Here is a 42,920-nt window from a genome sequence, read left to right as displayed (position 1 = left end):
CCATCAGTATGGACGGCAAGGGCTGCTGGCGCGACAACGTGTTCGTTGAGCGCCTTTGGCGCTCGGTGAAATACGAGGAGGTATATCTGCACGCCTACGCATCGGTCCCCGAGGCCCGCGCCGGCATCGGCCGATACTTCGCATTTTATAATGGCATCCGGCCGCACTCAGCTCTTGGCGGCCGCACGCCCGACCAGATATACTTCGACCAGCCGCTTCTCGCAGCGGCATGATCAACCAGCGGCGATCCACTTATCCAAGCCGCGAGCCTGTGCAGACGACCGGAGCCACCTCTCCGCGAGCGGATTGAGGAGGCCGCGGAACTGTTTGGCAACTCGCTTTCCGGCGAGGTCGAACGCCGCCTCATCAGCTCATTCCTGTTTGACCAAGCCAATGGAGGCGCGGAGATTGCGACGTTCGCGCACCTCATGGCCGCGACCATTCACGCGATTGAGGAGCGGACGGGCAAACAATGGACGAAGGACGACCAGACATATGCCGCAGTCTGGGCCGCAGCTAGGCGTCTGTTAGAGTGGCACCGGCCATCAGATCGGGCGCTTGATGATCCTGAAATTGAAGCGGCAGGGAGGGTCCAGATCGAATACGGGGTGGCGCAAACAAAACTCGAGGTTTTCGAGGCACACCACAAGATCGAAAAAGACGGAGATCTTCCAGAACTATCACCTAAGGTCCAAGCTGAATATTTTTCAATACTGCGAAATTTCAATGTTGCCGCGGATGCTAGCGGAATCGAACTTGAGCGCGCTCTCGACCGGCGTAGAAAGAGGCTGAACAGCTTCGCATTAGGAACCGAAGAGGCAACCAACCTATTTGAAATGCTCGGACCTAAGAAAAGCGAATCCGCTAATGGCGCTTAAGTTCCAACGGCTAACCCGGCCCGCTATCCGCGTTCTCGCAATCGGCGAAAAGCTCTCCGAGCACGGGATCACAGCCGAGCGGCAGTCGACCGGAGACGTTCGTTATAGCGTCAACATCATGGTCGACGGCCACCGCATCCACCGCGTCGTGGGACGCGAAAGCGAAGGCGTCACGCGCGAGCAAGCGGAACGCGCCATCGAATCCTTCAGGACCAAGGCGAGGGAAGGGCGGTTGGACCTTCCCCAGGGGCGAAAGGCTCACCAGTCGTTCGCCGACGCCGCAGACGAGTATATCAAACGGCTAGAAGAGAGCGACGGCAAGAACGTCCCGATCAAGCGCCGCCAGCTTCGCCAGCACCTCAAGCCCGCGCTCGGCAAGGAGCGGATCGACAAGCTCACCGAATTTGGGCTGAAGAAATATCGCAAGACAAGGCGCACGGCGGGCGCGACCGCGGCGACGGTGAACCGCGAGATGGCAACACTATCGCACATGCTGCGATGCGCGGTCACGTGGCGATGGATCAAGGCCGAGACGGTGCCGCTCATCCCGAAGGAGCCAGAGCCCGCCAAGCCGATCGCCGTCCTCACCGACAAGCAATCGACCGCGTTGATGCGCGGCGCGGAGGGTGACCAGGACGGGCGGCTCTGGCTGTTCGTCGCGTTCGGCCTCAACGCTGCCATGCGCCATCGCGAGATCCTTGCGGTGCGTTACGACCAGATCGACTTCGCTAGCAGACGCATATTCATTCCCGAGGCCAAGGCAGGCCAGCGCGAGCAGCCCATCACGAAGGCGCTTGCCGATGCCCTAGAGCGGCAGCGCGCGATGGAAGCGGACCCAGACGGTTGGGTATTCCCGGCCATTATCGAGAAGCAGGCGAAGAAGGAACATCGCACTAACATGGCCCGACCCTTCCTGCGCGCCGTCGTTCGAGCTGGCCTCGATCCCGACAAGGTCACGCCGCACACGATGCGCCACACCGCGATCACCCGGTTGGTGAAGGCAGGGACCGACCTCCCGACCATTCAGCGGATCAGCGGTCAACAAGACGCTGTAGATGATCCTGCGCTATACCCACATCCACGGTGTCCACATCGACGCGGCGATCGATACGCTCAGCACGCCTTTTCCTGACGCAGTTACACAGGAACTACACACGCCCCTTGAGCCGGGGCAGGTTGTCAGAGGCAAGATGGTCGACATTAAGCGCAGAAAATCAGCGGGTTAACGCATGGAGGCCCGACCGAGAATCGAACTCGGGTGCAAGGATTTGCAGTCCTCTGCGTAACCACTCCGCCATCGGGCCTCGAAGCGAAGGCGCGGCTAGTGCGTGGTTTTGGTCGCCGGGTCAACTCCCGCGGTATGGGTCAACATCGGCCGCAGCCGGATGCCGAGGCAGATGACCGTCGGCCACAGCAGCGTGTTGATCACGTCCGCGATCGTGTCGGGCCAGCGCCACGCATGAAAATGGAGCCGGTCGAGCAGCTCGTTAGCGGCCTCGGCCACGACAACGACCGACAAGGGCACGAAACTGCCCAGCGACCGACGCGTGACGAGCCGGGCCAGCATCAACAACACCATACCCGCGTGGATGTGGAGCAGCGTGTCGGGAAGGCCGGTGCCGTCGCCGATCCAGTCGATCAGGCGGTGATATTGTGCGGGGATCATTGCCGGGTTGGTAGATCGGATTGCCGATACAGGCCAGTGCTTCAAGAATTTAGGGCGGATGTCGCCAAGATAAACCAGTGTTGATACTTGGCGCGCGCGATCAGCCGCGATAAACCCGGTCGATCAAAAGGTGTATTGCGCAGCTAAGACAGCTGTGCGAAAAAGGACGAATGATCATGATCGCCGACCCCACTGCGACTGCCACGATGCGCCACGCCATGGTCGCCAGCCAGCTGCGGACCAATGCCGTCAGCGACCAGCGCGTCGTCGCGGCGATGGCGCGGGTGCCGCGCGAGGATTTCGTTCCTGCCGCGGCGCGCGAAATTGCGTATCGCGATACTGCGGTGGCGTTGGGGGGCGGACGCCAGCTTAACCCGCCGATGGCGACGGGGCGGCTGCTGACCGAAGCCGATCTGGCGCCCGACGATCGCGTGCTGCTGATCGGGGCGGCCACCGGCTACACCGCCGCGGTCCTGGCGCAGATCGTCGGAACAATCGTGGCGGTGGAAGAGGATCAGGCGCTGGTGGCGGACGCGCGCATGGCGCTGAGCGGGATCGACGCGGTCGAACTGGTCGAAGCGCCGTTGACCGCGGGCCATGCCGCGGGCGCGCCGTACGACGTGCTGATCGTCGACGGCGCGATCGAGGCGGTCCCCGATGCGCTGATCGGCCAGGTCAGGAGCGGGGGTCGCATCGTTTCGGGGATTGTTGAGTCGGGGGTAACTCGGCTTGCAGGGGGGCGGAAGACCGCGGGAGGCTTTGGCCTGGCCGCGTTCGCGGATGCCGATTGCGTGGTGCTGCCCGGCTTCGCGCGACCACGGGGGTTTAGTTTCTGAGATGACGACGAGAATGACGACGACGCGACGGTTGTTCGTGGGCGCGGCGATGCTGGCGTACGCGTCGGTCGCGCAGGCCGAGACGCTGCAAGAGGCATTGCTCAAGGCCTATCAGTCCAACCCGACGATCACCGCGCAGCGCGCGGCGCAACGCGCGACCGACGAGAATGTCCCGATCGCGCGGTCGCAGGGGCTGCCAGGGGTTAGCGCGAACGGCGGGGTGACCGACAACCTCGTCCAAGCGAACAATAGTTTCTTCAGTCCCAGTCGGTTTGGTAACGCGTCGGTCAACGTCGCGCTGCCGATCTATTCGGGCGGCGCAGTCAAGAACGGGGTGAAGGCGGCGGAGACGCGGGTCGAGGCGGGCCGCGCGACGCTGCGCAGTACCGAGGCCAATCTGTTCACCAACGTTGTCGCGGCGTACATGAACGTGATCCGCGACGAGGCCGTGGTCGGGTTGAACCAGCAGAATGTCCGCGTGCTCGACACCAATTTGCGCGCGAGCCGTGATAGATTTCAGGTCGGCGACCTGACCCGGACCGACGTCGCGCAATCCGAAGCCCGACTGGCGCTGGCGAATGCGCAGTTGCAGTCGGCCGAGGCACAGCTGATCGCGAGCCGCGAAACCTACGTCGCAGTGGTGGGGTCGCCCCCGGCCGCGCTGGAAACGCCGCCCGCGCTGCCCAACCTGCCCGACTCGCCGCAGACCGCGGTGACGACCGCGCTCGACGGCAATCCGACGCTGGCCGCGGCGCGCAAGCAGCGCGACGCGACGCGATACGATGTCGCGGTCGCACGCGCGAACCGGCTGCCCAAGGTCAACCTGGTCACGGGGGGAAATTATACCAATTATCTGGGCTCTATCCCGTCGCTCGCCAACGGCCAGTCGATCGCGGGGAGCGCGACCAGCGCGACCGCGGGGGTGCAATTCACGCTGCCATTGTTCCAGGGCGGGCGTCCCGCAGCGCAGGTGCGCCAGGCCGAAGCGCTGCGCAGCCAGGCGATCGAGAACGAGACCGGCGCCGAGCGCACGGTGATTTCGCAGACCCGATCGGCCTATGCGATGTGGCAATCGTCGTTGCAGGTCATCACCTCGTCCGAAACCGCGGTCAACGCCAACAAGCTGAGCCTGGAGGGCGTTCGTGCCGAAAACAGCGTCGGCACGCGGACGATCCTGGATATCCTCAACGCCGAACAGGAACTGCTCAACAGCCAGGTGACGCTCGTCACCGCGCGGCGCGACGCTTATGTCGCGGGCTTCGCGCTGCTCGCAGCGATGGGGCAGGCGGAGGCGAACGACCTGGGGCTGGAGGGCGGCGTGCTCTACGACCCGACGATCAACTACAAGCGCGTCCGCCACAAGATCAGCGATTTCGGCGGCGATGGCGAGCCCGATCCGGTCGCGTCGACGACCGCCGATACCCCGGCGCAGAACGCGACCGTGACGCGGGCGCTCGACCCGATGCTCGATACGCCGGTTGACAGGAACCCGGCGTTGACGACAGGTAAGGCTTCGCCGGATCGCCAATAGCGGGGACGGGCGGAGACGGGATGCTTCGCATGGGGGACATCGGCGCCGAACCATCGATGGAGGATATCCTCTCGTCGATCAAACGGATCATTGCCGAGGAGGGCGACGGCGGTCAGCCGCGCCCGCGCCGCGCGCCGCGCGCGGCTACCACGGTCGATCGGCGGGCGGCGCCGATGGCGGACGACCACGACCAAGGCCGCGCTGACGCCCACGATGACCATAGTAATGACGGGGCCGAGCGGGTGAGCGAGGGGCGGGCGGCCGATGAACCGATCCTGGAGCTGAGCGACCCGATGCCCGATCCCGATTGGCCCCGCGACCGCGCACGCGCCGATGCGGCCAAGCCCGAACCGATCCTGTCGCTAGAGACCGCGGCGGCGAGTCGCGGCTCGCTCGATTCGCTGAGCCGCCTGATCGTGAAGCAGGAGCCGGGAAGCGACGGGACGCTCGAGGGGCTGGTGCGCGAGATGCTGCGCCCGATGCTGCGCGACTGGCTCGATTCGAATCTTCCCGACCTGGTCGAGACGCTGGTCGCGCGCGAGATCGCGAAGATTACCGGGCAGGCGCGGTAACGCCCGACCGCCCGGGTTCGCCCGGGTGACGAGCCGCGCCGGTTGCCGTGGCTGGCGGCATCTGCTTCAATCCCGGTCATGAACAAATATGTCTCCGCGAGCCTGATCGCGATCGCCGCCGCCGCCGTACCCGCCGGTGCGCGTCAACTCACCATCGATGACGTGGCGACGCTGTCGCGGGTCGGGGCACCGACCGCGTCCGCCGACGGCCATTGGCTGGTCTGGCAACAGCGCGAAGCCGATCTCGCCGCCAACAAGGGCCGGTACGATCTGTGGCGGCTCGACCTGACCAAGCCCGGCGCGGTGCCGACCACGCTGGTTGCCGACCCGCAGGTCAACGAAACCGACCCGCAGATCGTCGGATCGACGCTCTATTATGCCGCGAGCGATGCGATCTGGTCGGTCCCAATGACTGGCGGGAAGCCGCGCAAGATCACCGATTTCGATGGCGGCTTCGGCGGGTTCAAGGTTGCGCCGACCGCGGATCGGATCGTGGTGTGGGCCGACCGCCAGCCCGGCGCGGCGAGCTTGCAGCCGCCGATGGTGAAGCCCGACCCAAACGCAGGCGAAGCGCGGATTTATGACCGGATGTTCGTGCGCCATTGGGACACATGGGCGGACGGGACGCGATCGCAATTGTTCGTGCTGCCGATCACCGCGGCGGGCGCGAAGGGCAACGGCGTCGGAATCGAGGGTGCGCTGGTCGGCGATACGCCGTCCAAGCCGTTCGGCGGGGGCGAGGAGGTCAACTGGAGCCCCGACGGCAAGACCGTGTACTTTGCGCTGCGCGAGGCGGGGCGGATCGAGCCGCTGTCGACCAATCTCGACATCTTCGCCGCGCCCGCCGATGGATCGAGCACTCCGGTCAATCTGACCGATGCCAACGACGCGACCGACAATCTGCCGACGGTGTCGCCCGACGGGCGCAAGCTTGCCTATTTCGCGATGCGGCGGCCCGGCTACGAAGCCGATCGGCAGGTGCTGACGATCCGCGATCTGGCGACCGGCACGCTGGTATCGCTGACCGAGCGGTGGGACCGGTCGGTCGGCTCGATCGCGTGGGCGCCCGATTCGCGGTCGTTGCTGGTGACCGCGGAGGACACCCAGGAGAATCCGCTGTGGCGGGTCGATGCCGCGACCGGGCAGGTCACGCGGCTGACGCAGCGGGGCAATGTGTCGTCGGTGACGGTGCTGCCCAAGGGCGTCGTCGTCTCGATGAACAGCCTGACCGCACCCGACGATTATTACCGGGTGTCGGAGGCAGGCACGCCGACGCGGCTGACGAGCGTCAACGCGGCGAAGCTCGCCGGAATAGATATGCCGACGGTCACGCGGTTCAATTTCAAGGGCGCGAACGATGATACCGTGTGGGGCTATGCGGTGAAGCCTTATGGTACGAGCGGCAAGGTGCCGGTCGCGTATATGGTCCATGGCGGGCCGCAGGGATCGAGCAACAACAGCTGGTCGTACCGGTGGAATCCGGCGGTGTTCGCGGGCGCGGGCTACGGCCTGGTCGCGGTCGATTTCCATGGGAGCACCGGCTACGGCCAGGGGTTCGAGGACGCGATCCGCAACAATTGGGGTGGTTGGCCGCTCGAGGATTTGCAGAAGGGTCTGAAGGCCGCCACCGACAAATACGCCTGGCTCGATGCCAACAACGCGTGCGCGCTCGGCGCCAGCTACGGCGGCTATATGATGAACTGGTTCGAGGGCAAATGGCCCGACCGGTTCAAGTGCATCGTCCAGCACGACGGCGTGTTCGACGCACGTGCGATGGCCTACGAAACCGAGGAATTGTGGTTCGACGAATGGGAACATGGCGGCAAGGCCTATTACGAGGACCCGCAGGCGTTCGAGAAATGGAACCCGGTCAATTATGTCGCCCAGTGGAAGACCCCGATGCTGGTCGTCACCGGCGAGAAGGATTTCCGGATTCCCTACACCCAGGGCCTGGCGACCTTCACCGCGCTGCAGCGACGCGGTATTCCGTCGCGTCTGATCGTGAATCCCAACGAGAACCATTGGGTGCTGAAACCCAACAACTCGCGGCAATGGTATCGCGAGGTGCTCGGCTGGATGGATAAGTGGACGGGGAAGGCGGGGCAGTAATCCCCTCCCGGGGAACGGTCAGCGAGCAACGGAACAGGTGACGAAGGTGGCGCGAGGCGGCTAAGGCATCGCGCATGACCGAACTTGCCAAGACCTTCGACCCCGCCGCGATCGAGACGCGCTGGTACGCGCATTGGGAGGACAAGGGGCTGTTTCACCCCGACCGCCCCGGTGCGGAGCCGTGGACGATCGTCAATCCGCCGCCCAACGTCACCGGCAGCCTGCATATCGGCCACGCGCTCGACAACACGCTGCAGGACATATTGACGCGGCACGCGCGATTGCAGGGCAAGGATGCGCTGTGGGTGGTCGGGACCGATCACGCGGGGATCGCGACGCAGATGGTGGTCGAGCGGCGGATGGCCGAGCACCAGCAGAAGCGCACCGACTTCACCCGCGACGAATTCGTCGCCAAGGTTTGGGACTGGAAAGCCGAAAGCGGGGGCGAGATCACGCGCCAGCTGCGTCGTCTGGGCTGTTCGATGGATTGGGCGAACGAACGCTTCACAATGGACGAGGGCTTTTCCAAGGCGGTCGTCAAGGTCTTCGTCGATCTTCATAGCGAGGGGCTGCTGTACCGCGACAAGCGGCTGGTGAACTGGGACCCGGGGCTCGGCACCGCGATCAGCGATCTTGAGGTGGAGACGCGCGAGATCAAGGGCAGCTTCTGGCGGCTGCGCTATCCGCTGGAGGACGGATCGGGCTTCATCGAGGTCGCGACGACGCGTCCCGAGACGATGCTCGCCGACATGGCGGTCGCGGTGAACCCGGCGGACGACCGCTATACCGCGCTGGTCGGCAAGAACGTCCGGCTACCGATTACCGGGCGGCTGATCCCGATCGTCGCCGACGACCATGCCGATCCCGAACTGGGGTCGGGCGCGGTGAAGATCACGCCGGGGCACGACTTCAACGATTTCGAGGTCGGCAAGCGCGCCGGTTTTGCGGCGGGTACGATGCTCAACATGCTCGATGCGAAGGCGCGGGTGGTGCAGGTGGCGGACGGGCTGATTCCGGCCGAGCTGATCGGACTGACCACCGCCGAGGCGCGCGCGGCGGTGGTCGCGCGGTTGAAGGCCGATGGCTGCCTGATTCCGCATGTCGACAAGGACGGTGAGGAACACGACGCCGAACCGCGCACGATCCAGACCCCCTATGGCGATCGCTCCGGTGTGGTGATCGAGCCATGGCTGACCGACCAATGGTATGTCGACGCCAAGACCCTCGCGCAGCCCGCGATCGAGGCGGTGCGATCGGGTGCGATCCGGATCGTGCCGAAGACGTGGGAAAAGACGTTCTTCAACTGGATGGAGAATATCCAGCCGTGGTGCGTCTCGCGGCAATTGTGGTGGGGGCACCGGATCCCGGCTTGGTTTGCCGAAGATGGCACGATCTACGTCGCGATGACCGCGGAGGAAGCGCAGCGTCAAGCGGGGGAGGGCGTCGCGCTGCGGCAAGACGACGACGTCCTGGACACCTGGTTTTCGAGCGCGTTGTGGCCATTTGCTACGATGGGGTGGCCGGATGAATCCCCCTCCCGCCTGCGGGAGGGGCTAGGGGAGGGCGTGTCAGCAAGCGACGCGCTCACCTCGACAAGCCCTCCCCCGACCCCTCCCGCAGGCGGGAGGGGAGTCTTGGACGGTCGCTACCCCAACGACGTGCTGATTTCCGGCTTCGACATCCTGTTCTTCTGGAACGCGCGGATGATGATGCAGGGATTGCATTTCATGGGAGATGTGCCGTTCAAAACACTGTATCTCCACGGGCTCGTCCGCGCGGCGGATGGCGCGAAGATGTCGAAGTCGAAGGGCAATACGGTCGATCCCCTTGGACTGATCGACCGCTACGGCGCCGACGCGCTGCGCTTCTTCATGGCGGCGATGGAAAGCCAGGGCCGCGACATCAAGATGGATGAGAAGCGCGTCGAGGGCTATCGCAACTTCGCGACCAAGCTGTGGAACGCGGCGCGGTTCTGCCAGGCCAACGGGATCGGCGCGAGCGCGACGCTGGAGGCGCCGGACGCGGCGCTGGCGGTCAACAAATGGGTAATCGCGGAGACGATCAAGACGGTGCAGGCGGTCGACCTGGCGCTCGCCGACTATCGGTTCGATGGTGCGGCGAACGCGGTGTACCAGTTCGTGTGGAGCCGGTTCTGCGACTGGTATCTCGAACTGATCAAGCCCGCCTTCGTCGAGGGCGAACGCGGCGAGATCGACGCCGAAAGCAAGACGGTGTGCGGCTGGGTGCTCGACCAGATATTGGTGCTGCTCCATCCGTTCATGCCGTTCATCACCGAGGAACTGTGGCACGCGATGGGGGCGCGCCCCTATGATCTGATCGTCGCGCAATGGCCGATGGCGGACGCGCGGAGTCTCGATCCCGAGGCCGAGCAGGAAATCGACTGGCTGATCCGGCTGGTGAGCGAGATCCGCGCGGCGCGCACTGACTTGGGCATCAGTCCAGCGGAGCGACTTAACTTTGCGATTTCAGATATTGGTGATTCTGAGCGTAATTGGCTACGACATGGGCTAGATGCTCTGAAGCGACTGGCACGGTTAGATGTAGTCGTTTGGCCCGCCGAGCAGGGTTTTTCGAATCAGACTCGTTTGCCCGGCGTTTCCGCCAGCGTTATTTCGCACAACGCAAAAAGCGGTGTCCAAATTATTGTCTCTGGCTTGGAGGGCACCATTGCTCTCGGCGACGAATTTGATGTGGATAGCGCTCGCGGGCGTCTTACCAAAGCGATCGCGGCGGCGGCGAAGGAACGCGATGCGCTCGCCGGTCGGCTCGGTAATCCTAGCTTCGTCGAACGTGCCAAGCCCGAGGCGGTCGAGAAGGCCAAGGTGGATCATGCTGACAAGGCGGCGGAGGCTGAACGGCTGTCGGCGGCGCTGGCGCGGTTGGGGTAACAATCCCCCTCCCGCTGGCGGGAGGGGCTAGGGGTGGGAAGACGATAGGCCGTGAGCGATACGACTGAGACTAGCCCACCCCCTGCCCCTCCCGCGAGCGGGAGGGGAGGGAAGCAGCGCGACCTGACGTCGGGACCGATCGCGGCGACGTTGCTTGTGTTCGCGCTGCCGACCTTGGGGTCGAGCGTGCTCCAGTCGCTCAACGGGTCGATCAACGCGGTGTGGATCGGGCAATTTCTCGGCGAAACCGCGCTCGCGGCGACGACCAACGCGAATATCATCATGTTCCTGCTCGTCGCCGCGGTGTTCGGGTTCGGGATGGCGGCGACGATCCTGATCGGGCAGCAGATGGGGCGCCGCGATATCGACGCGGTTCGGCGCGTGCTCGGGACCGCGCTGGGGTTGTTCACCGTCATCTCGATCCTGACCGTTGGCGTCGGGTGGATCGTCGCGCCCGCGATCCTGCGGCTGCTCGCCACCCCGGCGGAGGTCTATCCGCTCGCGCTTGCCTATCTGCGCGTGATCTTCCTCGCGATGCCGCCGGGCTTCCTGTCGGTGCTGCTGACGATGGCGTTGCGCGGCACCGGCGATTCGATGACGCCGCTGAAATTCATGGCACTGGGCTCGCTCGTCGATGTCGGGTTGAACCCGCTCTTCATCCGCGGGTGGGGACCGATTCCGGCGATGGGGATCGAGGGATCGGGGCTCGCCACGCTAATCGCGAACAGCGTCGCGCTGATCGCGCTGGTGGCGTTCATCTATCGCCGCGACCTGGTCATCCGGCTGCGTGGCGCGGAGCTGCGGTATCTGATTCCCGCGCGCGACCTGTTGAAGACGATCGTCGTCAAGGGCTTCCCGATGGGATTGCAGATGCTCGTGGTGTCGACATCGGCGCTGGCGATGATCGGGCTGGTCAATCGCCACGGCACGTCGACGACCGCGGCCTATGGCGCGGCGAACCAGCTGTGGACCTATGTCCAGATGCCCGCGATGGCGGTGGGAGCGGCGGTGAGCGCGATGGCGGCGCAGAATATCGGCGCGGGGCGGTGGGACCGGGTCGACCGGATCACGCGCGCGGGGCTGATGATGAACCTGGCGCTGACCGGCGGGCTGCTCACGGTCCTGACGCTGGTCGACCGGCATGTGCTGTGGCTGTTCCTGGGGCAGGACCCCGCGTCGATCGGCATCGCGGTGCGGATCAACCTGATCGCGGGATGGAGCTTCATCCTGTTCGGGGTGTCGATGGTGCTCGCCGCGACCGTCCGTGCGAACGGCGCGGTGGTCGGGCCGCTGGTGATCCTGGCGATCGCGATGTTCCCGATCCGCTTCGGCATCGCCGCGGTGTTCGATCCCCGGATCGGCGCGGACGCGATCTGGTGGAGCTTTCCGGCGGGATCGCTCGCCTCGATGATCCTGACGATCGGCTATTACCGGTTCGGCGGGTGGCGGCGGGTGAGACTGGTCGACACGCCGATCGCCGAGGACGGCGCGGCGCGGGTGCGGGCGGGAAGCGAGCCGACGGGCAAGCAGATGCCAGTCGGCTAACGCTGGGCCGGTGCTATCACCTTGATGACGCCAGCGGCGATCCGCGCGGTGACCGGGGTGGTGGCGAGCACTTCGCCGTCGATCGAAATCGGCATCGGCGGATCGGTCGCGATGCGCAGCGCCGTGCCGCGGAAATCGCGGGTGTCATCATGCCGTGCCTCGCTGCGAAAGACGCTGGCAACCCAGTTCTTGACGAGCCGCCGCTTGGTCGTGCCGACCACCGCCTGGACGACGATGTCGCCCGAATCGACCGCGGCGTCATCGACCAGCAGGGTGCCACCGTGAAAGCGGCCGTTCGAGATTCGCACCTCGACGACGCACAGGCTCTCGGCCGCTGCGCCCTCACCGACGGTCAGCGTGAACGGTTTGAACCGGGTATATTGATACGCCGCCCAGCCGAGATAGCCGATGCGGCCCAATAGCTTCTTGAGCCCGTGCGGCACCGTCTGCGCGATCTGCGGACTGATCCCCATCGCGGCGCAATTGGCGAAATAATCGTCGTCGATCATCCCCAGGTCGATCCGCCGGGGCGCGCCGTTGCGGATGACGTCGATCGCGCCCGGGATATCGAGCGGGATGCCGAGCGTGCGCGCGAAGCTGTTCGCGGTACCGAGGGGGAGGACGCCGAGGATCACGTCCCTGCCGACGAGCAGGTCGACCAGCCCACTGATCGTGCCGTCGCCGCCGCCGAGAATGACGAGATCGGGTTTCTTGGCGAGCGCGCGCTCGACGGTCGCCTCGAGATCGGCGGGGTCTTCGACCGCGTGCGCGTCGACCGGGAAGGGCAGGTCCTGCATCGCGGCGCAGGCGGCCTTGAACGAGCGGCGTCCGGTGCGCGACATCGCATTGACGATCAGCGCCGCTGAGGTGATCGGGGTCATGGCACACGTCCGTAGCGCTTGCCTGTCGAAAGCGCATCAAGCAAAGCTGTGTGCATGTCCGCCTCCTATCCTGCCCTTCGCCTTCGTCGGTCGCGCGCGAGCGCGTGGAGCCGCCGTCTCCACGCCGAAACCGTGCTCACCCCGGCCGATCTGATCTGGCCGTTGTTCATCGCCGAGGGCAAGGGGGTCGAGGAACCGATCGCCAGCCTGCCCGGCGTGTCGCGCTGGTCGGTGGACGGGATCGTCGCGCGGGCGAAAGAGGCGCGCGACTTGGGCATCGCGTGCATCGCGCTGTTTCCCAACACGCCCGCGCACCTGCGCAGCGACGATGGGTGCGAGGCGCTCAACCCCGACAATCTGATGTGCCGTGCGATCCGCGCGCTGAAGGATGCGGTGCCCGAGGTCGGCGTGCTGACCGACGTCGCGCTCGATCCCTATACCAGCCACGGGCACGACGGGCTGGTCGATGCGGCGGGCTATGTCGTCAACGACGCGACCGCGACGCTGCTGGTCGAACAGGCGCTCAACCAGGCGCGCGCGGGCGCCGACATCATCGCACCATCGGACATGATGGATGGGCGGATCGGCATGATCCGCGACGCGCTCGAGCGCGAGGGCGCGCACAACGTCCAGATCATGAGCTATGCCGCCAAATATGCGAGCGGCTTCTACGGGCCGTTCCGCGATGCGGTCGGTTCGCGCGGCCTGCTCAAGGGCGACAAGAAGACGTATCAGATGGATTCGGCCAACGCCGAGGAGGCGCTCCGCGAGGTCGCACTCGATCTCGCCGAGGGCGCCGACAGCGTGATGGTGAAGCCCGGGCTGCCTTATCTCGACATCATCCTGCGCGTGAAGACCGCGTTCGAAGTCCCTGTATTCGCGTATCAGGTGTCGGGCGAATATGCGATGATCGAGGCCTCGGTCGCGGCGGGGGCGGGCGAGCGCGACGTGCTGGTGCTCGAAACGCTGATGGCGTTCAAGCGCGCGGGCTGTTCGGGAGTGCTGACCTATCACGCCGCGCACGCCGCGCGGCTGCTCAACGGGTGACACATGATCGAGACTGAGCGCCTGGCGCTGCGCCCGTGGCGCGAGGCGGACAAGCCGCGGTTCCGCGCGATCATCAACACGCCCGCAATGATGACGCATTTCGGCGGACCGACCACCGACGACGCGCTCGATGCGCTGATCGACGCGCAGATCGCGGGGCAGCGCGACGACGGATTTTCGATGTGGGCGGTCGATTGGCGCGCGAGTGGGGAGCCGATCGGCATCTGTGGGCTGCGCCGCGCGCATCATGCAGGTTCGCCGGTGTTCGGGATGCTCGAGGCAGGGTGGCGGATCGCCGAGGCGTACTGGCGGCGCGGCGTCGCGCGCGAGGCGGCGATGGCGAGCATCAATTGGGGCTGGGCGCACACCGACGATGCCGCGATCGTCGCCTATACCAGCCCCAGCAACGAACCGTCGTGGCGTCTAATGCAGAAACTGGGGATGCGGCGGCGCACCAACCTCGATTTCCGGCATCCGCGCTTTGCCGGCGACGACCCGCTGGGCGAGATGATCGTGTATGCGGTGGAGCGCAGCGCGGCGTGATCGAGACCGAGCGGCTGATCCTGCGTCCCTGGCGTGACGAGGATGTGCCGCATCATCATGCGATGTGTACCGACCCCGGGTTCATGGCGTATCTCGGCCCGCCGCTTACGCTGGACGGCGCGGCGGCGGCGGCCGCGCGGCAGAACGCGCATCGGGCGGCGACCGGGAGCTGTTTCTGGGCGATCGAGCACCGCGCGAGCGAATGCTTCGTCGGCTATTGCGGGATCAAGCCGGGTCCCGACGACACGCCGATCGCGGGGCTGCCCGAAATCGGCTGGGGGATAGCGCCCGATCGGCAGCGCCACGGGTTCGCCGCGGAGGCGGCAAGGGCGTGCCTCGCGGATGGCTGGGCCAGATTCGACTGGCCGACGATCTATGCGATTACGGTACTCGGCAACGTCGCGAGTTGGGGGCTGATGGAGCGGATCGGCATGCGCCGTGCCGCGGATATGGCGTTCGATCATCCCGCCCTTGCGCAAGGCGACCCGCTGCGGCCGCACATCACCTACGCGATCGACCGACCACGATGAACCGCGGGCACGCGCCGGGGCGCGGCGGACGGGTGCTCTACATCGCGACGATCCTGACCGGATCGTTTTTGCTGTTCCTGGTCCAACCGATGGTTGCGCGGATGGCACTGCCGCGGCTGGGCGGCGCACCGGCGGTGTGGAATTCGGCGATGCTGGTCTATCAGCTGCTGCTGCTCGGCGGCTACGCCTATGCGCATTGGCTCGACCGGCTGGCGCCGCGCCGACAGGCGGTGATCCATCTCGTCGTGATGTTGGTCGCGGCCGGCTGGCTGCCGATCGGGTTGATCGGGCGCGAGCTTCCGTCATCGGCATCGCCGGTGATCTGGGCGCCGTGGCTGCTCGCGGCGTCGATCGGGCCGCTGTTCTTCGCGGTCAGCGCGCAAGCGCCGCTGATCCAGCGCTGGTTCAACCTCGCGAGCCGGGGCGACGATCCCTATCCGCTCTATGCCGCCTCGAACCTCGGGAGCTTCGGCGGACTGATCGCCTATCCGTTGCTTGTCGAACCCACGCTCGCGCTGACCGGGCAACGCTGGCTGTGGAGCGCGGGCTATCTGGTGCTGATCGCGCTGGTCGTCGGGTGTTCGACGATGCTGCCCCGCGCGGTCCCGGCCGATTTGCATGACGAGCCGGTCAGCCCGCGCGCGTCGCGGCAACGGATCGCGTGGTGGATCGCGCTCGCCGCGGTGCCGTCCGGGCTGATGCTCGCGACATCGACCTATATCACCACCGATATCGTCGCGTTGCCGCTGCTGTGGGTGTTGCCGCTCGGGCTATACCTGTTGAGCTTCACGGTCGCGTTCACCGAGCGGCGAGGGCTGGCGGATACGCTGACCCGGATCGCGCCGATCCTGATCCTGTTGCTCGGCGGGGTCGTACTGGGAGGGCTCAACCAGAATGCCTTGGTCGACACGATCATCGCGCTCGTGCTGCTGTTCGTCGCCTCGGTCGCGCTGCATACGCGGATCTACCGGCTGCGCCCCGCGCCTGACCGACTGACCGGGTTCTACCTGGCGCTCGCGGTCGGCGGTGCGCTGGGGGGCGTGTTTGCGGGGCTGATCGCGCCGATGGTGTTCGACTGGACCTACGAATATCCGTTACTCATTCTGGCGGCCGGACTGCTGGTGCCGCAGGTCTATCTGACCCGCAGGGTGCGCACGTTGTGGACCGATCGTGCCCGCCGACGAATTGCGCTGGGCCTCGTGGCCGTGGCGGTCGCGGCTCTGTTCGCGCTGTATCTGGCAGGACCGAGCGAGATGTTCGGCGCTGGGCATCAGGGTCTCGCGTTCATCGTGATCGCCGGGATCGGGCTGGTCACGCTGGGCGCGCGGCTGCCCTATATGCTGGTGCTGGTCGGCGCGGTGATGCTGTTCGGCGGCTATCGATCGCTGACGCTGTCGTTCGCCGACGACGCGCGGGCCCGGAGCTATTTCGGGGTCTATACGATCCGCCATACGCCGACGATGCGCGAACTCGACCACGGCACCACCGTTCACGGTGTCCAGATCACCGGCAGCCCCGTGCGCGAGCGGACGCCGACGACCTATTACGTGCCGGGGTCGGGGATCGGGCAGGCGATGGAAGCGCTCCCCGCGTTTTACGGCGCGCACGCACGCGTGGGCGTGGTCGGGCTGGGGACGGGGACGCTCGCCTGTTACGCACGGCCGGGGCAGGATTGGCGGTTCTACGAAATCGACCCCGCGGTGGTCGGGATCGCGCGCGACGATTTCACCTATCTGACGCGCTGCCCGCCCAACCCCGCCATCGTAATCGGCGACGCGCGGCTCAGCCTGAGCCACGCGCCCGCCGCGAGCCTGGACCTGCTCGCACTCGACGCCTTCTCGTCGGACGCGATCCCGATGCACCTGATGACCGAGGAGGCGTTTGGGGTTTATGCGCGCGTCGTCCGGCACGATGGGCTGCTGCTGATCCATATCTCCAACCGCTTTCTCGATCTGGAGCCCGTCGTCGCGGCTGCAGCGCGCGCGGGCGGATGGCGCACGGCGGAGCTGGATTTTCGCCCGTCGCCGCTCGACCGCCACGCGACGCCCAGCCAGTGGATCGCATTGTCGCGCAACGCCAACGCGATCGCGGCGCTCGAGGCGCTCGATTCGGATTGGACCCCGCTTGCGCCCGATCGCCAGATCCGCGCGTGGACCGATGATTACTCGAGCATCCTGCCGCTGTTGAAATGGCGGATGCGCTGATCAGCGATCAGGCGGGCGGTACCATCGCTTCGATCCGCGTGATCGCTTGGCCCTGCCGCGTGGCCTCCGCGACCGCCTGGTCGCGCAGCGTGGCGAGCGGTGGATAGATTGGTGCGAGCGCGGCGGCGCGGTCGGCGATCATCTGGTCGATGTCGGTGACGAGCGCGGAGGCCTGCGCGCGCCAGTCGTCGAGCTCGGCGAGCCGCGATTGCGCGTCGAGCCAGGCGTCGGTGCCGACCGCCCGTCCCTTGGCGCGGCCCGCTGCTGCCTCGGCGGTGGCGGCGGCGTCTGTGAACCCCTTTGCGACGCGGGCGAGCGACTGGCGCTGCTCCGCGATCTTGGCGTCGAGCGCGGGATCGGGGCTGACATCGGGTTGCTCGGTTTCGGGTTCGGCGAAGCCGAGCGCCTCGACCGGGCGCGGCAAGAGCGAGGGATAGCCGCGATCATGGCGGGCGCAGCCCGAGATGAGGACGAGGAGGAGAATCGGCGATGCGAACGGGAGGGTAAGGCGGGACATCGCATTGCCCTAGTCGCGCGCAATAAGTCTCGCAACGCACTTGCGCGATCCGAAAACCCGATCTATCAGCCCCCCTCCCTTGTGCGCCCGTAGCTCAGCTGGATAGAGCATCAGACTACGAATCTGAGGGCCGGGCGTTCGAATCGCTCCGGGCGCACCAGGGTTCAATCACTTAGCGCCGATAGAAAGCCGTCGCGGATCGCATGGCGATTCGATCCATGCTTCGTCGGTTCGCCGACCGGGACGCTTCAGGTTCCGCTCACCGGGATCCCCGACAACGATTTGGCGGTGCGGATCGTCAGCGACGTCTTGACGCTGGCGACGTTGGGCGCGGGGGTGAGCTGGGTGGTGAGGATTTCCTGAAATCCCTTGAGGTCGCCCGCGACGATCTTGAGGATGAAATCGATCTCGCCGTTGAGCATGTGGCATTCGCGGACCTCGGGGATCGTCGCGACATGCGCCTCGAACGCGGCGAGATCGAGCTCGGCCTGGCTGCGCAGCGACACCATCGCGAACACCGTGATCGGGAACCCCAGGCTGGCTGGATCGAGATCGGCATGATAGCCGCGGATGATCCCCGCTTCCTCCAGCGCACGGACGCGGCGCAGGCAAGGCGGCGCGGTCAGCCCGACCCGGTCGGCCAGTTCGACATTGGTCATCCGGCCGTCCTCTTGCAGGTGAGCCAAAATCTGCCGATCGATGCGATCGAACGCCATGCGTCGTGTTCCCCGGTTGGCGCACCCGATTGGTACGCAGAATCGAAGCCTACGATAATAAAATTGCGGCCGAACGCAATTGTCCCACATTGCGACGCGTACGATTATCCGGTTCTCGCGAGTCGATCTAAGCGTTAATGAATCGTTGCGACGCCGCCGAGCGCGCCGCAACCCGGAGAGATGCCCCGTGCGGTTCGACGACAGCCTGACCACGATTCTGTCGGCGGACATGACGCCCGGCGTCGGTGCGCAATCCGCGTGGCGACAGCTGGTCGACCTGATGAGCCGCGGCCGGATTCCCGCGGACGAACCCACCATCGCGAGGCTGCGCCTGTTGCGCCAGGCGGTGCCCGAGTCAGTGCGCGCGGCAAGCGCGCGCGCGGTGGCGTTTGCGACGCCGGGCGCGGCGCTGGTCGGGTTTTTCGCGGAGGATCGGCTGGCGGTGGCGGCGCCGGTGCTACGGACCGCGGTGCTTCCCGCTGCGGAGTGGCTGGCGCTGCTGTCGCGGCTGACCCCCGAGGGCCGCTCGATCCTGCGTCACCGGCGCGATCTGCCGGGCGAGGTCGCGCGGGGCCTCGAAAGCTTCGGGGCGACCGATTTCGTGCTGCACGACGATTCCGTGCAGGGCGCGGTCGTTCAGCCCGCGAACGACCGTGATCTCGCCCCACCGTCGCCGTTGACTCCTGCGCCCGATACGCCGCGCAGCGCGACACCGTTCGTGTCGCTCGGCGATGTCACGCGGAAACTGCCGGTCATCGCCGAAGCGCTTCGCCAGGAAGAGCGGCGCGACGATGTGCCGCCCGATGTGGACGCGACACCCGGATCGCCGATCGCCAATCTCGTCGCGCGGATCGATGCGTTCCAGCGCCAGCGCGACGGCAGAGACGCCGCCGCTTTTGCGCCGACGCGCGCCCTGTCGTTCCAGTACGAGACCGATCGCGACGGCGTCGTGCGGTGGCTCGACGGGGTTGCGCGCGGCGCATTGATCGGGGTGTCGTTCGCGCATTCGGCGCGCCAAGGGGAAACGCAAGTCGATGCCGCGGCGGGTGGCGCGATCCGTCAGCGCGCGCGGTTCGCGCAGGCGCGGCTCGATATCGGCGGCGCGTCCGACGCTGCAGGATCGTGGCGGATCGCGGGTGAGCCGATCTTCGACCATGCGAGCGGGCGGTTCACCGGTTACCGCGGCGTCGCGCGGCGGCCGCGGGTCGACGAGGCGGCGGCGTCGCCGACGCCCGAGGGCAGTGAGCGATCGGATTCGCTGCGCCAGCTGGTCCATGAACTGCGCACCCCGACCAACGCCATCGCCGGGTTCGCCGAGCTGATCGAGACCCAATTGCTCGGCCCCGTCGCGCCGAGCTATCGCGCGCATGCGACGACGATCCGCGAACAGGCCAGCGCGCTGATCGCGGCGATCGACGATCTCGATACACTGGCGCGGATCGACGGCAGCGCGCTCGAACAACGACCTACCGTCGTCCATGTCCAGCCGCTGCTCGTGCGGATCGCGGGCGATCTCGAACCACTGGCGCACACCCGATCGGCGACGTTGGCGGTCGAGGTCGATCCCGATATCGCGGTGCGGATCGACGATCGGCTTGGCGAACGATTGCTGGCGCGGCTGTTGGGGACCGCGATCGGCGCGGCGGGGGCCGGCGAGCGGATCGCGGTGCAGGGCGCGACCGCGCTCGACACCGTGATCCTCGACATCACCCGTCCGGTCTCCTTCGGAGATCGTGACGTCGATGCGCTGATGCGGATCGAGGCGGACGCGGACGATTTGAGCGTTGCCGCGGGGGCATCGCTGCTTGGCGTGGGGTTCGCGCTCCGGCTGACACGCAACCTGGCGCGCCAACTCGGCGGCGAGCTGGTGATCGCCGCGGATCGCTTGACATTGCGGCTGCCCGCCGCCGTAGATGACAAGGTGGGGCAAGCGACCAACTGACGTGGCGGATCGCGCCGGACCGCCGTATCGGGTGCCGCCCCCGGTCGCGCGCGATCTGGTCGTGTGGCCCGACGCGTTCGGCACGCGGTTCATGGTCCATGTCGATGTCGAGGAAGAGTTCGACTGGTCGCGCCCGTTCGATCCCGCCGACCGCGCGACGAGCGCGATGCGCGCATTTCCCGCCGCGCACCGCCGGTTCGTGGATCGTGGGGTGCCGCTGACATCGTTCGTCGATCACCCCGTCGTGAGCGATCCCGCGTCGGTCGATATCCTGGCCGCGACGCTGGCCGATGGGCGTTCGGCGATCGGTGCACAGTTGCATGGCTGGGTCACGCCGCCGTTTGCGGAGGCATCGCCGGGGGACGGCTATGCGGGCAACCTGCCGCGCGCACTGGAGGCGGCGAAGATCGCTTCGCTGACCGATGCGCTGACCACGGCGTTCGGCGCGGCACCGCTGATCTTCCGGTCGGGGCGGTACGGGATCGGCCCCGACACGATCGACCTGCTTGCCGCACGGGGGTATCGGATCGATAGCACGATCCGCGCGCGCTACGATTATCGCGGCGATGGCGGTCCCGATTTTCGCGCCGTCGGCAGCGCGGCGTATCGGGCCGGCCCGCTCGTCGAGCTGCCCTTTACGACAATGTTCGCCGGGCTGATGCGGCATCGTGGAGCCGGGCTTTACGACGCGCTGGGGGCGATCCCGAGGGCGCGCGGCGTATTCGCGCGCGCAGGGCTGCTCCAACGGGTGTCGCTGACGCCCGAGGACATGCCGATCCGCGATGCTCTCCAGGCGGTAGATGCTGCGGTCGAAAGCGGGCTGCGGCTGCTCGTCTTCTCGTTCCATTCGCCCTCGCTCGAACCGGGGCACACCCCCTATGTGCGCGATGCCCGCGATCTGGCGCGGTTCTGGCGGTGGTGGGATGTGATGCTTGACCGGCTCGACGCGCTGGGGATCGCGCCCACCGGATTGGCCGAGGTGATCGATGCCAGTGCCGTTTGATCCAGGGCGCGTCGGCCCGATATTCGTGAGGAACATGCGTTGAAGATTCCACTTGGTTCGATCGCCGCCGCCCTGCTGATGGCAGTCGCGACGCCGGCGACCGCGTCCCCCGCCGCGACGGCGCCGCGGCAAACCGTGTTGTTCGTCGGCAACAGCTTCACCTTCGGCGCGCTGTCGCCGGTGTGGCGGTATCGGGCGGAGACCGTCACCGACCTGAACGACGATGGCGTCGGCGGGGTGCCCGCGCTGTTCAAGCTGCTCGCGAGCGAGATGGGGCTCGATTACGACGTCTATCTCGAAACCGCGCCGGGCCGATCGCTTGCCTGGCACTGGGACAACAACTCATCGGTTGTCGATCGGCGCTGGGACCATGTCGTGCTGCAGGATTACAGCACGCTCGATCCCGCGCAGCCGGGCAACGCGGCGGGTTTGGTTTCTTATGCGGCGCGGTTCGGCAGATTGTTCGCGGCGAGGAACCCCAAGGTCGACATCAGCCTGACCGCGACCTGGTCGCGCCCCGATCTGACCTATCAGCCCGACAAGCCGTGGACCGGACGATCGATCTATCAGATGGCGATCGACGTCCGGCGTGGTTACGACCGTGCGCAGCGGGCGGTGAAGCAGGTCCGCCGCGTCAACCCGGTCGGGCAGGCGTTCAATTGCGCGATCGCGGGCGGGGTCGCGGATGCCAATCCCTATGACGGCATCGCGCCCAACCAGATCGAACTGTGGGCGTGGGACCATTATCACGCGAGCGCGGCGGGCTATTATCTCGAGGCGCTGACCGTGCTCGGCGCAATGACTGGGCAGGACCCGCGCCGGTTTGGCCCGACCGAGCGCGCCGCAAGCGAGCTCGGGCTGTCGCCCGACCAGGCGGTGGCGCTCCAGACCGTGGCCGCACGCCAGCTCTATGGCGAGCCGTGCGAGGCACCGATTGCGCCGCGCCGCTTGCCGTGATCCGCGCCGCTTCGTAACGCTGGCGGCAAATGGCGGAGGGCGCGTTGCGGATCGAACGGACTGACGAACGCGTGCGCCCGCGCCCGCGGTGGTACGCGCACCTTTATTTCCAGGTGCTCGTCGCGATCGTGGCGGGCGCGTTGATCGGCTATCTCGCACCGACCACCGGAGAAGCGCTCAAGCCGCTCGGCGACGCGTTCATCAAGCTCGTCAAGATGATCATCGCGCCGGTCATCTTCTTGACGATCGTCACCGGCATCGCGGGGATGCGCGATCTCGCGTCGGTCGGGCGCGTCGCGGGCAAAGCGCTTGCCTATTTCCTGTTCTTCTCCACCGCCGCGCTGATCGTCGGGATGATCGTCGCCCATGTCGTGCGGCCCGGCGCGGGGCTCAACATCGATCCTGCGACGCTCGATACCAGCAAGGTCGCGACCTATGCCGCGCAGGCGCACGATACCTCGATCACCGGGTTCCTCACTGCGATCATCCCCGACACCTTCGTCTCGGCGCTGACGTCGGGAAGCATCCTGCAGGTGCTGTTCGTCGCGATCCTGTTCGGCATCGCGCTGGCGCTGGTGGGATCGCGCGGCGCGTGCGTGCTCGATCTGCTCGAGGAGGTGTCGGTCGTCGTGTTCCGCGTCGTCGCGATCCTGATGCGCGCGGCGCCGATCGGCGCATTCGGCGCGATGGCGTTCACGATCGGCGCGTACGGCGTCGGCACGCTCGCCAACCTCGCGCTGCTCGTGGCGACATTCTATCTCACCTCGCTGCTGTTCGTGCTTGGCGTGCTCGGGCTGGTGGGCTGGGCGTGCGGCTTTTCGATTTTCCGGTTGATCGGCTATCTCAAGGCCGAATTGTTGCTGGTGCTCGGCACCTCGTCGTCGGAAAGCGCGCTGCCGCTGCTGATCGAGAAACTGGAGCGCGCGGGGTGCCCCAAATCGATCGTCGGACTGGTTGTGCCGACCGGCTATTCGTTCAACCTCGATGGCACCAACATTTACATGACGCTCGCGGCACTGTTCATCGCGCAGGCGTGCAGCGTCGACCTGACGTTGGGACAGGAGCTGCTGCTGCTCGGCGTCGCGATGCTGTCGTCGAAGGGGGCGGCGGGGGTGACCGGCGCGGGGTTCATCACGCTGGCGGCGACGCTGTCGATCGTGCCCACCGTGCCGGTCGCGGGGATGGCGCTGATCCTGGGCATCGATCGATTCATGTCGGAATGCCGCAGCCTCACCAACTTCGTCGGCAACGCGGTCGCGACGATTGTGGTGTCGCGATGGGAGGGCAAGTTCGACCGCGCGCAATTCGACGCGGCGTTGCGCGGCGAGGTGCCATCGGTAGAGGGGCTGCCCGCCGTGTCGGGCGATTAGTTCAACGCCCGGGGGTAACGCCATCCCCACCTGCGTTTCTCACCCGCTTCCGATCGCGATCCCTGCGGCGAGTACCAGCGCGCCGCCGAGCATCACCTTGGCGGCGGCGGAAATCGGCGGGGTATCCATGTAGCGGAACTGGATCCACGCGATGATCGAGAGTTCGATGAGCGTCACGACCCCCGCGATGATCGTCGCGGTCCAGAAATCGTCGATCAGGAAGGGGAGCGTGTGGCCGATCCCGCCCGCGGTCGTCATCGCGCCGCAGACGAGGCCGCGCAGCAGCGGCGCGCCGCGTCCCGACAGCTTGCCGTCATCGGCGAGCGCTTCGGCGAATCCCATGCTGATCCCCGCGCCGATGCTGGCGGCGAGCCCGACGAGCAGCGCGTCGTGGGGTTGGTGGGTCGCGAACGCCGCGGCGAAGACGGGGGCGAGTGTCGAGACCGACCCGTCCATCAGCCCGACGAGCCCGGGCTGGACGATCTGGAGGACGAAGCGTTTATGCGCAGCGTCGTCTTCGCGGTCGCGGCGTTCGCCGGGCAGCCGCTTTGCCTCGATCTCACCCGCGGTCTTCAGGTGATCGAGTTCGGCATGCGCGAGGTCGCCGAGCAATTTGCGGATCGGCGCGTCGGTGCTGCGATCGGCCGCCTCGCGATAGAAGCGGCTGGCGTTGGTCTCCATCCGCTGCGCCTCGTTGCGGATCGCGTCGATCCCGCGCAGGATCGTCGTCCGCGGCGACGCGGGCGCGGGCGCGCCGCGGATGTCGCGCCGCGTGACATAAGGAATGTGGCGCCCGAATTTCTCGACATACAGGTCGATCAGCGCGCGGCGGTGCTCATCCTCCTCTGCTGACATGTCGTCGAACATCGCGGCGCTGTCGGGATAATGTTCGCGCAGGTTTTCGGCATAATCGGCATAGATGCGCCCGTCCTCTTCCTCATTCGCGATGGCGAGGGCGAGGACTTCGAGTTCGGTGAGGTCGTTGAAGCTGCGCATGGCGGGTCTTTCAGCACATCGTCGCGGCTAAAGCTATCGGCGCAGCACGCGCCCGGCAATCGCGTCGAGTCTCGCCACCACCGCAGGATCGCGGGCCTCGGGCGGGGTGATCAACGCCTGGTCGAGCACGGTGTCGAGCGGGGAGGGCGTGCGGGTCGCGGGGAGCGCGGCGACGAAGTGCTCGACGCAGCGCCGCGCGACCGCGCCGTTCGCGGTCATCTGTTCGATCAGCGCGCTGACCTCGACGAACGCGGCTTCTTCGCGCCAGCAATCGTAATCGGTGACCATCCCGATCAGCGCGTAGGGTAGCTCGGCCTCGCGCGCGAGCTTGGCCTCGGGCATCGCGGTCATCCCGATCACGTCGGCACCCCATTGGCGATAGAGGTGGCTTTCGGCGCGGGTCGAAAATTGCGGGCCTTCCATCGCGAGATAGGTTGCGCCCATCGCCGATCGGCCACCCGCCGCGTCGATCGCCTGCGCCGCCATCGTCGACAGCCGCGGGCAGACCGGGTCCGCCATCGAGACATGCGCGACGAGCCCCGTGCCGAAGAAGCTCGAAGCGCGTGCGACGGTGCGATCGATGAACTGGTCGACGAGGACGAAGGTGCCGGGTGCGAGCGTTTCGCGGAGCGACCCGATCGAGCTGATCGCAATCAGGTCGGTGCAGCCCGCGCGCTTCAACGCGTCGATGTTGGCGCGCGCGTTGACCTCGCTCGGCGGAATAGGGTGGCCGCGACCGTGGCGCGGCAGGAATCGCAGCGCGACATCGCCGATCCGACCGTGCAAAATGGCATCGGACGGCGTGCCCCATGGCGTGTCGATCGAGACCCAGTGCGCATCCTCCAGCGCGTCGATCGCGTATAATCCGGAACCCCCGATGATCCCAAGCGTCCATTCAGCTGGCATGCGCTACTCCCTCTATCGCCTTAGTCTATCACGGAGAATTAGCTTTGCGTAACGCTCCCCATTTGCTTGCCGCGCTAGCGCTCGCCGCCGTTCCCGCCACCGCCTTCGCCGCGCAACCCGTCACGGGGCGCTGGGTGACCGACGATGGCAAGGCGGTGGTGACGATCGGAACGTGCGGCAGTACGATCTGCGGCAAGGTAACGAAGATTCTCGCGGCGACGCCCAAGGGACCGCCGGTCGACGAGAATAATCCCGATCCCAAGCTCCGCCATCGGCCGATCGAGGGGCTTCAGATCCTGAGCGGTTTCAAGGCGGACGGCGACAGCTGGAAGGGCCGGATCTACAGCCCCGAAGAGGGCAAGACCTATAAGTCTGTGATGTCGCGCGCGGGGCCGGACACGATCAAGGTCAAGGGCTGCGTGTTGTTCTTCTGCAAGACCCAGACGTGGAGCAAGGCGGGATAGGACGGCACGACCTAGCGGATGCGCTCACTTGAGTGTGATGACGTTAGGTCGACCAGACTTCAACCGTTCGCCCTGAGCCTACCGGGTTCCCGTGAAAGTATTACTTTGATGGGGCCGGGTCGAAGGGCCTGAGACTCACTGTGCTTCGACAAGCTCAGCACGAACGGGTTTAAGTAAGTCATCGCGCTTTAGATTGTCGCGCCGATCGCGCGGGCGGCGGAGTCGGGGTCTTCGGCTTGGGTAATGGGTCGTCCGATGACCAGAATCGACGCGCCCGCATCGACCGCCTCGCGCGGGGTCACGACGCGTTTCTGGTCGCCCGCCTTTGCGTTGGCGGGGCGCACGCCGGGCACCACGAAGAACCCCTTGGGCCACGCCGCCTTCGCCGCGGCGACTTCCGCGCCCGAACAGACGATCCCGTCAAGTCCAGCCGCCTCCGCCAACGCCGCGAGCCGGACGACCTGATCATGCGCCGAGCCGCCGACCCCGGTCGCGGTGAGGTCGTCCGCGTCGAGGCTGGTCAGCATCGTCACCGCGACGACCTTCGTATGCGTCGGCGCCGCTGCCTTGGCGTCCTCCATCATCGCGCGCCCGCCGCTCGCATGGACCGTCAGGATCGTCGGATCGAGCGCGGAGAGCGCCTGCACCGCCTTGGCGACGGTGTTGGGAATGTCGTGGAGCTTGAGGTCGAGAAAGATCGGCAGGCCGAGTTCCGCCATCTCGCGTACCCCCGGCTGGCCGTGTGCGACGAAGAATTCGAGGCCGAGCTTCAGCCCGCCGACATGATGTTTGCACCGCGTCGCGATCGCCTTCGCGCGCGCCATGTCGGGGGTATCGATCGCGACGTAGATCCGGCTCGTCATGCCAGGCGATCCTCCGCCGCGGGATCGACGCCGAGCGGCGGGGCGGGAGGATCGGGCTGGTACACCGGTGGGGCTTGTTGTGGGGGCGGTGCGATCGGCAACGCCCGCGCCTCGACCAGCGCGCGTTCGTTGGTCGACAGCCGCTGTTTCAGCCGCCAGCGGACCGCATGATAATAAATATAGGTCGGCACGAAGCCGATCAGGAACGCGACCACGAGCAGGAACGGCAGCTTCACGAGCGCCTCGGTTCCGCTCCACAACTGGATCGGCACCGACGTCCAGTTGCCATAGGTGAACAGCGCCGCGACGAACGCGAGCAGGCACCAGAACAGGATTTTCAGGAACTGCATCATGTCCTCCCTTGGGGAACCGACGCTAGACCCGTCGTGCGCCGGTGGCCAGCCCGATGCGGGTGGCGGGGTGGTGTCGGTGCGTGGAAATGGTGCGAAGCGGAAACGGAGCGTTGAGCGGAGAGAAGCGTAACCTGATTACCTACGGCTCACTACGTCGGACCACTTCTTGCTCAATGCCGACGTCGTTGCACTGGTAAAGATCGATCACGTCGGGAGCGTTGAACGTCCTTTTGAAGGTACCACTCACGATCACGAATTTATGATTCAATTCCGCCCGCCTGCGCAGCAGATTGTCACCTCCGGATAGCGTCACCACGTGCCCGGCAATACCGTTCTTGCCCCGAACAGCCTGCATCGATTCATACAGGCAACGCGAGTTGGTACCAAGATCGACAAACCCGCCGATCGTGACCCACTGCCCGTCAAGCTGAGCGGCATGAGCAATAGCGTAAGACGGAGTGATATAACGTCTTGGAGCGCCCTTTACCGGACAAACTATCGCAGCGACTGCTAAGGCGATTAGAATTGTGGACCGTTGCATCACCAGACGATAAGCCGTTGATCGTCGTATGCAATCGCAACAGGCCAGATTGCCCCTCAATGTTCATGACTGAGCACTAACCGCCATCGGCCACCAACCTCACCCAATCTCTTGCCGCAATTCCACGAACAGCGGCGCGATCTTGGTCAGTCGCGGTTCTTCCTCGTCGAGGATCGCGAGGAATGCCGCGCGCTTGATCGCGGCGACGCGGCCGGGCTTCATGCGGACGGTGGGGGGAAGCGTCGACACGGTGATGTCGATCATCCGCTCGGCACCGTGGAGCCGCCCCCACAGATAATCATTCTCGCGATAGGCGCGGCTGAAGAACGCGCCGAAGCTGTTGAACTGGATGCCCTTCAGCGTCGCCTCCGCACCGCCCGAGCGGATTGAGGGCGCGTCGTCGGGGGCGATCCGGTCGACCTTGATCGGATCGAATTCGTCGAGCCCCTCACCCTGGAGCAGCGGCAGCGTCGCGGTGTCGAAATAGGGAAAGCCAAGATAGGTCAGCAGCAACGCGCGGCGCGGCGCCTTGTCGAGTGCGGCGAAGCCCTCGGCGAGCCGTTCGTCGGTCTCGGCATCGAGCGTCTTGAGGTCGAGCGAGGTGGCGAGCGCGCCGAGCAGCTCGTGCGCTTCCCCGCGGAGCGAGCGCACTTGCTGGCGCAGCTCGGGATGATCGTCGACGCGCTGGCGATCGAGATAGGCGGACAGCGAGGTGTAGATCGCATCGCTGATCGCGGTTACCTCTTCGCCCTGGGTATCGATCTCGTTCAGCCGCCGCGCCATCAGCCGCAGGCGACGGATGCGAAAACCGAGATCGAAGGTGCGCAGAAAATCGATCGTCGCCGCGCTTTCCTTGCCCGAGAAGCTCGGCGCGGCGTCGTCGAACCCGCGCGCGGTAATCGCGGCCTCGATCGCGCGCTGGATCCGGCGCCAGCGCATTTGCCCCAGTTCGCCGCCGACATGGTACAGCAGCCCGGTGATGGTTTCGACGACGCCGGCCAGTTTCAAATGGCCATAGGCGGCATAGCTGTAGCCCGCCTTCACCGCCGCCGCATGTTGCGCGCGCCGCCGCCACGCGACCAGCCGCGATGCGGTCGGGCGATCGAGGAACAGCGTGTGGCCGAACAGCGCCTCGATCTCCGCCTCCACCGCGGGGCGCAGCGCGGTGAGGATGCCCCGCATCCGGTCGATCCGCGCCGACCGACCCGCGATCGCGTTGAGGTTGTCGCCGATCGGCTGCTGGCGCGGCAGATCGGACAGCGCGCCGAGGATGGTCTGGAAGAACCCCGGCTGCGCGCCGCCTTTGGTGAGGCGGAGGCGGATGCCCGGTTTAGGATCGATATAGACGAAGCGGCGATCGATTTCGCGGCGCGCGGGGCGCTCCTTGAGCGCGTCGATCGCGGGGCGGAACGGCGCGTTGGCAAGCACCGATCCGTCGATCAGCACCACGGTTTCGGCGTGCCCCGCCGCGAACTGGCGCGGCAATGCGCGCTTGAGGAAGCCGCGGCGACCCGCCCAGTCCTGGTGACGGTTGGCGAGCACGCCGTCGAGTTCGGTGACGGTGAACGGCGGAAACGCGCCCGGAAAACTCGACGTCGCACGCGCTGCGAACGCGAGTTCGGGGATCGCCGCAAGCGTGTCGGCGGGATGGCCGTGGTCGCTGAAATCGATCACCAGCCGATGTTCGGTTTCGAGCACTTCGGGGGGCGAATTGAGCGCGAGCCGTTCGGGATGCCCCGCGAAATCGGTGACCGTCACGAACAGGTCGAGCGGCTGACCGGGGGGGAGGAGCCGCGGCCCGCGCTCGCTCGCCGCCATCGCGTCGAACGCGTCGAGCAGCAGCCCGGTGAAAATCGATCCGCCGAACGGCGGTTCGAACCAGCGCGACCGGACAAAATGCGACAGCTTCACCCGGACCTCTTCGCGCGTCTTTTCGTCGAGTTCCTCGACCTTGTCGGCGCTGCGCCCCGCCGCCATCCACGCGAGCGGGAGCGCCCATGCCTTCGAAAACCGCGACGATGGCGCGGCGACGGGGTCGATCAGCGCTTCGACATCGGCGGATTGCAGCCACAGGTCGGTGAGCGGATCGAGGCTCTGCCCGGTGGTGATGGCCTGACCCAGGAAGATGCCGTTGATTCCGCCCGCGCTGGCGCCGGCGATGATGTCGGCGAGCACGCGGACGCGGATCGATCCCTCGGCCTCGATCTCCTCGAGCAGCGCACGATAGACCCCCTGGATCCCGCCGCTCGCCGGTTCGCCGTCATGATGCGCGCGGCTGGCGCGGACCAGCCGCCAGATCTCCTTGGTAATCCCGTGCATATAGACCGCCAGACTGATCCCGCCGTAGCAGACCAGCGCGAGGCGCAGTTCCTTTTCGCGCATCAGGCCCCCCCGCGTATCAGATGAGGTCCAACATGGCCCAGATCGGCAGATGATCCGACGCCTTGCGCGCCGCCGCGGTGCGGTGGACCCCGCAATCGACGATGCGCAATTCGCGTGACGCCATAATTCGGTCGAGTCGCCCCACCGGGCGCCGCGAATGGAAACTCGGGCCGGTCGCAGCAACCGCATAATCGCGCGCGAAATCCTTGAGGCACCCCGCCGCGACGGTCCATTCGTTCAGGTCGCCCATCAGGACCGCGGGATGACGATGGGTGCAGCTGTCGACATGCGCCATGATAGCCGCGGCCTGCCGCCGCCGCCACAGCCCCGACAGATCGAGATGCATCCCCACGACCCGCACGATCCCGATCGCGGTGCGCACGTCCGCCATCACCGATCCGCGCGGTTCGAGCGAGGGCAGGTGGATCGCCTCGCAATCGATCAGCTGCGCCGATTTGCGGATGAGCATCGCATTGCCGTGCCACCCCAGCGAGCGCGCGCGCATCCCGAATTGGACCGGCTGCCAATCGCTGTGTTCTGCGAGCAGATGGAGCGGCAGCACCGCCTCGCGGTCGCCGAAGCGCAGGTCCGCCTCTTGCAACGTGATGATATCCGCGTCGATTTCGCGAAGAACTTCGACGATTCGGTCGGGATTGCGTCGCCGATCAAGGCCCACGCCTTTGTGAATATTGTAACTGGCAACCTTGATCATTCCGGACACGTAACGCGGGAGAGGGCGCCGGGGTTGCAACCGTCCGTGCCCATAGCTGAACAAAAAAAGGCGCCACGATCAAACCGATCGCGGCGCCCTTTCGTCGTAAAGCGGCAAGCTATTAACGGCTGACGGGCCTGTCATTATTGTTATTGTCATTGCTGATCGCGATGATGCCACCAACGATGACTCCGAGCGCCAAGACGCCGACAATGATAGTACCCTGCTTAGTCATATGACTCTTGCCATTGGCCGTGGTCGCTGCGCGGGTGATCGGAGAGAGCGACAAGGGTGATGCTGCATTCGACTGAACCGCGGGAGCGGCGCTTGCCAAGGTCGGGACGGCGACGAGCGCGGATGCTGCGATGGCGGCGGCGATATTCTTGCAGCTCATGGGGACTCCTGAAGGTTTTGATTCGTGCTGTGTGAACATTATCGAGCATAGATCGTTCCGCAGTGCGGCAAAAATCTCCATCCCTTGCTTGGTCGAGGCGATGACACATGGTAACGGCGCGGCAGGCCGGTTTAGCTCAGTTGGTAGAGCAATGCTTTTGTAAAGCGGAGGTCGCGGGTTCGAATCCTGCAACCGGCACCGTTAGCATCCTTCAAATCATTGTTCTGGTTACGATTTCAGGAACGAGAGGATCACCGTTCCCACATGACCCACCACGGCGTGCCACGATTGATGGCGTGAACGACGACCGCGTAACCGCCCATGTCGACGGAGTTATCGAAATTTCGTACCATGCAGCCCACCCATTCTGCGACCACACTCGGCTTGGTCGATCAAGCAGCATGATCGCAAAGAAGTGCGCCGCGAACGGCATCGTCCAGCTGGTCGATCCGGAATGGCTTGCGGAGAACATTCTTGAGCGCCATTACCTCTTCAACCGCCCCCATGTCTGCATAGCCGGTCGCGAGGATGATCGGCAGGTTGGGGGCTCTGCCATGCACCTCCTTGACGACATCGACCCCGCTCATCCCCGGCATGGCGTAATCGACGATTAGCAGCTGCGGGCATTCGCCGTCGAGCAGCCGCAAGCCCTCCTCGCCACCATTGGCATGAAGTACGTCATAGCCCAGCGTTTCGAGCGATTCGACGATGAACCGCCGCACACCCTCATCGTCATCGATAACGAGGACGAGCTTTCGCTTTACGGCGCCTTCCAATTTGGGCGCGACTACCGCCGGCTTCCGTTCGGCGACCGATACCGCGGCCGGTAGCCAGATCTCGAAGCGCGTTCCTTCGCCTTCAACGCTATCGACCCGCACCGTTCCGCCCGATTGCTGCGCGATGCCGTAGACTTGGCTCAGGCCCAAACCGGTGCCCTTGCCGATCGCCTTGGTCGTGAAGAAAGGATCGAACACCTTCTCCAGCAGATGCGCGGAAATGCCCGTTCCGCTGTCTCCGACCGTAACAACACCATAGTCGCCACCGATAAGCAGATCGTCCGCTGGCTCGCGTGTTGCGCTGCCAATCGTCAGCACACCGCCATCGGGCATGGCATCGCGGGCGTTTATTGCCAGATTGAGAATCGCGAGTTCGAGCTGGTTTTCGTCCGCCATCGCCCACGGATCATTTCCGTCGAGCGTCATCTCGATCGTTACCCGCGTCCCAATTGTACGCGCCAGCAGATCGTTCATGCCCAAGATCAACGCGTTGAGATTCACAGGCATGAGCGACAGCCGCTGGGTACGCGAAAACGCCAGCAGCTGGCTGGTGAGCTTGCCCGCACGATCAGCGGCTTGGTGCGCATAGCCGGCCAGTTGACCCATTTTGTTATCGGATGCGCGGCGCTTGATCAGCTCGAGATTGCCCATGATAATGGTAAGCAGATTGTTGAAGTCATGCGCGATGCCGCCGGTCAGCTGGCCGACCGCCTCCATCTTCTGTGCCTGCGCGAGCGCCGCCTGCGCGCGCTCACGCTCGGCGACCTCCTGCATGAGCTGGTTGTTCGCCGCTGATAACTCGTTCGTGCGCTGACCTATTCGATCTTCCAACGTATTGTTGAGTTGCGTCAGCCGGCCCTCAGCCGCCTTGAGATCCTCCAGCCGGCGCCTCGCATCGTATTGCCGTCGACGCCCGCGCAGCGCCGACGCGACCGCACTCGCCAGCGTTTCGCTATTGATCGGCCGTTCGAGCACGACGACGTTGCCGAGCTGCTCGAGTATTTCCATAGCGCTTCGCGGACGCCGACCGACACGCTTGGTGGCAAGCAGAATGAATGGAAAATCGGACCACGGAGGCTGCGCAGCAAGCCAAGAAGTCAGTTCCTGACTGCCTGTCTCGCCAAGCGACTCTTCTGTCAGAAGCGCGGTGCCCGCGCCACTTTCGAGTTCGGCGGCCAATGACGCAGTGCTATCGCACTTGTTGCAGACATGGCCATCCCGCGACAGCAATTGCTCAATCACCTGTGCATCGCGCCCGCGCAGCGCCAACAGCAGTATGCGCAGTTCCACTATGAATTCCCGGCCGCCGCCGGTTCGGCCGCCATCATTGGCGTCGCTCCTCGGTAATTAGGAAGGCCCGTTAGGACACCTTCGAAATCCTTGAGTGGCTCGCCGATTTGAACGCCTGCGCGCGCCAGGCGGAATTCACGAATACTGGCCTCGTGCTCGGTTGTTCGACTCTTCGCAACGGAGATTGCCTTCAGGACGTTGCCCCGCGATTCGAAGTATCGAAACAGCACGATGGTGTCGGACAGGTAGCTGAGGTCAATTTCCGACCGGACGTCACCGACGATGCCGTGCTGACCGAGGATCAGCATGGTGATCACACCCTGCTGATTGAGGTAACTGAGCATCTCGTGCATCTGGAGCAGGAGATATTTCTCGCCCGGCATCGCCTGCAGGAAGGCATTGAGGCTGTCGATGGCGAGGAAGCGCACACCATCGCGCTCGACGGCTTTTCGCACCCAGCTGGCGAATTCGCCAGGCGTCAGTTCAGCCGGGTCGATCTGAAAAATCTGCAATGCGCCGTTGTCGATATGCGGCTGAAGGTCCATCCCCATGGCGCGCGAGCGCGCCATCGTCGTCGCGATCCCTTCGTCGAACAGATAGTATGCCACTTTTTCGCCGCGCTCGATCGCGGTGAGCGCGCACCGCACGGCGGTCGTCGTCTTACCCACGCCCGAGGGGCCGTTGAGCAAAGTGTTGGTGCCGGGCGAAATGCCGCCGCCCAGCATCTGGTCGAACTCGCCGACGCCGGTCGACACCAGCTGCTCGCCGAACACACGATGATGTTCGGCAGCGATCAGCCGCGGGAAGACCGCGACGCCGCCAGTTTCGATCGCAAAATCGTGAAAGCCGCCGCGGTACTTGACGCCGCGCATCTTCACGACACGCAAACGCCGGCGTTCGGCGCCATATTCCTGCGCCGCCTGTTCGAGCGTGATGACGCCGTGCGCGATGCTGTGAAGCTGGAGGTCGCCTGGGTCCGAGGACCGGTCGTCGAGCATCAACACGGTGCAATGGCGTACAGAGAAATATTGCTTGAGCGCTAGTATCTGGCGGCGGTAGCGCAACGAGTTCTGGGCGAGCAGTCGCATTTCCGACAGGCTGTCGAACACGACCCGCGACGGCCTCAGCCGATCGACGCATTCGATAACACCTTGGATGGTTTCACCTAGTTCCACCTCGGAAGGTTCTAGGATCGACTGCTCACTGTCCGGGTCAAGACCGTCTTCATTGACCAATTCGAACAATTCGATGTCATCGAGCACCCAATTGTGGCTCTTGGCAACCTCGCGCAGCTCGACCGCGGTCTCCGACAGCGTGATGTACAGACCCTTTTCTCCGAGCCGTGCGCCATCGAGGAGGAACTGCAACGCGATCGTCGTCTTCCCGCTACCAGGCGCCCCTTCGACTAGGTAGGAGCGGTTAGCGGTCAGTCCGCCGCCGAGGATATGGTCCAAATCGCCGATGCCGGTCGAGATCCTCGTCTCCGGTGGTCGCGCTTCGCTAATGCCGTTCATTTCTGTCTCATGGTCGTCGACGTTAATTTGTCGGGGATAAACGGATATTGAGCCGATTGGGTCCCCACGTCACCAAGGACGTCCTCCTTGAATCAAATTCCTAATCACGGGCCTTGAATGTGCCGCCATTCAGCGCCTGAGCACCGGGTGGACAGGTTATGAAATCGTCACCAGACGCGAGGCTTTCCCCATCTCGTCTGAACGACGAGCGGCCAAAACTGCCGGAACAAGCCGGAGGGAGCTTGGTCCATGAATGAACGTCCGTTTCTGGCAAGTTGCGCCGGTTCCGTGAACTTCTGCGTTTTGGCCGACATTCAGCGATGCGACTGGCGACGCGCGTCAGGAACATGATTGAAGGAATTGGTCGTGCTTCGAGCACGACAGTTTGACGGCGGGACCGGCCGTCTCACTGGGCGATTGACGCGGTCCAGCGTTTATAGCCTTGCGCTTCCCAGGAGCATCTCACCAGCAAGGGACCGGCAGCGCCTCCAAGGAGGGCCGGGCGAGCAAATAGCCCTGGCAGAGGCGAATGCCGAGCGAGATGATCGTGGCCAGTTCGTCGCGCGTCTCGACGCCCTCGCCGACAACTGTGATGTCGAGGTCGGCCGCCATCTTCACGATCGCCGCGACGATCGAGCGTTTCGCGGCGCTCGTGTCGATGTTTCGAATGATCGCCATGTCGATCTTGATGACGTCGGGCTGCAATTCGGCGAGGAGCCCGAGACCGGCATAGCCCGCACCGAAGTCGTCGATCGCGGTCGTGAACCCGCGCCGACGATAGGCGCCTACGATATTTCGTACGTGCGCCGTATCACGCATCTTCTCGGTTTCAGTGAATTCGAACATTAGCCGGTCCTGCCGGAAGTTCGCGCGCCGCGCTGCGTTCAGGGTCGCGCGGATGCAGGCGTCGGGCTGATACACGGCGTTCGGCATGAAGTTGATCGACAGCTTGATGTCGTCTGCTGGGAAGAGCTTGCCCGCTAGCTCGACCGCCTTCACCCGACAGGCCTGGTCGAAGCCGTAGACGGCGTTGCTCTCGACCATCTCCAGGATCGTCGCAGCGCCCTCGCCCGCGGTACCGCGGACGAGCGCCTCGTAAGCCCACACCCGTCTGGTACGGACGTCGACGATAGGCTGGGAATGCCATCGTGAATTCGAACGGGAGTCCCATCCCGTCCTTGCATCCATGGCATATGCGGGACGAAGGCTTGACGTTTCCCCTGTTTTTTCATCCAGTTTGAGCGAGAGTTTTCTGGCCCTGTAGAGCCTGCGGGCGAGGAGCTGGACATGAAGAAGACACGGCATAGCGACGAGCAGATCGCGTTCGCGCTGAAGCAAGCGGAGACGGGTACGGCGGTGGCGGAGGTGATCCGCCGGATGGGGATCTCTGAGCAGACGTTCTACCGCTGGAAGAAGGTTTATGGCGGGCTCGGCGTCGGCGAGTTGCGGCGCCTGAAGCTGCTCGAGGAGGAGAACCGCAAGCTCAAACAGCTGGTCGCGGACCTGAGTCTGGACAAGCATATCCTGCAGGACGTGCTGTCAAAAAAGCTCTGACGCCTGGGCGGCGGCGTGAGATCGTCGCGCACGTCCAGGCGCCGCATGCCTAAATGAACGAGTGGCGGAAGCGGGGGAGGCGAAGACTGCTTGGGAATCACTATTTCTGAGTCGTTCGGCCGAGAATCTGCCGGTCGAGTTGTTGCCAACAAGCACACAAATTCGCGCCTGATCACTCAAAGTGGATCAGGGCGGCTCATAAAAGCCGACGCAATGTGTGGGACCGAATGTGGGAGCCGTTTCCAGCACCCCGCGAAAAAGCACAGATAATGGAGATTCTGGCTTGACGCTGGTGACCCTACGGGAGGAGCAACCGCCATCAAGAAACCGCAGAAAACCGACCATTCTCAGGTCTGAAACTCAACCTGCTGTACCTGTCGGCTGACTTTCCGCTGTACCTCATTGCTAGCGAACGGCTTGTCCGATCACCTGAAAAAATGATAGTAGGCGACAAGCCGACAGTCCAGCGTTGGACGTCGTCGAGCAGCATATTTCCCGCTACGTTATCTTGAGGTCTCGACGCTGATCCCGCCATCGATCGGACGTGGCTATCTCGTACGCCATTCGCAACAGCTCCAATTGTTCGTACGCCTGATGCGCCACGTTTATGCCGATGCCAGCGGCTACGGGGACGACGCGCCAGCACCAAGCGGCGCGATAGATCGGGCCGATCGAGCGTCACGCCGAACAGGAAGCGCAGCGCCGACACCGCGGCGTTGATCGTGGGCTCGCCAACACCGTGCTCGCGCTGATGAACCTGAAAGCGGCGCACATCATCGGCGGTCGCGATGTGCGGTGAGCGCCCGAGGAACGCTGCGCTAACGGATTAAATGTCATGCGTTTGATGACCGACGCTTGCGAGCAGGTTTGTCGCATCCTAACCCTAGATAATCACGTCCGAAGGAACCCATGTGTCCGTCAAATTCCTGGTCGCCGCCTTCCTGTCTTCTACGATCGCCGCCGCGGCCTCGGCGCAAGCGTTGACGCCGCCTATCGTGCAGCCGGGTGATGGCGCCGAGGACGCGAAGCTCAAGCAACTTTTCTACGATAGCGACGAGGCGAGCCTGAAGCGCAACCCGATCGAGGCGATCTTCCGTGGCGACCTGCGCTATGCCGATCGCCTCGGCGATTATCTGACCGATGAATATCTCGCCGCCGAACGTACTGCGATCGAGCAGGACCTTGCCGTGCTCGAGGGGATTGACCGCGGCAAGCTGACCGCGGTCGACCAAATCGCATATGACGTCTTCAAGAACCGCAACGAGACCGATCTTGCCGGATACGCGCCCGCCATCATGAAGATCGAACGCGATTTGCCGATCGACCATTTCCAAGGGTTCCAGACTTTCTACCCAGACTTCGCATCGGGAAAGGGCGCAGCGCCATTCAAGACGCTGGTCGATTACGAGAACAACCTCAAACGAAACGCCCAATATGCGGTTGTGCTCGACCGCGCGATCGCGCTGTTCCGCCAAGGGATGAATGACAAGATCGTTCAGCCCAAGCTCGTCGTCACCAACATGATCGAGGAGTTCGACAACCTGATCGCGCAGGGGATCGATGGGTCTACCTTTTACGGCCCGGTCAAAACGTTTCCTGCGGGGATCACGGCCGAGGATCAGGCACGGTTGAGGGCTGCCTATGCCGAACAAATCCGCGACGTCATCGTGCCGGCCGAACAGCGGATGCGCGATTTCCTCGCCCGCGAATATCTCCCGGTCGCGCGGACCACGGTGGGGCTGTCAGCGCTGCCCGGGGGCGATGCCTATTACGCATACCTCATCCAGCAGCGAACCACGTTGCCTATGACGGCGGAGCAGGTCCACCAGCTTGGTCTCTCGGAAGTCGCGCGTATCTTGAAAGCGATGGAGGTCCAGAAACAGGCGGTCGGCTTCAAGGGCACGCTGGCCGAGTTCTTTACCTTCCTGCGCACCGACAAACGGTTTCAGCCATCGTCGGTGGCGCAACTGCGCGACGGCTATCAAGCCATCGAGAAGCGTATCTATCAGCGCAGTCCGGAACAATTCTCGCTGACGCCCAAGACTAAGCTCGAGATCCGCCCCGTCCCCGCATTTAAGGAAAAGACCGCGGCCGGCGGATCGTATCAGGGCGGCACCCCCGATGGATCGCGGCCAGGCGTGTTCTTCTACAATAGCTATGACCTGCCCTCACGCTACATGTGGGAGATGGAGACGCTGTTCCTGCATGAGGGGGTGCCGGGACATCATTTCCAGATCAGTCTGGCGCAAGAAAATACCGCGCTCCCCGCGTTCATGCGCTTCGGCGGCAACACAGCCTATGTCGAAGGCTGGGCGCTCTATGCGGAGAGCCTATGGCAGCAGCTCGGTATGGAGACTGACCCATATCAGCGGATGGGCGGCCTGAACGACGAGATGTTGCGCGCGATGCGGCTGGTCGTCGACAGCGGTATCCATGCCAAGGGTTGGACCCGCGATCAGGCAATCGATTACATGCTCGCCAATTCGCCGATGGCCCGGACCGACGCAACCGCTGAGGTCGAACGCTATATCGCGATTCCGGGGCAGGCGCTGGCGTATAAGATCGGCCAGCTGACGATCGCGCGGACCAAGGCGAAGGCCGAGGCCGCGCTCGGCGCCAAGTTTGATCCGCGCGATTTCCATGCGCAGGTGCTTGATACCGGATCGCTGCCGATGCTCGTGCTCGAACACAAGATCGACGCGTGGATCGCGGCGGGCGGTGGAGCGGCGAATTGATTGTTCGGGTGAAACGCTTTTCCGCATTGACGCCCTAGTAGCCACGCGCGCGCCGCACGAAACGATGGAGCACGTGCTACCGACGAGCGCCGGGACACGGTGCATCCCGGACCGATGATCAAAAATCCATATAGCCGCTATCCCCGCCAATCGGATCAGCAGGTGGCACGGGCACGTTTCGCTGTTGCTCTGTCACGAGCTTAGCACGCGCTTCCGGAATAAGGAGCTTGCGCCCAAGGCTCGCGCCCCAGCCGTCGCCGCGATTTGCGAGCATGGACGCGATCGATACCAGCCGCGCATCTATCAGCAAAGCGACCTCGGGGGTCGTCGTGCGATTGTCGGCCGTCGCCGCGAGGGACACGAGCGTTCGGTACGCAATGCGCTGCGATAGCGAGTCGGACCGTGCTGTGACGGTCGCCGCGATGAGTCGATCGACGATTTCCTGCACGCCGAGCGCGCTGCTATCGATTGCATGCTGCGCTGAGACACGTGCCAGTCGGGCCGGCGATAGCAACGATCCCAGCGTGATCTCAGCGCCCACGTCGGCGGCGACCAGCGGATCAAATAGGGGGCCGTGCGCGGTACTCAACAACTCGATCGCGAACTGGCGATTGTCGCTGCCGTTACGGGGGCTGGAGAGCAACGGGATCAGACGGTCGGGCACGCGCAATGCCTCGGGGGTGAGCGTCGCCAACAGCACCTCAAGCGCGGCGCGCTGATCGGAAGCAGAGACCGGCTGAGCCGCCTCGTTCCCGCCGCCAGCGACCGCGTAGCTGAAATCCGCCCCGCCAATCGACTTGGCGGCGGCGATGACTTCGTAGCGGTGCAGCAGCCAAATCGGCACGAAGCGGCGACGCAGATCGGCGACGGGCTCGCCCGGTTCGAGCATCGCCAGCCCGAAGCGATCGATCGCGGCTCGGCGCACGGTCATCATCCGCGTGAGTTCGGTGATTGGATTGGCGCCATCGTCCCACAGCCCGCCCCAGCGCTGCGCCGTGTCGGGTGACCGAGCATCCGTGTCGTGAACATAGCGCATGCCGACATCGACCGCCGCCTTGGCGACCATGTCGGCTGCGGCGTCGTCAGGCGCGCCGTACAGCCAGGCAACGCTGGCCTTGTCCCACGCGCCGATTCCGGCAGCATAGGCATCAGAAAGATCGGGCTTGCCGCCAACCAGCCCAATCCGTGGCGGCGGATAGTCCATGACCGAAGCGCGCGCCTGCGTGCTAGCCGCAAAATTATGTGCGAAGCCGAGCGTATGGCCGACCTCGTGCGCGCCGAGCTGACGCATCCGTGCGAGCGCGACGCGAACGGGATCGTTGGCGCTGCCAGTGTTAATCTCGCTCGCGCCGACCAGGCCTTCATAGATCTGGATATCCTGGCGGGTCCGCAGCGAGCCGAGTACTACCATACCCTTGACGATCTCACCGGTGCGGGGATCGACGATCTCCTGACCGTAAGACCACCCGCGCGTTGCGCGGTCGTCCCAGTTCACAATGTTGTACCGGACATCCAGCGGATCGACGCCAGTCGGCAGAGTTTCGACCCGGAACGCGCCGACAAAGCCCGCTGCGGTGAACGCGTCGCTCCACCAGCTCACGCCGTCGACCAGCGCATCTTGGATCGGCTGAGGGGCGCGGCTGTCGATATAATAGACGATCGGCTTCTTGACCGGCGATGGTGCTGCGCCGGGGATCACCTTTTCGAGGCGAAAGCGGTTAGCGAAATCGCCAACCACGTCCTTGCCGAGCGGAGCCGCGAAATTGACTTGCTGTGTCGAGAACCCACCCATGCGCGGGTCAAAGTGGCGTGGCTCGAAGCCGGGTCCGGGCAAGGCGACGAAGCTCGCATGCACCGTGAAGCTCACCCGTTTGGGTTCGGGCGCGATGTTCGACACTTCGTCGCCGGGCGTGTCCGATACATAGGTCTGGATCGCATCGACCTCGATGTTTTGCGGAAACGCCTTGAGCGATTCCGGGACGGCGGCACTCAGTTTGGCGTCTCGGTGGAAGCCTTTGCCCGCACCCTGCGGTGCGTCACCAGTTCCCGCCGTGTCGCTCGACTGGTTGAGCGAATCGGCGATACCCACGAGATCCTCGGTCAGGAAATCGGACATGTCGACGACGACGCTGCCATCGGGCAAGGTCGCAACGACATCACCCATCCATACGATCGACGTTGCGAAGTCCGCACTACCGCTGGGGTCGAGCGTGTCGGCGCCGGTAGCGCGGAAGCGCGGATTCTCGAATTGCGCCGCCACCTTCTTGCCGATGCGGCGGAATGCGAGCACCTGCGTCGCCCCAATCCGGCCCCGGTCGAGAAAGGTCGGCGCGGCACCCAGGCCAGTGCGTAGCGAAGCGGTGAAGAGGAAGCGGACCGCCACGCCGTTCGCCCCCGCTGCAGGCAGCGTAAATAGGATCCGCCCGTTTGTTTTATCGATGTGCGTCGGCAATAGCCCGTCGCGACTAACCGTGCCCTTGAAGACGGGTTTGGTGCTGGGGTCGGATTTGGCCATAGCCGGGGACGCCAGCAGCATGCCGGTCACGATCGCATCGGTAAATCGCATGCGAGCCCCCTTGTTGCTGCGGAGGGCAACGATGCGAAACAACGCGTGGCCGCGCAAGGGGGTATCGCGATCGCCCATCGCATCGGCGCCGATCGCGCTGCTGTGTGCGGTAGTTGACCCGCATAGTTCCCGACCTCATCGCATGGGAATCGGCTTACCCATTACCATGACATAGGCGACGTGCGTCACCGCATCGGGGTCCTTCAGCGGATCGCCATCGACAGCGATCAGGTCGGCGCTTTTGCCGGGGTCGAGCGTTCCGGTTTCTGCCGACAGGCCCATCAGGTCGGCGCCGCCTTTGGTCGCGGCGATCAGAGCATCTCGCGGAGACATTCCCGCCTTCGACACCATGAGGCCGATCTCCTGCGCGTTCTGGCCGTGCGGGAAGACGCCGGCGTCGGTGCCTAGCGCAATCTTGACGCCGCCCTTGTAGGCGCGGTTGAGGCCGACGCCCCACGCCTCGAATGCCTGCCGTGCTTTCTTCTCGCTCGACGGCTGGAGCAGTCCCTTGCCGATCATGCCGACTGCCCCACGAAATGCGAGCAGCGTTGCGACATAATAGGTGCCGTGCGCCTTCATGTCGGCGACGCCCTCGGCATCGATGAAGGTCCCATGCTCGATCGAATCGACGCCCGCGCGCACCGCGGCGTCGATGCCCTTGGCACCATGCGCATGCGCCGCAACCTTCAGATGAAGCGCGTGGGCGGTATCGATGATCGCCCTCATCTCGGCATCGGAGAAATGTTGGTCGAGGCCGATGTCGCCGGGATCGAGCACGCCGCCAGTTGCCATGAACTTGATCAGGTCGACACCTTCAGCGGCGAGCCGCCGAACAGCCTTGCTGCATTCCTCGGTCCCCGTGCAGACAGTGAACATACCCGGCGTAGTCGAGAGGGCGTCGCGCAGGTCCGGCGAGAGACCAACCGCGGGATCGGCGTGGCCGCCAATCATCGATAGCGGCTGGCCTGAGACCTTGATGCGCGGCCCTGGCACGCTGCCGTCACGGATCGCATCGCGCACCGCGATGGCAGATGTGCCGCTGGAGCCGACGTCGCGAACTGTCGTGAAGCCTGCGCGCGCCGTGATCAACGCGTTCTTGACGCCGGTGACGGCCGCGT

36 protein-coding genes, 3 tRNA genes and 1 pseudogene are annotated in these 42,920 nt (G+C 65.0%); 22 read left to right on the top strand and 18 right to left on the bottom strand.

Going from position 1 to position 42,920, the window contains the following annotated elements; all coding sequences use genetic code 11:
• From EAH84_RS14075 to EAH84_RS14065, 3 genes are all read left to right on the top strand, one after another.
• Window positions 1-233 (top strand): integrase core domain-containing protein (locus EAH84_RS14075; RefSeq protein ID WP_140871468.1); only part of this gene is annotated, 233 nt, incomplete at its 5' end.
• Window positions 234-428: 195 nt separating this feature from the next.
• On the top strand, window positions 429-878 hold the full coding sequence (locus EAH84_RS14070; protein WP_140872631.1) for a hypothetical protein: 450 nt from the start codon (window positions 429-431) through the stop codon (window positions 876-878).
• A gap of 118 nt (window positions 879-996) precedes the next feature.
• Complete coding sequence (locus EAH84_RS14065) at window positions 997-2,010, top strand: tyrosine-type recombinase/integrase (RefSeq protein ID WP_241656621.1); 1,014 nt, start codon at window positions 997-999, stop codon at window positions 2,008-2,010.
• 98 nt (window positions 2,011-2,108) lie between these two features.
• Here the strand turns inward: EAH84_RS14065 and EAH84_RS14060 are convergent.
• Together EAH84_RS14060 and EAH84_RS14055 are read right to left on the bottom strand one after the other, a co-directional pair.
• Window positions 2,109-2,182, bottom strand: a tRNA-Cys gene (locus EAH84_RS14060).
• Between the two features lie 17 nt (window positions 2,183-2,199).
• Window positions 2,200-2,544: a hypothetical protein gene (locus EAH84_RS14055; RefSeq protein ID WP_140872630.1), complete on the bottom strand. Its 345-nt coding sequence runs from the start codon at window positions 2,542-2,544 to the stop codon at window positions 2,200-2,202.
• Between the two features lie 176 nt (window positions 2,545-2,720).
• Here EAH84_RS14055 and EAH84_RS14050 point away from each other — a divergent pair, with 176 nt between their 5' ends.
• The 6 genes from EAH84_RS14050 to EAH84_RS14025 all read left to right on the top strand — a co-directional run bounded on the left by EAH84_RS14050 (window position 2,721) and on the right by EAH84_RS14025 (window position 12,046).
• Entirely contained in the window at window positions 2,721-3,380 is a 660-nt protein-coding gene (locus tag EAH84_RS14050; RefSeq protein ID WP_241656620.1) for a protein-L-isoaspartate O-methyltransferase family protein, read from the top strand.
• Window positions 3,381-3,393: 13 nt separating this feature from the next.
• Complete coding sequence (locus EAH84_RS14045; protein ID WP_425326465.1) at window positions 3,394-4,911, top strand: TolC family outer membrane protein; 1,518 nt, start codon at window positions 3,394-3,396, stop codon at window positions 4,909-4,911.
• Between the two features lie 29 nt (window positions 4,912-4,940).
• Complete coding sequence (locus EAH84_RS14040; protein ID WP_140872627.1) at window positions 4,941-5,483, top strand: DUF2497 domain-containing protein; 543 nt, start codon at window positions 4,941-4,943, stop codon at window positions 5,481-5,483.
• Window positions 5,484-5,561: 78 nt separating this feature from the next.
• Window positions 5,562-7,592 (top strand): alpha/beta hydrolase family protein, encoded by a 2,031-nt coding sequence (locus EAH84_RS14035; protein WP_140872626.1) that lies wholly within the window; start codon window positions 5,562-5,564, stop codon window positions 7,590-7,592.
• 74 nt (window positions 7,593-7,666) lie between these two features.
• On the top strand, window positions 7,667-10,501 hold the full coding sequence (locus EAH84_RS14030; protein WP_140872625.1) for a valine--tRNA ligase: 2,835 nt from the start codon (window positions 7,667-7,669) through the stop codon (window positions 10,499-10,501).
• Window positions 10,502-10,552: 51 nt separating this feature from the next.
• The gene (locus tag EAH84_RS14025; protein ID WP_140872624.1) at window positions 10,553-12,046 is read left to right on the top strand and encodes an MATE family efflux transporter; all 1,494 of its coding nucleotides are present in this window, start codon (window positions 10,553-10,555) and stop codon (window positions 12,044-12,046) included.
• Here EAH84_RS14025 and EAH84_RS14020 read toward each other — a convergent pair.
• Window positions 12,043-12,927 (bottom strand): diacylglycerol/lipid kinase family protein, encoded by an 885-nt coding sequence (locus tag EAH84_RS14020; protein WP_140872623.1) that lies wholly within the window; start codon window positions 12,925-12,927, stop codon window positions 12,043-12,045. The two genes, EAH84_RS14025 and EAH84_RS14020, sit on opposite strands and share 4 nt — an antisense overlap.
• Before the next feature lie 54 nt (window positions 12,928-12,981).
• Between EAH84_RS14020 and hemB the strand changes: the two genes are divergently transcribed.
• Genes hemB through EAH84_RS14000 form a run of 4 tightly spaced genes read left to right on the top strand, consistent with a single transcriptional unit; the run spans window position 12,982 to window position 17,251 of the window.
• Window positions 12,982-13,974, top strand: coding sequence for a porphobilinogen synthase (hemB, locus tag EAH84_RS14015; protein ID WP_140872622.1), 993 nt, complete (start codon window positions 12,982-12,984; stop codon window positions 13,972-13,974).
• Between the two features lie 3 nt (window positions 13,975-13,977).
• Window positions 13,978-14,517 (top strand): GNAT family N-acetyltransferase, encoded by a 540-nt coding sequence (locus EAH84_RS14010; protein ID WP_140872621.1) that lies wholly within the window; start codon window positions 13,978-13,980, stop codon window positions 14,515-14,517.
• Window positions 14,514-15,047, top strand: a complete 534-nt coding sequence (locus EAH84_RS14005) for a GNAT family N-acetyltransferase (protein WP_140872620.1) — start codon at window positions 14,514-14,516, stop codon at window positions 15,045-15,047. Before EAH84_RS14010 ends, EAH84_RS14005 begins: the two co-directional genes overlap by 4 nt.
• Complete coding sequence (locus tag EAH84_RS14000) at window positions 15,044-17,251, top strand: spermidine synthase (RefSeq protein WP_140872619.1); 2,208 nt, start codon at window positions 15,044-15,046, stop codon at window positions 17,249-17,251. The genes EAH84_RS14005 and EAH84_RS14000 overlap by 4 nt, the downstream gene beginning before the upstream one ends.
• 7 nt (window positions 17,252-17,258) lie before the next feature.
• Here EAH84_RS14000 and EAH84_RS13995 read toward each other — a convergent pair whose 3' ends face one another.
• Window positions 17,259-17,768, bottom strand: a complete 510-nt coding sequence (locus EAH84_RS13995) for a hypothetical protein (protein ID WP_140872618.1) — start codon at window positions 17,766-17,768, stop codon at window positions 17,259-17,261.
• Window positions 17,769-17,851: 83 nt separating this feature from the next.
• Here EAH84_RS13995 and EAH84_RS13990 point away from each other — a divergent pair.
• Window positions 17,852-17,928: transfer RNA gene (locus EAH84_RS13990), tRNA-Arg, on the top strand.
• Window positions 17,929-18,016: 88 nt separating this feature from the next.
• Here EAH84_RS13990 and EAH84_RS13985 read toward each other — a convergent pair.
• Complete coding sequence (locus EAH84_RS13985; protein ID WP_140872617.1) at window positions 18,017-18,484, bottom strand: Lrp/AsnC family transcriptional regulator; 468 nt, start codon at window positions 18,482-18,484, stop codon at window positions 18,017-18,019.
• A gap of 187 nt (window positions 18,485-18,671) precedes the next feature.
• Here EAH84_RS13985 and EAH84_RS13980 point away from each other — a divergent pair, with 187 nt between their 5' ends.
• The 4 genes from EAH84_RS13980 to EAH84_RS13965 are packed head-to-tail and all read left to right on the top strand — an operon-like array spanning window position 18,672 to window position 23,756.
• Entirely contained in the window at window positions 18,672-20,426 is a 1,755-nt protein-coding gene (locus EAH84_RS13980; RefSeq protein ID WP_241656619.1) for a sensor histidine kinase, read from the top strand.
• Between the two features lies 1 nt (window position 20,427).
• On the top strand, window positions 20,428-21,429 hold the full coding sequence (locus tag EAH84_RS13975) for a WalW protein (protein ID WP_241656618.1): 1,002 nt from the start codon (window positions 20,428-20,430) through the stop codon (window positions 21,427-21,429).
• 39 nt (window positions 21,430-21,468) lie between these two features.
• Entirely contained in the window at window positions 21,469-22,386 is a 918-nt protein-coding gene (locus EAH84_RS13970) for a PEP-CTERM sorting domain-containing protein (RefSeq protein WP_241656617.1), read from the top strand.
• 29 nt (window positions 22,387-22,415) lie between these two features.
• A complete protein-coding gene (locus EAH84_RS13965; protein ID WP_140872615.1) occupies window positions 22,416-23,756 on the top strand; it encodes a dicarboxylate/amino acid:cation symporter in 1,341 nt (446 codons plus the stop codon).
• Between the two features lie 39 nt (window positions 23,757-23,795).
• Here EAH84_RS13965 and mbfA read toward each other — a convergent pair whose 3' ends face one another.
• Together mbfA and EAH84_RS13955 are read right to left on the bottom strand one after the other, a co-directional pair.
• Window positions 23,796-24,752: an iron exporter MbfA gene (mbfA, locus tag EAH84_RS13960; protein ID WP_140872614.1), complete on the bottom strand. Its 957-nt coding sequence runs from the start codon at window positions 24,750-24,752 to the stop codon at window positions 23,796-23,798.
• A 33-nt stretch (window positions 24,753-24,785) separates the two neighbouring features.
• Window positions 24,786-25,658 (bottom strand): S-methyl-5'-thioadenosine phosphorylase, encoded by an 873-nt coding sequence (locus EAH84_RS13955; protein WP_140872613.1) that lies wholly within the window; start codon window positions 25,656-25,658, stop codon window positions 24,786-24,788.
• Between the two features lie 44 nt (window positions 25,659-25,702).
• Between EAH84_RS13955 and EAH84_RS13950 the strand changes: the two genes are divergently transcribed.
• Window positions 25,703-26,122 carry a DUF2147 domain-containing protein gene (locus EAH84_RS13950; protein WP_140872612.1) on the top strand — a complete coding sequence of 140 codons (420 nt, stop codon included), beginning with the start codon at window positions 25,703-25,705 and terminating at the stop codon, window positions 26,120-26,122.
• A 188-nt stretch (window positions 26,123-26,310) separates the two neighbouring features.
• Here EAH84_RS13950 and pyrF read toward each other — a convergent pair whose 3' ends face one another.
• The 6 genes from pyrF to EAH84_RS13920 form a co-directional block, all read right to left on the bottom strand.
• Window positions 26,311-26,985 (bottom strand): orotidine-5'-phosphate decarboxylase, encoded by a 675-nt coding sequence (pyrF, locus tag EAH84_RS13945; RefSeq protein ID WP_140872611.1) that lies wholly within the window; start codon window positions 26,983-26,985, stop codon window positions 26,311-26,313.
• Window positions 26,982-27,335 carry a hypothetical protein gene (locus EAH84_RS13940; protein ID WP_241656616.1) on the bottom strand — a complete coding sequence of 118 codons (354 nt, stop codon included), beginning with the start codon at window positions 27,333-27,335 and terminating at the stop codon, window positions 26,982-26,984. Before EAH84_RS13940 ends, pyrF begins: the two co-directional genes overlap by 4 nt.
• A 142-nt stretch (window positions 27,336-27,477) precedes the next feature.
• Window positions 27,478-27,882, bottom strand: coding sequence for a hypothetical protein (locus tag EAH84_RS13935; RefSeq protein WP_140872610.1), 405 nt, complete (start codon window positions 27,880-27,882; stop codon window positions 27,478-27,480).
• A gap of 96 nt (window positions 27,883-27,978) precedes the next feature.
• Window positions 27,979-30,261, bottom strand: coding sequence for a patatin-like protein (locus EAH84_RS13930; RefSeq protein ID WP_140872609.1), 2,283 nt, complete (start codon window positions 30,259-30,261; stop codon window positions 27,979-27,981).
• 16 nt (window positions 30,262-30,277) lie between these two features.
• On the bottom strand, window positions 30,278-30,973 hold the full coding sequence (locus EAH84_RS13925) for an endonuclease/exonuclease/phosphatase family protein (RefSeq protein WP_140872608.1): 696 nt from the start codon (window positions 30,971-30,973) through the stop codon (window positions 30,278-30,280).
• 121 nt (window positions 30,974-31,094) lie between these two features.
• Window positions 31,095-31,367, bottom strand: a complete 273-nt coding sequence (locus EAH84_RS13920; protein WP_140872607.1) for a hypothetical protein — start codon at window positions 31,365-31,367, stop codon at window positions 31,095-31,097.
• A gap of 125 nt (window positions 31,368-31,492) precedes the next feature.
• Here EAH84_RS13920 and EAH84_RS13915 point away from each other — a divergent pair.
• Window positions 31,493-31,565 (top strand) — tRNA-Thr (locus EAH84_RS13915).
• 194 nt (window positions 31,566-31,759) lie between these two features.
• Here the strand turns inward: EAH84_RS13915 and EAH84_RS13910 are convergent.
• The 3 genes from EAH84_RS13910 to EAH84_RS13900 all read right to left on the bottom strand — a co-directional run bounded on the left by EAH84_RS13910 (window position 31,760) and on the right by EAH84_RS13900 (window position 36,135).
• Window positions 31,760-33,433, bottom strand: a complete 1,674-nt coding sequence (locus tag EAH84_RS13910; protein WP_140872606.1) for a response regulator — start codon at window positions 33,431-33,433, stop codon at window positions 31,760-31,762.
• Window positions 33,433-34,947: an ATPase domain-containing protein gene (locus EAH84_RS13905; protein ID WP_140872605.1), complete on the bottom strand. Its 1,515-nt coding sequence runs from the start codon at window positions 34,945-34,947 to the stop codon at window positions 33,433-33,435. Before EAH84_RS13905 ends, EAH84_RS13910 begins: the two co-directional genes overlap by 1 nt.
• Before the next feature lie 462 nt (window positions 34,948-35,409).
• On the bottom strand, window positions 35,410-36,135 hold the full coding sequence (locus EAH84_RS13900) for an EAL domain-containing protein (RefSeq protein WP_206663975.1): 726 nt from the start codon (window positions 36,133-36,135) through the stop codon (window positions 35,410-35,412).
• Window positions 36,136-36,234: 99 nt separating this feature from the next.
• Between EAH84_RS13900 and EAH84_RS13895 the strand changes: the two are divergent.
• Together EAH84_RS13895 and EAH84_RS13885 are read left to right on the top strand one after the other, a co-directional pair.
• A pseudogene (locus EAH84_RS13895) lies at window positions 36,235-36,548 on the top strand (transposase); the annotation flags it as partial.
• Between the two features lie 864 nt (window positions 36,549-37,412).
• Window positions 37,413-39,236: a DUF885 domain-containing protein gene (locus EAH84_RS13885; RefSeq protein ID WP_140872604.1), complete on the top strand. Its 1,824-nt coding sequence runs from the start codon at window positions 37,413-37,415 to the stop codon at window positions 39,234-39,236.
• Window positions 39,237-39,354: 118 nt separating this feature from the next.
• On the opposite strand, the gene EAH84_RS13880 is transcribed toward EAH84_RS13885, so the two are convergent.
• Together EAH84_RS13880 and EAH84_RS13875 are read right to left on the bottom strand one after the other, a co-directional pair.
• Window positions 39,355-41,802 (bottom strand): zinc-dependent metalloprotease, encoded by a 2,448-nt coding sequence (locus tag EAH84_RS13880; RefSeq protein ID WP_140872603.1) that lies wholly within the window; start codon window positions 41,800-41,802, stop codon window positions 39,355-39,357.
• Window positions 41,803-41,937: 135 nt separating this feature from the next.
• The coding region (locus EAH84_RS13875) for a metal-dependent hydrolase family protein (RefSeq protein WP_140872602.1) at window positions 41,938-42,920 on the bottom strand (983 nt) is incomplete at its 5' end.

Origin of the sequence: Sphingomonas oligophenolica (assembly GCF_006438955.1) — a bacterium.
GTDB lineage: Bacteria > Pseudomonadota > Alphaproteobacteria > Sphingomonadales > Sphingomonadaceae > Sphingomonas > Sphingomonas oligophenolica_A.
Note: the sequence above shows the minus strand (reverse complement) of the source record. Positions and strands in the feature narration are given on the sequence as shown.

Bases quoted from the DNA above. Each gene is read 5' to 3' on its own strand.
- EAH84_RS14050 (WP_241656620.1), top strand. From the start codon at position 2,721: ATGATCGCCGACCCCACTGCGACTGCCACGATGCGCCACGCCATGGTC.
- EAH84_RS13995 (WP_140872618.1), bottom strand. From the start codon at position 17,768: ATGTCCCGCCTTACCCTCCCGTTCGCATCGCCGATTCTCCTCCTCGTC.
- hemB (WP_140872622.1), top strand. From the start codon at position 12,982: ATGTCCGCCTCCTATCCTGCCCTTCGCCTTCGTCGGTCGCGCGCGAGC.
- EAH84_RS14055 (WP_140872630.1), bottom strand. From the start codon at position 2,544: ATGATCCCCGCACAATATCACCGCCTGATCGACTGGATCGGCGACGGC.
- mbfA (WP_140872614.1), bottom strand. From the start codon at position 24,752: ATGCGCAGCTTCAACGACCTCACCGAACTCGAAGTCCTCGCCCTCGCC.
- EAH84_RS14045 (WP_425326465.1), top strand. From the start codon at position 3,394: ATGACGACGACGCGACGGTTGTTCGTGGGCGCGGCGATGCTGGCGTAC.
- EAH84_RS13925 (WP_140872608.1), bottom strand. From the start codon at position 30,973: ATGATCAAGGTTGCCAGTTACAATATTCACAAAGGCGTGGGCCTTGAT.
- pyrF (WP_140872611.1), bottom strand. From the start codon at position 26,985: ATGACGAGCCGGATCTACGTCGCGATCGATACCCCCGACATGGCGCGC.
- EAH84_RS14040 (WP_140872627.1), top strand. From the start codon at position 4,941: ATGGGGGACATCGGCGCCGAACCATCGATGGAGGATATCCTCTCGTCG.
- EAH84_RS13920 (WP_140872607.1), bottom strand. From the start codon at position 31,367: ATGAGCTGCAAGAATATCGCCGCCGCCATCGCAGCATCCGCGCTCGTC.
- EAH84_RS14010 (WP_140872621.1), top strand. From the start codon at position 13,978: ATGATCGAGACTGAGCGCCTGGCGCTGCGCCCGTGGCGCGAGGCGGAC.
- EAH84_RS13930 (WP_140872609.1), bottom strand. From the start codon at position 30,261: ATGCGCGAAAAGGAACTGCGCCTCGCGCTGGTCTGCTACGGCGGGATC.
- EAH84_RS14030 (WP_140872625.1), top strand. From the start codon at position 7,667: ATGACCGAACTTGCCAAGACCTTCGACCCCGCCGCGATCGAGACGCGC.
- EAH84_RS14065 (WP_241656621.1), top strand. From the start codon at position 997: ATGGTCGACGGCCACCGCATCCACCGCGTCGTGGGACGCGAAAGCGAA.
- EAH84_RS13900 (WP_206663975.1), bottom strand. From the start codon at position 36,135: ATGGATGCAAGGACGGGATGGGACTCCCGTTCGAATTCACGATGGCAT.
- EAH84_RS13940 (WP_241656616.1), bottom strand. From the start codon at position 27,335: ATGCAGTTCCTGAAAATCCTGTTCTGGTGCCTGCTCGCGTTCGTCGCG.
- EAH84_RS14035 (WP_140872626.1), top strand. From the start codon at position 5,562: ATGAACAAATATGTCTCCGCGAGCCTGATCGCGATCGCCGCCGCCGCC.
- EAH84_RS14020 (WP_140872623.1), bottom strand. From the start codon at position 12,927: ATGACCCCGATCACCTCAGCGGCGCTGATCGTCAATGCGATGTCGCGC.
- EAH84_RS13880 (WP_140872603.1), bottom strand. From the start codon at position 41,802: ATGCGATTTACCGATGCGATCGTGACCGGCATGCTGCTGGCGTCCCCG.
- EAH84_RS13965 (WP_140872615.1), top strand. From the start codon at position 22,416: ATGGCGGAGGGCGCGTTGCGGATCGAACGGACTGACGAACGCGTGCGC.
- EAH84_RS13905 (WP_140872605.1), bottom strand. From the start codon at position 34,947: ATGAACGGCATTAGCGAAGCGCGACCACCGGAGACGAGGATCTCGACC.
- EAH84_RS13955 (WP_140872613.1), bottom strand. From the start codon at position 25,658: ATGCCAGCTGAATGGACGCTTGGGATCATCGGGGGTTCCGGATTATAC.
- EAH84_RS13985 (WP_140872617.1), bottom strand. From the start codon at position 18,484: ATGGCGTTCGATCGCATCGATCGGCAGATTTTGGCTCACCTGCAAGAG.
- EAH84_RS14070 (WP_140872631.1), top strand. From the start codon at position 429: ATGGCCGCGACCATTCACGCGATTGAGGAGCGGACGGGCAAACAATGG.
- EAH84_RS14000 (WP_140872619.1), top strand. From the start codon at position 15,044: ATGAACCGCGGGCACGCGCCGGGGCGCGGCGGACGGGTGCTCTACATC.